A 57,671-nucleotide genomic window follows, 5' to 3' on the forward strand; every position below is an offset into this window, starting at 1 on the left:
TTGGTTCTTTTTTTGCTTCTCTAGCCATTTTACTATAAATATTTTATGGGATTCGTATTTATTTTACTCAATTGGAGTGCAAAATTAGGAAATAAATCCCGGATTATGGAATAAAAAATTTCTTTTGTATATTGTTCGCTTTCGTAATGACCGATTTCTGCCATCAGGATGTCTCCTTCGTGACCGAAATAATCATGATACTTAATTTCACCTGTAATAAACACATTTGCTTCCGACCGAATGGCTTGCGGAAGCAAAAAGGCTCCTGCTCCTCCACATAGTGCTACTTTCTTTACTTCTCTACCCGTTAGCTTATTATGACGAAGGCAACCTACTTCAAATATTTTTTTGATACGATTTAAAAATTCAAATTCTGTTTCAGGATTTTCTAATTCACCAATAACACCTGATCCGGCTTGCATCCAATCATTTTGTAACGGATACAAATCAAAAGACGGTTCTTCATAAGGATGAACAGCTAATAAAGCTTTTATTACTTCCGACTTTTTAAATGACGGTAAAATTGTTTCTATCCGTACTTCTCCTTCCTGATGTAACTCTCCAATAGTTCCACAGAAAGGATTTGCACCTTCTTTTGCCCGAAATGTACCTTCTCCTTCCAAGTTGTAACTGCATGAATCATAGTTGCCTATATTACCACATCCGGCAGTAAACAATACTTGTCGGACAGCATTTGCTTGTGTACAAGGAACAAAAGTCACTAACTTCGTCAGATAGTTCTCTTTAGGTTCAAGAATACGCAAGTTTTTCAGACCAATCTTTTCTCCTATTTTAAAGTTTACTCCTCCCTGAGCGTTATCAAGATTGGTATGCGCTGAATAGATAATTATATCATTCTTTATCGCTTTCAATATGCAACGTTCTACATAATCCTTACCTGTTATGGATTTGTATCTTTTAAAAATAAGTGGATGGTGTGAAATAACAAGATTGTATCCCAACGCAATAGCTTCATCCAACACGGATTCAGTAACATCAAGACACAACAAAGCCCCTGCAGCTTCCGCATCTGTCAATCCAATTTGCAAGCCGGCATTATCGAATCCGTCTTGCAATGGCAGAGGCGCGAATTGTTCAAGGGCGCATACTATCTCTTTAATTTTCATTATATGTAGAAAATTTGGATGCAAATATAGCGAAAAAAGAAGAAAGAATGGCTTTTTTATTGATTTTTTATTATATTTGTTGCATACCTTTAAATATTAAATTACAATGAAATTAATTTTATTTTATTTTTCTTTGATTATTCTGACTGTCTCCTGTCAGTTAAAGCAAAAAGATAATCTTAATGAGGATGTAATTGATGACACTTGCATACCTGATACAGCCAAAGCTACAGCTATCTTTTGGATTGACAAAGCCGAAAAAAAGATGCGACAATGTATCCCGTCCGTACTATTAAAGCAAAAGTATTCATTCACAAAGATGGAAAAGTGGATTTAAAGGAGTTTGTAAAAGACCAATCTCCTGGCGTTAATAAGTATATACGTCATTATCTAGCCAAATTTCAAGTACCAAAAAGAATGTTTGAAGGTGGCTATTTAAACCCTGGAGAACAATTTATCCAAATTCGCTGCCTGTGGGGAGACAAACAAAAAAAGATAATGCAGGACTAGAAATCCTTAAACCTATTTGCTCTTTCAGGTTTCACTCCTCTCTGTACACTATTTAGCCTATAGATTTTTCTTTTTTCCTATTGAAATATTTCTCTCCCAGAATGGAAAAAAGAAAAGATGCTAATAGATTATTTTTTTCTTCTCAATGTTTATTTAAAACATCACAATCTTTAAAAAAAATATTATTATCTTTTTCAGAAACTTTATTATAGAAATTTGTGAATGATAAATAAAGGATAGTGAAGGGTGAGGATTAAATCGTTATTTCTACTAAATTCTTATCCGGATCAAGAATACTTCCTTCAAAAAAGCCATCTCCAGTAGTACGGGGTTCGCTTGCAATGGTATATCCATCATTACGGAAGCGTTCTATAAACGCTAAAACAGCTTCTTTACTACCTACAGAAAAAGAAAAATGTGCCAACCCAATATGTAATATGCTATCTGGCTCGGTAATATTTATTTTCCGCATTATTTCTAATGCGGTATCTTCTTCTTCTTCAAAGCGCATAAAATAGGATTCAAAACCTTTTTGAGGATTTGTATATTTTTCGTTTGTACGACCATCGAAATATTTAGTATAGAATTCACGAAGCTCTTCTAATTGATTAGTCCATAGAGCAATATGATTAATTTTCATAGCTTTATTATATTACAATTTGTTTTTTGCAAAGATAAAGAAAGAAACTAAGAATGACATTGATGTATATCAAAATCGTTCCAGCAAACTAATCAATATTCTGAAAATTAAGAGCTTGTTCAATATAGACCCTTTCTAGATTCGGATATTTCACTTTATATTGAGATGTAACATCCAGTAGATAGACATAATTAATAGGAAGATTCATGCGAATGTTATTTGATTCATTCTTTGCCCTCATTTCGTCCCTAATACAGAATAAAGCAAGTTTTTCCTCATTGGATGTAAAAATATACCAGTAATAAATCTGTTCATGTATTGGGCTAGGTGCGAGACTCACCGGTATCTCTCCTTTATACATGGAATTATATTCCTTATATTCCACGTCATATAATTTCTGTGGATATATCCGAACTTTTTCAACTGCGTTTTTCTTTTCATATATAAAACAATATCCTCCTCCTTCTTTGAATGTAGAAGATAATAATTCTTTCTCAAGATTCATTTTATCTTGATCACTCATATTATCTCCATAAATTCTACAACTCGGTGAACTAATTATTGTAGCAGAAGATTTATCGACTTTAACATTTACTGAAATGGATAGAGTACTTCCTGAAGAATCTTTAATAGTAATTTTCGCTTTACCAAGAACTAAAGGAACCAAGGTAACTGTTCTCCCATCACATTTTGCATCCAAAACATCTTCATTATTATTGCTTATAACAAACTTTCCATCACCTCCTTGAATTTGAAACAATAGTTCTCGCCAACGTATTGAGATCGACATAGTACTGCTATCGCCTTTACCGACAATATTTTGTCCTCCATCAACAAGAGTAATTGGAAAAATCGTCTCTTCTTTATTACATGATACAAAACATACTGAACTTAATATCAGTATCATTATTGCCCAAGCCTTTATCTGTCTCATAGTCTAGTTTTATTTTGATTCAAAAGTAATACTATTTATCTAAATATTAATACTTCATGTACCTTATTATTGTTTTATTTGCACTTTATTTTTTAAGGCATAATGTTCATCTACGACACGATCTGTAGGAAAAAATGTGAAAATCATCCGCCAATCTCCTTCTCTATATATAAATTTCCGCCCATTTGCTCCATGAAGGATTAATTCGTATTTCTCCCATAAAAATGCATCTAAATGTTCCGGCATTTCTTTACCAACTGTCCAAAATTCTACTGTAATAAAGAATTTCGGAATGGATACTTCTGCTACTTTTTGGAAAATCCGATCAATAATTGTCATTTCCTTGGTTCTTGGGTTACATCTAATAGTTTTCCGTATGCGTCAAATGATCTACGTGATGCTAATGATATGGTGATCATTAATGAAAGCATGGATGCAGTGAAAGTAATCACCATAATCATCATCTGATATTTGATAGCTACATTCGGACTGCTTCCTCCCAATATCTGCCCTATCATGGTTCCAGGAAGAGATACCAACCCCATTACTGCAATATTTGCTATTAAAGGACTGAATGATTTAATAATAGCTTGACGAATGAATGGTGCTTGGGCTTCCTGTCGTGTTGCTCCATTTCCTAATAAATAATGGTATAGTTGTTGTTCGCGTTTCAATCCACTGTAATAGGTATTAAGTGCAATGACATTGCTAGATAACATATTTCCCATTAAGATTCCAGATATTGGAATAAAATATTGAGCGCTGAAAATGTTGTTTAGTTGGAGTACAATGCCTATAAAATACATTCCTACGAGTATAACACTACACAGAAAACCTACAGAAAGAGGAATAAGCAAAATTTTTCTTTTTAATTGAGTACGTACCAATGCTGTTTGCCCTGCAACAAAGATCATAATAATCACCCAAAGCGAATTGATCCAGGGATTATTCCATAAAAAAAGATATTTTAGATACATACCAATGAAGAACAATTGAATGATCATTCGTAATGTTCCTATCATTGCAGGCTTTAGCAATCCAGTTTTGAATTTCCAAAGATAAAAAAAAGGAATAGCAAGTAGAAGCAAGCCTATAAATAAGTTGAAATATGTGATATCAATAGTTCCCACGCACAAATCTTTTTATAATTCTATTACATAATGACAACCGGAAGCAAAATCTTTATCATGTGATACAGCTAGTACTGCGGCTCCTTTTTTCGCTTGTTGACGAAAGAAGGTTAAAACTCTGTCTGTTGAGTCAGCATCCAAAGCTGAAGTAGGTTCATCAATAATAATCAGAGGTTTGTTAAGCATTGCAGCAACAGCCAGCATTATTCGCTGCCGTTGTCCCCCCGAAACTTCATTAACTCTCTTAAAATACAATTCATGTTCCAATCCCAACTCATTAAAGCAAGCAAACAATCGTTCTTCCGAAAAAGGAATAGAATGATTAACTTTCAAATCAAAAGGTAAAGCCACTATCTCTTTCACCCATTCAAAAGGAAGTGCCAGCTCTTGAGGAATCCATGCAATTTGCCGACGGATAATGTCAATCGTTGATTTATCTAACAATGTTTCCCCCACTCTGATAGTACCCTCCTTTAATGGTACAAATCCCATAACTGCATTCAACACCGATGTTTTTCCACAGCCGGATTGTCCGACGATACAGGCAGTTTCTCCCTTTTCCAAATGTAGATTAAATTTGGAAAAAAGAACTTCTGATCTAAAAGCAACACAAGCATTATTAATATGTAACATGGCGTTTTTAATTCTTTCTTTCCGGCAAAGGTAGTATTTTCTTGAAAAACGTTATCTTTGCCTCACTAATTAATTCAAGAAAAGTTATGATACTAAACGAAAGAGATGCCCGTCATGAGCACGTTTTGCAGGTTGCACGCCAAATGATGACTGCAGCTCGTACTGCTCCCAAAGGAAAGGGTATTGATATTATTGAAGTAGCTTTGATTACTGGTGAAGAAATAAAAATATTGTCAGATACTATGGTAGCTATGGTAGAAGAACATGGAATGAAATTCTTCCTTCGTGATGCTGATAACATATTAAGTGCTGAATGTGTTATATTAATAGGTACACATGAACAAGCACAAGGATTGAATTGTGGTCATTGTGGATTTTCAACTTGTGGAGGACGTACAGAAGGAGTTCCCTGTACCATCAATAGTATTGATGTCGGAATTGCTATTGGTTCTGCTTGTGCCACAGCAGCCGATATGCGTGTTGATACTCGTGTCATGTTTTCCGCAGGATTAGCTGCACAACGCTTGAATTGGTTGAAAGATTGCAAAATGGTTATGGCAATTCCTGTTAGTGCATCATCCAAAAATCCGTTCTTTGATCGGAAACCTAAGCAAGAAAGTAATAAATAACTAAATAACAACAGACTAATGGGAATCATTGTCGGACTCCCCCGTTCCGGTGGTTCGGAGAAGGATTTACAATTAAATTTCGGTAAAATTATTGCTGAACAAGTAGAAGTAAGAGCACCGCATCTGCCTGCTGAATGGTATCCACAAAGTGGCATTCAATTAACATGGCCTCATGTTGGTACTGATTGGGCACATATGCTAAAAGAAGTACAAGAATGCTTTGTGAACTTAGTTCGCGAAATTGCAAAACGTGAAATTGTATTGATCGTTACTCCAGAACCTGAAGCTGTAAAAAAGCAAATTGAAGCTACGGTCAATATGGATAATGTCCGTTTTCTGGAGTGTGAGACTAATGATACTTGGGCGCGGGATCATGGAGCTATTACTATGATTGATGAGGGAACCCCTTCCCTGCTCGATTTTACTTTTAACGGTTGGGGATTGAAATTTGCATCCGATCTGGATAATCAAATAACGCGTCATGCCGTAGAAGCCGAAGTTCTGAAAGGGCGTTATGTCAATCGTCTTGGTTTTGTTCTTGAAGGAGGGGCTATAGAAAGCGACGGAATGGGAACATTGCTAACTACTTCTGAATGTCTGCTCTCCCCTAATAGAAACGGGCAATTGAACCGAGTTGAGATAGAAGAATATTTGAAATCAACCTTCCATCTACAGAGGGTACTATGGCTAGATCATGGTTATCTTGCCGGAGATGACACTGACAGTCACATTGATACCTTGGCGCGTTTTTGTAGTTCAAGTATTATTGCATACGTAAAATGTGATAATAAAGATGACGAACATTATGAAGCTCTTCAGGCGATGGAAAAACAATTGCAAACTTTCCGAACATTAAGTGGTGAACCTTATCAATTACTGGCGTTGCCAATGGCAAATAAGGTGGAAGAATCCGGAGAACGCCTTCCTGCTACTTATGCAAACTTCCTTATTATGAACAATGCAATTCTTTATCCCACCTATAATCAGCCGGAAAATGATAAGAAAGCGCAAGAGATCTTACAACAGGCATTTCCAAAACATGAAGTTATCGGAATTGATTGTCGTGCCTTAATCAAACAACATGGATCTTTACATTGTGTTACTATGCAATATCCGTTGGGAGTCATCAAATAAGTAGAAATAAATATGAGAAAGATAAAAGTAGGATTAATTCAGCAGTCCAATACTGCAAATATCAAAGCCAATTTAATGAATCTGGCAAAAAGTATAGAAGCCTGTGCTGCTCATGGTGCTCAATTGATCGTCCTTCAAGAGTTACACAATTCTCTTTATTTTTGTCAAACAGAAAACACCAACCTGTTTGATCTTGCCGAACCTATTCCAGGACCTTCAACAGGTTTCTATTCTGAGTTAGCTGCTGCCAATAAAGTGGTCATTGTCACTTCACTTTTCGAAAAGCGTGCACCAGGTTTATATCATAATACTGCTGTAATATTTGACCGCGATGGAAGTGTTGCCGGAAAATACCGTAAAATGCATATTCCTGATGATCCCGCCTATTATGAAAAATTTTATTTTACTCCTGGCGACATAGGTTTCGAGCCAATTCAAACTTCATTAGGAAAACTTGGAGTATTGGTGTGTTGGGATCAATGGTATCCCGAAGCAGCTCGTTTGATGGCTTTGAAAGGTGCTGAGCTTTTGATTTACCCTACTGCTATTGGTTGGGAAAGTAGTGATACAGACGATGAGAAAGCCCGGCAACTTAATGCGTGGATTATTTCCCAACGTGCTCATGCAGTTGCAAATGGTCTTCCTGTTATCTCAGTCAATCGTGTAGGATATGAACCTGATCCTTCGGGTCAGACCAATGGTATTTTATTTTGGGGAAACAGTTTTGTAGCAGGACCACAAGGAGAATTTTTAGCACAAGCGGGCAATGATGATGCTGAAAATATGGTTGTTGAAATTGATATGGAACGTTCAGAAAATGTTCGTCGTTGGTGGCCTTTTCTACGTGATCGTCGAATTGATGAGTATGAGGGACTGACAAAACGTTTTCTGGACTAGTGATATATTTTATTTGAAAGTTATCTTTTTATTAGCCATAAAGTTTACTCCTCCATAGATAAATAGTCCAAGAAATTGAGCAAGATATTCATTAACATCCAATCCTTCTACTAAAAGAACAAGAAAAAGAAATTGTGCAGTGTAAGCTACTACGAAAGCAGAACAGAAGAACAGTATTTGTTTCCAAATGCTGTTCTTCCTTTTTTCTGTTGGAAATATCCAGTATTTACACCAAATAAAATTATGAATCTGAGCTATCACATACGCAGTTATATTCGCAACCAGATAATCCCCTTCGAATGATAGACTTTCCATCATTAGCCATACAACTAATGCCATTATCAAAGCATTCATTGTACCGATTACTATGAAACGGAATATACGTATTGATTCTTTCATTTTACAACCAGTTCGTCATTATTCATGCGTGTCATGTATTGTTGGACGATTGCTTTTAGTTCATCCTCCATTTGCTGCAGTTCGGCAACCTTTCCCAATAAATTGTTTTCTAATAACTTATCTGTTTTAAATGCATATATAGCAATTGCCTTCTGACCATCAAAATGCAATAAATAATCGCCTTTAAAGAATTGATAAATACCATTCATATAGTTCACTGCATAAGTATCTTCCGGTTGAGTATTTAGTAAGTCACATCCAAATGAAACATATGGTTTGTCATACCCCAAATATCCTAATACAGTAGGCATAATATCAATCTGCTGAGCAATCATATCTTTACGATATCCTTTCAAATCGGTTCCCGGTTGATAAAAAACTACAGGAACAGAGAAAAGACCACTCTCTGTTTCATATTCAGGACGCTCCTGTGAATTGGTGTGGTCAGCCGTAAATACAAATAATGTATTTTTATACCATGGTTCTTTAGATACTTTCTCAAAAAAGAGTTTCAATGCATTATCAGTATATCCGATACATTGGCGAATTGCCTTGTTGCCTTTTGGAAAAACACCTTCGTACTCTGTTGGTACAGCAAACGGATGGTGAGAAGAAAGACTAAACAAAGCAGCAGCAAACGGTTGCTGGAAAGTAGATAATGTGTTGGCAAAGAACTGAAAGAATTTCTCGTCCCAAATTCCCCAATGGCCATCAAAATCATTGTTGCCCGGATTTGCTTCATTATATTCCGTACGTCCGTAATAATTAGTATAGCCAACAGTCCGCGCAAATGCTTCAAATCCCATCGATCCATTATCTGCACCATGGAAGAAAGCAGTATAATAACCTTTTTTCTTCAGCTCCCCCCCTATACTGGTTATAGTATTTAAAGAAGCCGGAGTCAGGAAAAACGGTTCTACAAACATTGGTATTCCGGATAATACAGATGGCATACCGTCAATGCTCTTCATTCCATTAGAAAATGAGTATTTAAAAGTCAATCCTTCTGCCATAATAGAATCAAGAAAAGGCATATATCCTTCATATGTTCCATTATCCAGATCTTCATTTAAAAAGCCACTATTCTCTTTACCAAAACTTTCCAGAATAAAGACAATAACATTTAACGGACGAAACTTTACACTATCCACCGGCATATGTACTGGAGAATATAATGTTTCTAATTTCTCCTTATTAAAGTATTGAGGTACCATAAATGGTTTTTTACCAAAAGTACGATAGATGGAGAAAGGTGTATTCAACACAATTCCAGTTTCTATGGGGCGGTCTACGTATTTATTGGCATTACTTATTGTAATGGGACGTACCATACCGGTAAAGCCACCACGCATACCACCTATACATAAATAAACGGCTACTCCTAAAACAATCAGATTAACTGCATAGTAAACGGGAAGATGAGTCACTTTTATTTCCTTTGGCTTGCGGTAAAATTTAAATAATGCATAACCGAAAGCAATAGCCAATAAAGTAAGATACCAATGATTCAATAATTCCGTTCCTACAATTCCTCCCAGATTTCCCTCATTCTTAAATTCACTGAATACGGATGCAGTTGTTCTTCGATGTGTATATTGAAAATAAACTGTATCCATTAGATTCATGATGATTACAATCAGGTTTGTTACAACAAAAATCCATTTAGTAACTTTCTGATAAATAACATTTTCCTTATAATGAAGAGGGATCAACATTAGGAAAATATACAGGAGATTGGTATACAAAATAGCAGAAGTATCGAAAAGGAATCCTCCTTCAAACATCTTCCATATTCTTTGTGCTGTTAAATCAGAAAAAGCATTCCAATTTTCTGCTAAAAATATGATACGACAGAGAATAAAACACCCCATCACTAATAATAGATTGCTTATAAGTGACAGGGTGGTATTATAAAGAAAACGATATTTATTCATCGTTTACTTATTGTTTTCTTTGATTTCAACAATCAGATTTAATTCGTCAAGTTGAGACTGGTCAATAGCAGACGGAGCATCCAGCATAACATCACGTCCCGAATTATTTTTCGGGAAAGCAATACAGTCACGGATAGAATCTAAACCTGCGAAAAGCGATACCCAGCGATCGAGTCCATAAGCCAAGCCACCGTGAGGAGGAGCACCATATTTGAAAGCATTCATTAGGAAGCCAAACTGTGCTTCTGCTTTTTCAGGAGTAAAGCCTAGGATTTCGAACATCTTTGCTTGTAATTTTGCGTCATGGATACGGATAGATCCACCACCAACTTCCACACCATTTACTACCATATCATAAGCATCAGCACGTACGGCAGCAGGATTGGTATCCAATAATGGAATATCTTCCTCTTTCGGATGAGTAAACGGATGGTGCATAGCCATCAAACGTCCTTCTTCCTCACTCCATTCAAACATTGGGAAATCAACTACCCACAAACAAGTAAACTTATTCTTATCGCGTAATCCCAATTGAGAGCCCATTTCCAAACGGAGTTCATTCAATTGCTTGCGAGTCTTCATAATATCCTCACCGGACAAAATTAGTATCAAATCACCAGCTTTAGCTCCAAATGCTTCTTTCATTTGCTGCAAAACTTCTTGTGTGTAAAATTTGTCTACGCTTGATTTTATTGTACCATCTGCTTCTACACGTGCATAAACTAAACCCTTTGCACCAATCTGCGGCTTTTTTACAAATTCAGTCAAAGCATCTAATTGTTTGCGTGTATAAGTTGCCGCACCTTCTACACAAATTCCACCAATATAAGCAGCGTTGTCGAATACAGAGAAACCATATCCCTTCATAATATCCATCAGTTCGACAAATTTCATACCGAAACGCAAATCAGGTTTATCGCTACCATAATATTTCATAGCATCAGACCAAGTCATACGTTGGAACGGTTGTGCCAGTTCAACACCACGCAAAGTTTTGAAGAGATGTTTTGCCATTCCTTCAAAAGTATTGATTATATCTTCCTGTTCCACAAAGCTCATTTCACAATCTATTTGTGTAAATTCAGGCTGACGATCCGCACGTAAGTCTTCATCACGGAAACATTTTGCAATTTGGAAGTAACGGTCGAAACCGGAAACCATCAATAATTGTTTTAAAGTTTGTGGAGATTGCGGAAGAGCATAGAATTGTCCGGGATTCATGCGTGAAGGCACCACAAAGTCACGCGCACCCTCCGGTGTTGATCCAATCAATACAGGAGTTTCTACTTCTATAAATCCCAGGCTATCCAAATATTTACGAACCTCGATAGTCATTTTATGCCGTAATTCCAGATTAGAACGAACGGTATTGCGACGTAAATCCAAATAACGATATTTCATACGGATATCATCACCACCATCCGTATTATCATCAATCGTGAATGGAGGAGTCAATGCAGTGTTCAGTACATTTAGTTCGGAAACAATAATTTCTATGTCACCGGTAGGAATATTTGTATTCTTACTGAAACGTTCGTTTACTGTTCCTGTGACTTGAATAACGTATTCACGTCCCAGTTTATTGGCACGATCACAAAGTTCAACGTTTATTTCTTCATTGAAGACCAATTGGGTAATGCCGTAACGGTCACGTAAATCAACGAAAGTCATACCTCCCATTTTACGGCTACGCTGTACCCACCCAGACAGCGTGATTTGTTTATTTACATCAGAGATTCTCAGTTCTCCACATGTGTGCGTTCTGAACATATATTTTAATATTTAGACAATTATCACTCATTTTCACATTCCAGATCAACCAAAACTTTGCAAAAGTACGTAATAATTTGTAATTAGTAGTTAGTAATTGACGAAATTCTCACCTTTTATTGGTCAGCTTTTTCAATATTTTCTTGTTTTTATCTGTTATATTATCTACTATTGCTTCATTCATCAACTTTATTCCATTTACATATTCCTGTGCTCTTTGAAGAACATTTGCCGAATCTTTCCCTTCAATATATGGCACAACTACACGCAATCCTCTTTGTATTAGTTCAATATCTACTTCCGCACTTGTTTCCATCGGATCGCCATCAAAATGTACTACTCCTGGAGTCGTTCGGCGGATACAGAGCTTCTTGCAACGAAAAGTTTTGATACGGCTATTCTGGTCAATCGTCTTATTAAATAACTGAAAAGCAAGGGAAGGTACGTCTAGTACAGTAAAGGGTTCAAGAATTGTCACATCCAGCAATCCGTCAGTCAATGTGGCTTGCGGCGCAATGTATGCATTGTTCCCGTATTGAGAGGCATTTCCACAAGCTATGAGAAATGCTTTATATTTAGTTACTCCGTTTTCTGTTTCTATTTCATATGTTTCAGGCTGATATTTAAGACTTTCTTGCAGTGTTTTCTCAAGATAAGTCAATAATCCTCGTTTACCAGCATGAGCAAATTTCAGGCTGACAAAAGCGTCAAATCCTACTCCACAAGTGCAAAAGAAGTCCTTATCATTAATTTTGCCATAATCTATAATATCCGAATAACCCTCATTTAATATATCTAATGCTTTTTTAGGTTCTAATGGTATATGCAGATGTCGTGCCAATCCATTTCCGGAGCCACATGGAATAATACCCAAAGCAGTATTTGTATGTACTAATGAACGAGCTATTTCATTGATTGTTCCATCCCCTCCGATGGCTACTACTGTATCGGCTTTTTCTTCTGCGGCTTTAGCGGCTATTTCCACTGCATGACCGGCTCTTTGGGTATATACCACATCCCAAGTGTATCTCGCCTTGTTCATTTTCTCATTCAATAAGCTAAGAATCAACTCCTTGCTTTGTGTTCCTGAGATTGGATTAACGACGAATATTATTTTTTTCATTCTTTCGTTCATGCTAATTTTTGTCGATTGTAGACAACAAAAGTAATACAAATATATTAAATTTTAATCTATTGGAGGTTTCTAATCGCGTAAGAACAACTTTTTTCTCTTAAAAAGAACAGGTAAAAACAAATTTTGTTATCTTTGCCCCCTGTTTTAAACACTTGTTAAGAAAAAAGGATATAAGACCATTAAGAATGGTTTGAGTATTAGCATAATAAATTTAATTCATGGGATTATTACAAGAGAAGTTAGCTAAGTACAACTTGCCGCAACAATTTATGGCAAAAGGCGTTTACCCATATTTCCGTGAGATCGAAGGAAAACAGGGAACAGAAGTAGAAATGGGTGGACACAAAGTTTTAATGTTCGGCTCCAATGCTTACACTGGCCTAACAGGAGATGAAAGAGTAATTGAAGCAGGTATCAAAGCCATGCATAAATACGGTTCCGGTTGTGCCGGTTCACGTTTCCTGAATGGCACACTTGATATTCATGTTCAGTTGGAAGAGGAACTTGCGGCTTTCGTAGGCAAAGATGAATCACTTTGTTTCTCAACAGGTTTTACAGTCAATTCCGGGGTTATTTCCTGTTTGACAGACCGTAACGATTATATTATTTGTGATGATCGTGACCATGCATCTATTGTAGATGGTCGTCGCCTATCTTTTTCACAACAATTGAAGTACAAACATAACGATATGGCAGATTTGGAAAAGCAACTTCAAAAGTGCAATCCGGATTCTGTAAAGCTGATTGTAGTGGACGGTGTGTTCTCAATGGAAGGTGATTTAGCAAATTTGCCTGAAATAGTACGCTTGAAGCATAAATACAATGCGACAATCATGGTAGATGAAGCTCATGGTTTGGGAGTATTCGGAAAACAGGGACGTGGTGTTTGTGATCATTTTGGTTTGACAGATGAAGTCGATTTGATTATGGGTACTTTCAGCAAATCATTAGCCTCTATTGGTGGATTTATAGCTGCTGATGCATCTATCATCAACTGGTTGCGCCATAATGCACGTACTTATATTTTTAGTGCATCCAATACCCCATCTGCTACTGCTGCTGCTTTGGAAGCACTTCATATTATTCAAAATGAACCGGAGAGACTTGAAGCTTTATGGGAAGCCACTAACTATGCTTTAAAACGTTTCCGTGAAGCAGGTTTCGAGATCGGTGCCACTGAATCTCCGATTATTCCTCTTTATGTACGTGATACAGACAAAACTTTTATGGTGACTAAGCTGGCCTTTGATGAAGGAGTATTCATCAATCCGGTGATTCCACCAGCATGTGCACCGCAAGACACATTGGTACGTGTGGCATTGATGGCAACACATACCAAAGAACAGATTGACAGTGCAGTAGAAAAACTAACGAAAGCTTTTAAAGCATTAGATATATTATAATCTATAGTTATATAAAACAAAAAAAGCTACTCTCTTATTCAAAATTCGAGAGTAGCTTTTTTGTTTTCTGTTTAATGTACTTAAGTCGTTATTTTTGCTTTGTATACTGGATTTCCATTTCCCCTTTATTCAGAATCAAAGAGTCGGCAGTCAACTTTATGATTTCCAGTGTATCTGCAAATTCAATAGTCTGCCCGTTACCAATACTTTTTCCAGTTAGAATCAGTTGGTCGCCATTCTGTTTCCAACTTTCATAAACCAATGTAGCCATATTGATAGAAGAAGCATTTCCTCCCTCTTCAATTTTAATACCTTGTACTTGTCCTTCCATTCCCGGAATTGGTTCTACCCACGCACCTACTACAGACATTGAATTACCTCCACATGCAGCTAATATGCCTAAAAGCACAACTACACCCAACATTTTCTTTTTCATACTATATATTTTAATTAGGTTATAAAAAATGTATTATTTATCAGTCTTATTCTCTTTTCCTATTACAACTACTTTTTTAGCAGTAATAATTGCATTTAACCCCGGTTCTTCTTCCTCTTCTATGTAATTTACTTTCACTGTATCTCCCAATTCAAAGCCACTGACATCGCTTGGTTGCTGATCCATTGTACTAATAAATACAGTGTCCCCTGCCATTGTTATTAACATGAAATTATTCATTGAAGTATCTTCTATAACACCAGTAATTACTTTTTCGTCTTCAATAGTAGCAAATATACTATCAATTACTTGATCGTCATTATTTGATGCTTCCCCACTCTTTGATTGGCAAGAACTAAAATTAATTATAACCACAACTGCAAGAGAAGCTATTGCTTTATTCATAAATATATTATTTGAAATATACATTTAAAAAACAAAGATAATATTTTCTGCTTGCCTTTCCCTGTAAAACAGATAAAATCATTTCATTTTTTGGGGAAATACTTTTTCAGGTTTATAAATCGATAATTTTACTATATTCTTTTTTATTGTACATCTCCCGAAATACAGTAGGAGTATATCCTATATGTTTTTTAAATAGAGTGGAAAAATAGAGAGAATCTTCATAGTTTAAATGAAAAGAAATCTCTTTGACACTCATATCTGTATTCATAAGTAATTTCCGTGCTTTTTGCAACTTTAGTTCTATAATATATTGTGTCGGGGAAATATCAGTATATTCTTTGAATACTTTACGGAACAGCGAATATCCCATATGTATTTGTTTAGCAACTTGTTGGGGAGTAATATCAGTAAGATAGTTTTCTCTTAACAAGGAACGCGCCTGTTCAATTAATTGCACATTTCTATTACCAACAAAGCTTTTATTAGTATCCTGATATAATGACAAGGAAAAAATCATATTAGCCAAACCTGCAAGAACTTGTTGATAACCAGGCATCTCTTGTATAGCTATTTCTTGTGCTCTATGATAATATTCGATAATTTCTTCACAATAACCAATTTTAAATATTCTTTGCGAGGAACTTACAAACCCGTTAAGAAAACGATTTTCAATAGTATTTCCACGCATACCGATCCAGTATTCACACCATCCGGTTTTATGGTCAGGAAAGTAACTATGCCATGTATAAGGTGGGATAATCAACATATCTCCCGCTTTTAGTTCGATAGGAACATTCGGTCGAAAAAAACAAAGCCCCTGTCCACGTGAGAGATAAATAAACTGATAATTATCTAATATACGTCCTTTATCTGGGCAGAAATAATATTCTTTCGGATGTCCATTTATAGAAGGATAATTTTTATACTCGGGAGGAACCTCTGCACTGCCAACATTATCTACTGTAATTCCCCATAATGTATCTTTTTTGCTACTAACAAGGTATTTAAAATGATTTTCATCTTTCATTGTCATATATTTAAGGTGTTGTATGTTGATTTATCCTTATGCCATAATATTTAATTATATATGGTGTTTTGTTTACTTTTATAAAAGCAAATATAGAAAAGTCAATTGATTTATCCAAAACTATAATTCTAAACTTTAATATATATATATATTTTATTTATAAAATTATAAATGGGTCAGCAGCTTGATGTATTCTCTTTTTCCTAGCTATGCAAATCAGTAGTTGAAACCACTTCCTGATTATATTATTTAATATACTATTATTCAGTCGATTGTCTAACCATCTCATTGAATTTATTTCTTAATTTCCTTAAAAATTAGTATATTAGAAGAATAACCCCACTCATTATTCTAATTATGATTTCCAAGGAGAAAGAGCTAAAATTTATAAAACTATATATGTATATCTGCGATGTTTACCAGTCTTCACTGAAGTTCTACTGCCAAAGATTCAGTAACAATGCCAACTCATATCTTTGCTGACGAGGAACCACTTGCCGACTGGTTGGTATATACGATACGAAAAAATTCCATCACATTCATTTATCTAATTTGCTAAAACAAAGAATCAGAGTTCAACTACTCATTCGCATAATTAAATTAATGTTATATACATTAAAGACTCTGAAGAATCTTTTCCAAATTCTGTTATTTTGTTACATTCTCTACAGAGAAAAAATAGTGTCCGGAACCGACTTCAAAAACTGTATACTGATTCTCTTTCCACAGATATTTTATATTCTTCGATGGTATTTTCTTTTCATTTTTCTCATTTACAATGGCATCAGGAGAAGTTGGAATATAGACAATTGCGGTTGTATTACATGGTATGGATATATTCCAATGGAAGGAAGAATTTCCCTTATTCCATGAACTTTCAATCAGACCATGAACCGAATGAAAAGAACCTTTAACTTCATCTAATCCATCAATAATTTCCGGTTTCATTATTATTTTCTTGAATCCGCAACTTTCCGGAGAATCCTTTATTCCTGCCAAGTTTTCATAAAACCAAATAATAAGATCGCCTAATTGCATGACATGATTTTGAGAATCAATCCATTTTTCCATTGCGTCACCATTCCAATGTTCCCAAATAGTCGTAGCTCCCTTTTTAATCATATAACCAAAACTCGGATAATCTGTTTTTAATAGCATCTGGTATGCTATATCAGGTCTTCCATTTTCACTAAGCCCTCGCATTAACCATTGATTACCAATTATCCCCGTACTGACATGTCCTTTAAAATCATTCAAAATTCTCTTTTCAACATTCTCAAAAACTACTTTTTCATGACTTTCAGGAACCAAACCAAATTTTAATGATAACAGATTTGCCGTAACTGTATTATTACTATAATACCCTTTATCTTTATTAAAAAATTTCTTATTATACGCATCTTTTACCTGAATAGATTGTCTTTCAAATTCTATAGCATCATCCGGTCTATTTAAAATATGAGCAAATTTTTCAAGCAACTTAAGCATATGATAGTAATATGAAGTACCAATCAATGTTTTATTTGTAATAAGAGTTGAATCTTTAGGATCATTGTATGTAGGATTCTCAGGAGGAGTACACCAATCACCGTATTGGTCTCTCGGCATCAGGTTATCTTCAGTCATATATTTATCCCGCATATAATAAAGCCATTTTTTCATTGAACTGTAATATTTTACAATAGGTTCTTTATTACCAAATTGTTCATAGAGCATTTCAGAGACAGTCAAATATGTACCCGGCCAAGTCATGTTATCAGTATATGCACTCCAATAACTGGGAGCAATATCCGATACACTACCATCCTCGCGCTGTGTTATACATATATCGTTCACCCATTTAGCATATAGATTATTATTGTTAAAAATAAAGCTTTCTCCGAATGAACCAATAGCTCGATCACCTGTCCAACCCATACGTTCTGAGCGCTGCGGACAATCCGTTGGCATTCCACGATAATTGCCACGTATACTCCAATATGCATTCTTATATATTTGATTTATTAAAGTATTTGAAGTTTCAAAAAAACCAGTTTGCTCCATTTCGTCACATACTACCTTACCTTCAAAATCAGATGACTTAGGAATGCCCGGGAATCCTGAAATCTCTACAAAACGAAAACCGTGAGAAATGAAAGAAGGTTCCCACTCTTCTATTTCTTCACTTCCTTTTAATATATATTTATCTGTTGCTAAAGCTCCTCTCAAGTTATCCTGATTAACTGTTCCATCTTCATTTAAAAATTCAGCGAAACGTAGAACTACTTGTGTTCCACGATTACCTTTAACTTTCATTTTTAACCAGCCAACTATATTTTGCCCCATATCTAAAATATAGTTCCCATTTTTAATACTCTGAATGCTAACAGGGTGGACAGTCTCTACAATTTTAATGTTCTGATTCAATTGAGCACCTAACTTTCCTTTAGGAGGATTTACAGACTCTACATTCAGCCACAACGCATCATCAAAATTAGTCCTATCCCACTCCGGCATCTCCTTCCGAGCATCATATTCCTCTCCATCATATTCATTATTTGCTATGATAGGTCCATTAGCTGTAACCTTCCAACTTTTATCACTTATCAATAATTGTTTACTGCCATCAGCAAACTCTACCTCCATTTGCAGAATTAACTTGGGGTATTCAAAAGAATCAGTACGCCGCATATGAAAAAAACGTCCATTACCTAAAACTACACCTATAGCATTTGTACCTTTTTGAAGAATCTCAGTAATATCAAATGTATTATATTTTACTTCTTTACGATAATCTGTAGGGGTTGGAGAAAGTTCTTGTTGTCCGACAATATCACCATTTATATGCAACTTATATAAGCCTAATCCACATAGATATAAGATCGCTTTTACTGGACGTTGCTGAATATTAAACTCTTTTCGAAAATATCTAGCAGACATTCGGGTGCATTCGGCTTTTTGATTCTCCCAAACAAACGATTTATCTAATCCAATCCACTGAGCTTTCCATTCTTCTGGAGTAAGTATTCCCATTGTCCATTTAGCAGGACTACTCCACTCCGTTTTGCCTTTATTAGTTACTACATAAACTTTCCAATAACACTCCATCCCACTTTTCAATGGTTTTCCATTATAAGGAATAAAAATAGATTCCCCCGAATTAACTTGTTTTGAATCCCACAAATCTCCCTCATTCGCATTTAACTTGTTTAATGAAGATGCAACTAAAATTCGAAAACTCTTCTGGACAATCGACTTCATATCACTTTTTAATTCCCAGCTGAATCGTGGAGAAACCACATCTAATCCCTTTGGATTATCAATCAGTTCACAGCGAAGATTTACTACTCCTATATTAGAATTTACACTTCTAGTATAGGTGCAAAAAATAAGAAAAACATTAAATAATACTATAAATTTTCCAGACAAATATATTCCTTTCATAATATTTCGTTTAAGTAAGAGTTAATCGTTTACAGTTTACTTCAAAAACTAATTTATTCCTCATGCATAAGGAGTATAATTAATAAAATATTTATCAAAGCTCAAATTGACTTTTCCTCATATTCCAGAAGTACTTAGATTATTATCACCCAGATATGTCATATAGTCGGGTCCCATACATACTTCTCTGTTAATACGATCAAATATACAATCTATTTTAGTTACTCAATAGTTACCTCGCCAAAATATATTTCTCCAATATTTTATTTTCTATAATTAGGTATATACTTTAACTGCACAGGTCCTACTAACCCGGATTTCTGTAACCCGGAATTCGCATTATAGGGATTCACCCCGGCCCAAGTCTCACGTTCCTCTTTGGGTAAAGCCAAATCTCCTATCAAACGATTTACCCACGTATTGACTACGTCTACCCGAAGTGTATTTGATCCCTGTTTCAATGCTTTTGATACGTTCACACTATATGGAGATGTCCAAACGCCACCCACATACTGATCGTTCACCCACACTTTTGCCATCATATTCACTTCGCCCAGATCCAGAAATAGATCTTGTCCCTTAGTTTCATTTGAATCAAAATCAAAGGTAGTCATATAAATCATATTTCCAGAAAAACATTTTACTTTATTATCTGTAGATAATGACAAGTCCTGAAGCTGGTCCAGTTGAATAGGAGCCGGATTGGTTAATTCACTCTCAAAAGTCAAGTTCCAAGCAACATTCAAGGGGATCGTTTTCACCGGCTCCGGGAAGTTCTTTTCTCCCGTTACGGGTTCGCCTTTCTTTCTGAACACAATGAATGCACTTTCATTTTTTTGTAATACGACAGGCACTGTTGTAGTAGAGCCATCCAAAGTGAATTCCGGTAATTTACGCATCGTTCCATCCATTGGATTCCACCATTCCGGTTGCATATTTCCTATACGGAATTTAAGATCCGCTTTCTGAATGGTTTCGCTCTGGTTCGTAACAAAGTAAATATCCGTTTTCCCCATCTTTCGATGTCCATAATTGATTGGAACTCCATCCGGTATCTTACAATCTTCTATATTCCCTATTTTTGAGAATACTTCTTCAAGGCCTACGCCATTAAAAATCATTCCTTTGCCGTATTCTGCAAATTTATGATTGACTCCATCCACCTTCCCCCATAGTTCTTTAGCCATTTCTCTTACCTGATTATCTGCTTCCGGCTGATTTTGCAAACTTGGAGAATATTCAGGAGCCGAACCCAGAACAATGGCTCCATCGCTTACTAATTGCTTGATTTTCGCTAATACTTCCGGACGCATCGTTTTCTCTCTCGGCAACACTAATACCCGGTAAGTAGTTCCGTGAGGTAAGGTTATCAACTCATCCTTTACAGTAGCATCGCGTACAATTACTTCCGCATTGATATAATCAAACTGATAGCCGGATGGAAGTGCCGGATCTTGAAATCCAGTCATTTTTGGAGCGTCTTCTCCTATATAATAAGCAACATCGGCAATGTTCAACCCTTGACGCAGCATATAGTTACACCGTTTTATATAGTCAATGAACAAGTCTAAGTGAGAGAACCATGTATTCGTGCGATGGAATTCCGTGCCAAACCACGAATTTGTTCCGGGATACTTGTCTACATCCGGTTGATGAATATAAACATGCAGCAATGTATTATTAATGCCTTCGGAGAAATATTTGTCCGTACTCCTCTTGGCATCTGCCGGTACTCTTGAAAATGCAGGACCACCACTCGTATTTGATTCCGACGAAACCAAATTCTTACCATATATGTGCGCGCAAGAGGATGCCGCACGATTCTCAATATGTCCCAATTGAGTTTCAGCAGGAATCCAATACTCACCCGCCACTTCGTCCGACTGACCGCCATACATCAGGAACTCACCCGGAAAGCCCCAGTGACCATAATTTTCGAGCCATGTACGCAAACCGTATTTGTGACATTGTTCACGGAATCCACCTACATAATCATAAGCTATTTTATCGGCAACCAGACGGCGCAAATCCCATAAGAATTTATCCGATTGCTCCTGACTGCCTACTACCTTGCCGAAATAAGCCGGCAAAAACGGCACAGCATCATACCCATAACGCTCTTTGAACTGTTCGAGGAAACCATCGGTAAAGTTCTCGCCTCCGGTCTCGTAACTATCTTGTACCACCACTTTAAAAGTCTTGCGGTCTTGCGGCGGGATACGTTCCAAGATCTTACCTATGTAAGCATCAAAGTGGGTAGCAACGTGTTTCTTATTCATTTTATCAATTTCAAGTCCTGTTCCGTCAGGTCCCGCAGGAGCATTCATAGCCCCTGTCGGAGTCATGCCCGTTCTTAAAACGATCCATTCCCCTTCAGGTACATTCCATGTCAGTTTGCCATCGGCAGACATGTGCTCTGAGATATCCAGGATCTTCTGCGGATTTATATTCAATGCCTCATTACCAGGTTCGGGCTGTTTCTGCCACGTATAGTAATCAAAGGGTGGGAGCGGAGACTGGTACATTTTCGCTAACGTCTTTGTCGCATAATCTTCGATGCGGGGCGAAGCGGACAACTCTATCTCTGCAATACCTCCTTCGTTGCGCCGGTTAGTCACCAGAATCCTGAATTCTTTTGCCGTTGTTTCTTCAAAAGACATTACTACAGGAGCAAAAGGTTGGAACCCCACATTTAAATCCAACCGATGCCAGTCGATGACAAACGTTGTCAGCGTCTTGTATTCATTCTCTATTTTTGCCTGAAGCTCTATGGCAGCATTAATATATGTATGTGTCGGGTAAATCGTCAGACTACGTGCTGTAAAATCGGCATTTGCAACAATGTCTACATTTACTTCCGCATTTACAGGTAAGTTCATCCCGTTTGCCTTGTCGGAATCGAACATTTTATCAGAACCTTCTAAAACCGGAGAAACCTTAATTTGAGAATTAGCGTTATCCAATTTCAACTGATAATCTTTAGGCGCGGGATATGCAATGACTTTCACGTCTTCAAACTCTTGCGCAGGTTTCTCCAATTGTACCGAAAGAGCTGTTGGTCCCTGTACTTTCATCTCCGAAGAAGTCAGATAACGCATCGCTTCATTGGGTTTCACCCAGGGGCCTCCGGCTTGAGACCACCCGGGTGAATTGAACATACCAATCTCAATACCCAGTTCCGATGCTTTTTTCAATGCAGCATGAGTCACCTCCCACCATTCATCGCTCATTAATTTTACATTCCGCCCGCCCTCATAAGGGTCAAAATAAATATTGCCTATAAATGCACGGTTAATACCCACTTTCTTCATCGCTTCGAGGTCCTTTATTACCCCTTCCTTAGATATATTCCCGCACATCCAGTACCAATAGACCGACGTTTGAACCGTTTCGGGAGGGTTGGCAAAGCCTGCTTCCAAATCCTGTTTGGACATCTTTTGAGCTAAGAGTGCAGCAGACACTCCCACTAAAACAACGCCTATTATTAGATAGTACTTCCACGATAACGTTTTTCTTCTCATTTTCTGCATGCTCATTCTATTTTTTCAGTTTATGAATTATTCGGCTCCGGCTGGCAATTTCAATTTGATAGGTCCCGATATGCCGGAATCATACAAATTCAGATTGGGCACTCCTTGCCATCCCCACATACGAAGTTTTTGCATATCGTCTTTCATCCATATTTCATTAATGATTAAGTTGCCGACTCTTATCTTAATTTTATTCTCACCTGCCTTTAGCTTATCCGAGATATCAAAGACAAACGGAGGCCATAAACGTGCCCCGACGGACTGGTCATTCACAAAGATTTCCGCCATCGACCTCACTTTGCCTAAGTCTATCAAGATTCCCTGCGAAGGCTTGTCTATGGTAATAGTCGTTTCGCAATCAACATAGCCTGTGTACTGCTGTAAACCGAATGCGTACCACGATTGTAAATCATCAACTTCTCCCGAATCAACCAGAAACTTGAAAGGTACGATCGGATTCTTTTGCTCGTCGGAGTTCAACACAAATGCCAACAGGGATGCGTCTGATGATAAACGTACCAACGTATCCGACAATTTCTGTTTCTTCCCATCAATCCAAATGTCTTTGCCAAGCATCTGTGCAGGCAATACGATGGATTTTGTCCCCACCGGTATGTTCATTCTCCAATATGCGTGCTTACTGCTCAGGTTCTCACGCCATGCGTAATATTTCCAATCCGACTGGTCATAATGAAGTTTCAATTTACTTTCATCAATCCGTTCGTCATTCGCATAAAAAACTTTAGCAGTTGTCTTGCAGACAGTATCCCGTTCCGGATAACTAAGTTTCCATTTCCCTTCCAGAACTTTTTCTTTGAATGCCATATTCTTCCGTTCCATGCTTTTCGCATTCTTTGCCTGAGGATTGAAAGCAAGCCAATAGCCCTCATAAGGATTCAACGTCAATGCTACTTTATTATATCCTTTCTCTTTGCCGGAGGGAATCACCTGCATTTGCCCGTTTTCGCAATTCCATATTTCTGCTGCGCCCTCTCCATCTCTCAACCATGCCGTAAAGTTCCTCACGGTATCTGTATTATTGGCCAGCCAATAAAGATGCGTATTGCCCATGGTTCGATGGGCTGTGTACAGCCTGCCTGCATTTTCAAATCGCATTTGTGGTTTCACTTTCTCATTCAGGACTACTATCAATTCCTTTTGTTTCTCCTTTTGGGTAGCCAGATCAATCACATTCGGCATTTTCCTTAAAGAATTACTCTCCTCGATAATCACTTCATCATTCATTCCATGTTCAGGTGAACCTTTAGGAAGCTCTCCCAACAAAATAACAGTGCCTCCTTTTTTAGCAAACTCTGCAATCTTATGAAACGCAGAACGGGACATTACGTAAACGGGCGGAAGCACCAACGCATAAAAGTCGTGCTTATTAATTGTTATCTTGGTCTTTCCGTTCGATTCTCCAATTTCTCCTTTCTCCAAATAATAATTATCTCCGATCAGGAAATCAATGTTATTTACGTTCATTTGCTGCATTGCCTCCGAAAAAGTCCGGTTCGCTTCAACTGCACGTTTGTCCCATCGCTCTTCCTGTCCCCAAGCGTTTTCTTTAAAATAACACTCTGAAAAAGCCCACACGCTCTCTAGCGGATTGATCAATAAAGCATCAGCAACCAGGCGACTTTGCCGGGTAATGAAAGCAGCTCTTCTGGCAAAGTCCGTCCAAAGGTGCATGTAGTCCCAATATGGATTATCCGAATACCAGTCGGTAGGGAATGGAATGGATTCTAATTTCCGATTCATGTAAATGCCATGAGGAACGACGTGACTGACTCCGAATGAGGTTACTGAGTTGATAGTCATTTTCATCATTTCAGGCGACTGTATCCATCCCGCCACTCCCATAATCTCGCTCATAAAGGGGCGGTCTTCAAATTCTGCAACAGATTGTACCTCTTTAAAATCGTGCACCTCTTGCGATTTCATCACAAGACAGTCATTACCCGGCATTGTTACGGCACGTGTGGTTTTCATCAGATCGCCCACTGCTACCGTTTGAGCCAGCAACGACTCTTCCCATAAATTAGAGATGTAATACATGCCACGCTCTTGCAGCCAAGTGACTAAAGGTTTAAAATAACACTCAGTGTACACATCCGACACTACATCGAACCAGTCGCAGCGGGCTTTTGCATAAATCCCGTCTTTATCTTCTTCGGTCAGCAAAGGCAACCACAACCTTATATCGCGCTTTTTCTTATTCTCATATTGTTGGGCAAAATGTTCCGACCATGCCATTTGCCAACCATAATCCCCTTCGTTATCAACAAAGACTCCGGGCATCGTTTTCCCCATCTCTTTTCCGAACTGTGCATCATACTTCTCATGTACCAACGGGATAAAGACTTCCATTAATTTAGGGTCCAGGTAGTTTACTCTTCCGCCATCAATGCCCGGATGGTGTTTCACTTCATACGTATAGACCACCCAATCTCCTTCGGGTGCGGTCCAACTGATGTTTTTCCCTTTTCCTATCACTTGCAGGGTTGCTGCATCAATCTGTCCATTCACTTTCTTTCCGGCAACTGCAAAATCGATTGATTCATAGCGAACCGTCTTTTTAGCTGTAACTTCGTATCGCTGCCATGCCAGATATTGAGCCTCTAACTCCGGTGATAGTTCAAGCACCTTACCCGCAGCTTGCCCACTCGGCCAATTGTAGTCATCACAATAACTAAAAGACATACCAAGCTCTTTGGTTTTCTGCAACGTATTGCCAAAGCTGTTGAACCAGGGCTTTGCCAGATACTGTTCTACCGGAAGTGCTGCCACCGAACCATCAAATCCGGAACGGGGATGAGCATAACCCGGATTCAATCTCTGCTTTGCCATTTCTTCCGCCATCACTGCTGCCGACTGTTCATCCTTAATCGCATCATCCCAGAACCAGAATGTGTGGGGAGCATAAAACATCGGAGGATTGGTAAACATCGTACGAATCTCCTTCGGGTTACTATATTTTTTCTGCCACTCCGGTAAGCTCCCCTTTTTTGTGGACTGAGCATTAACGGCAGTACACAGACTACAACCTGCAACAATCAAATAAATAAGTTTCGTCATTCTCATACTTTCTTCAATTAGCTTTATTTAAAACGCTTCTATTATTTCATCCGTAATCATACGAGCTTCACCAGATACGCTTTGTATGATTACGGATGTTTTAATACCATTGAACTTACTCCCGTTCCTCGCCTAAAATAGACAATTCCGCTAAATGTGCATAAGGACTGTTATCGTAAGACTTGTTCATCACTACCTTGAAATACGAGAAGTTCTCCTTCGTATCTACCGGATAGTATTGAGGTGCTGTATCCGAGCGTGAATAGATATCATACGTCTCCAGATCAGTCCAATTTTCTCCGTCATTACTTCCTTGAATGGTAAAATTACTAAAGGAATATCCTGTTCTACAATTCGGATCATTTCTGCATTGTAATACCACACGCCTTATATTGACCTTCTTTTTCATATCTACTGCCAGCCAATGTGGATAGCCCGGCACATCACTGCCTGAATGACGGCTGTGCCAATACGTCGGTACCAAGCCTGCATTGGGCGTATTTTCAATCAAGCCATCCAGCAATCTCTCCGGATTCGCCCCTCCATATCCTGTCTGTCCGTTTGGCTCATAAGAACTGGCTGTGATCGTCCAATCACTTCTATTTATGATCGTTAAAGGTTTACTTACCTCCAACACGGATTCAAATACATCTACACAAGTAGTATCCGGTACAAAAGAACTTTGGAAACTAAACTCAGTATCCATTTTATAATCATTCAAAACCAATGCTTCATTACTCTGTGCATCTACTACAACCTTCGTTTCCTTATTTTCTTTATTGATGTAACAAAACTCAGTCTTTGTTATATTACTGGTAAGATCGGCTTCGTTCCACTCAACCACCAGTTTATCTACATCCATATAGGCAATATTAATCGTTCGATTAAACAAGGAAGATTTGTAGATATCGCCATACGCCCGACTATTAACTTCCACCGGAACCGACTTATTACCATTAGTGTCATAAGTGTTAATGACAAAAGAGTAATCACGTTCTTCCAGATTATCCACAACCAGCTCTACATTATCTGAATTACCTTCAATATTGAACTCTCTTTTTTGACGACCATCATCCCACGATACAATAGCCTTTTTTATAGAAGAGTCTACACCTTTTTTCCATTTTAGCACCACCCGTCCGTCCCCGGAATATCCTCTGGGATCTGTCGGCTTTTGAGGATAGATATGTCCTCCATATACAATATATTCTTTATAAATATCTTCCATGCCTGAACATCCGCCAATCCCAATTATAATGCTCAACAATACAATAACTCTTATCATTGCTTTCATTATTTTCTTCATTTATTTATTAGACCTAATCTACTTCTCACTTCTTAACGATTTTACCATATACCTCCAATTCAGAAATGATGACTTCTCCCATTTCCGTCTGACCATCCCAGGTTTCATAGGTACGCCATCTCAAATAACGGACCGGTGGAGTTGGTTTCGGATCACCATTTTCATCCAGGAATTCAAAGTTTTCACCTTCTACGTTACCATATTGGAAGTCTTCTTTTGTGGGAGATCCCGTCAATCCGGAAGGTTGGAAGGAAGAAAAACGCCCAAGTTTAATCCAATCATCCGAATCCGTATCAGGGTTTGGATTATCTAATGTAGTACCAAACAGTTCAAACTCTTTTACACTAGTATCCAAGTATGCATATACCGGTCTTTGATGTTCCACTACACGGGTAATTTCTACCTCACATTTTAAATCAATCGTAAATGATTGAGGAAATTTGGTACTTTTGGAAGATGCCCACAAAAATTGAGCATCAATGTCCCAACGTCCATCCCATATTTTATCAATTGTGAAATTAGGACCACCTGCTTTCCAGGAATCTCCCACCATTTCTTTATGTGCCCATGGTTTCAGAATCTCTTCTTCAAACACCGGAGTAATGATTTGTTTGATCGTATCGGATATATTACCCCAACGGTCAGCAATGACTACTCCAATATTTGTTGCTTTTGATTTCATTCCGCGTTGCGTAAACTCTCCCATCTTCAAACCTGAATAAAATCTCTTGATCGGTTCCCAACGATTGGATTCGGTGTCTTCTTGAATTAAGTCGTAAATCAAGTCTTCACCGGATTTATTCGTATAGGATAACTTCACACCTCCAATCGCCGAACGAACAAAAAGAGTGTTTGCGACGTCTTTCACCACCGGAGTACCCGGAGTTACATCCACCATTAAAGGCTTTGATTCCTTCCCATTTTTACCAACCGAAAAAACTTTTATCTGTGTAGTCTCAGAAGAAGCAAACCCTTTGAGTACTAATGAATCAACATAAACGGAGCTTTTTGCCTCATAAATACGTCCCGGACTAATTTCGTAAACAGCTTTTATACAAAGCAGATTTTTATCATCAGGGATCTGATACCTTAAAACAGCCCCACCAAGAATAGATTTTACCATCACTTCATCCAGTGCCACAGGAGCCGGTTTGCTATCATCTACCAAATCAATTCTAACAGACTCTTTACATCCTGACAAAAGGAATAAAAAAGCAAACGATAGGATATATATACTTTTCTTCATAGTATTTATTTATTGATTTTCCAACCAAGATTTTGTTCCAAATTCGGGTTAATTAATATCTCATAGTCTCTGATAGGCCAGAAATAATCTTTCAAACCGAAAGAAGGAGAAGCAATGGTTCTTTTACGATAATAATATTTTGATTCTCTCTGTGTAAGATCCCAACTTTGTATAGGGGTATGATACGATTGAATAGCCGTTTTCCAACGACGGATATCCCAGAACCGTTGTCCTTCCAAACACAATTCAATCAGACGTTCTTGCTGAATGATCTCTCTCAACCCTCTTTGGGATTTAAACTTTGTTTTATTACTGGAATAATCTGTCCATGAGTCTTCCACGCCTTCCAAACCGGCACGTTCTCTTACCTTATCCACATAGACCATTGCCAGTTCCCTACTCGTCTCCGTATCTTCGGCCTCATTCAATGCTTCGGCATACAAAAGATAAAGATCTGCCAATCGTATGATAGGCCAAGGGTATGTATTAACCGCATAATTATCGTTACCTTCAGCTTGTACGTTTTTGAAATGAATAAACTTTTTAGGCTGATATCCGGTTACCGGACCGAAAGCTAAGCTACGATATCCATGAACCTGACCCCTCAGTCCTTTTACGTAAAAAAGATCTTCCGGTTTGCTATCATTTTCATTTCCTTGTCCATACCACACGCCTGTATCAAAACCAAGCCAAGCATAAAATCGTGGTTCACGATTAAAATGTATATTTACCGTTTTAGTTCCTTTGTGAATATATAGTTGATCATCCGCAGTAGCCGTGCGCAGTTCATAAAGCTCGTTTTTATTCACTGTTATGTCTTCCATTACCGGTATGCCATGATCCGAATAGAACTGTTCGGCCACTTTCATAGACACACCCAAACCTTGAAAAAGTCGGGCACCTTCCTGATACCGAAGATCTAGTTTGGGAGTGGAATAAGTTTGTATATCCGCTTGAACACTCTGTGTGTTAGCCCAAATCAGTTCAGAGTTCCATCGCTCTGTAAAAGCTCCTCTCAATGACATTTGCGTCAGAATCGTATCTGTCAGATCATACTGAAAACTACCTCCGTACTTGTACAATTTCATCCCTAATACATCTTCACAAAGTTCAACCGCGTCTTTACATGCTTCCGCCGCTAATTTCCATTTATCAATAGATACCGTTTGGTTAAATAGCGGAGTTCTATCCTTGCTTTTGGTATTCACTAAAGCACTTTGCTCCGTATTTCCATTAAATAAAGGACTAGCCGCATAAACCAATACCTTCGCTTTCAACGAGTAAGCAATCGGCATTGTGATTCTGCCCAGTTCTTCATACTCATTGATCACTTTCTCGGGTAAATCGCCTTTGGCTTCATCCAGCAACTGTACCACATAAGCAAAGCACTCATCCACAGGTTCCCGAAATACACTAACGGTTTCCTCATCGGCATCAATAGGCAAATTCTTACGATTAAGAGGAATGGGACCATACTGGCATATCAACATAAAATGATAATATGCTTTCAGTACTTTTGCTTCCGCCAGCCATTGTTTCTTTTCCCAATCCGGCAGATCGGGTACAGTAACCACATTCTCTATAAATATATTGCAATCTGATATTGCCCGATAATAGTGATACCAATGATTGACCAGAGGATTTGTAGAATTTTGTAATCCACGCTCTATATTAAATGCGTCATACCCAAACTTGATTGCCGCTGTAGCAGAATTCTCCAAAGTCCACAGTTCATCTCCCCATAATGCAGCGTCACTACCTATCTCGCCATGTTTAGGCATAAAAGAATAGCAGGTATATAAAAACTTCTTAGCCTCTGTACGCCTGTTGAACGCAGTTTCCAACCGGGCAACACCATCCGGAACTATATCTAGAAAATCCGTGCAACCACCTAAACTAAATGCCAGAAAAATAAGTGGAAGTAATAATTTGTTTTTCATATATTCTTCACATATTATTAGTTAAACGTAAGATTAAAACCGATATTGAATACACGCTGCAAAGGATAACCTATTCCCTTCCCCGCCATTTCAACATCCCACAATTTGAACTTGCTAAATAGTAATAAATTTGAACCGGACAAATAAATACGAAAAGATGATATTTTTAATTTCTTCTGCCAGGCAAGTTTTTCCGGTAATGTATACCCCACTTCCGCCTGTTTCAAACGTATGAAAGAACCATCACGTTGCCACCAGGTAGAACCCACTTTATTATTAGAATGTACGAAAGTGCTCAAACGAGGATATAGTGCGTACATATCTTGATTGTCTTCCGACCAATGACTGTCGGCATATGCTTTCAACAACTGTGTTTCTCCTTGAAAAGGTGTAGTATTGGTAGCATCGATCCAGAATGACTCGCGGGCTTGTCCCTGGAAAAATGCGGATACATCAAAACCTTTATATCCAAATGAAAGCCCAAATCCATATACAATCTCAGGAATATCAGGATACCCAATAGGGACTTGGTCGCTTTCGTTTATTACACCATCTCCATTTATATCAGTATATTTGATATCACCCCCACCATAAAAGTCAGAGCCACCCACATTCTGTTTGGGAGAATTTTCTGCTTCGGCATCATCGGCGAATAAGCGTTCGGCAAGATATCCATACATTTGTTTAATGGAATTACCTAAATGTGATCTCCACTTCTCGGGATAATTCGGTTCGGCATATTTTTCAAATTTAGAACGGGCATATGTAAAATTACCCCGGGCTCCTACCCACATTCCATTCATAAAAGCTTGATTGTACTCTAAACTGAGATCAATTCCTTGCCCCGATGCTGCACCCAAATTTGCTTTAGGTGTAGCCGACAATCCCAAAGTCTGTGGAATAATAGGTCTGTCCATTAAAATTTTATCACGATACTCCCTATAATACTCGGCGATAATCATTAATTTATTTTCCAGAAATCCTAATTCAACAGCCCAATTATGTTTAGACGAAACTTCCCAGCCGATTTCAGAGTTTGCATAACGTTTCACACTTACACCGTCGAGTGCATAATTCAGATCTTTACCAAAAGTTGCACGTCTGTCACCGTCTGTCATTCTCATTTCAGAAAGATAGAAAAAACGTTCTTCGGCTGTTCCAATCTGATCATTCCCTATGAGTCCATAAGAGTAACGGAACTTTAACTGAGAGACATAAGGTCTAATATTTTCCCAAAACTTCTCGTTCGAAACCATCCACGCAGCACCTGCCGAAGGGAAAAAACCAAAACGACGACTCTTATGAAAACGTTCGGAACCGTTGTATCCAAAGTTAAACTCCGCAAAATATCTCTTATCATAACCGTAAGTGGCACGTCCTGACACTCCTACATTTCGAGATGGAAGTGATAGTTGCAGACTTCCCGTATTTGCATTTAAGGAGTTTCGAAGCATAAATACCATCAATCCGCTCACATCATGTTTTTCACCGAATGTACGGTTATAATTGATCATAGCCTCTCCATAATAGGTCGAGTTAAGTACCTTATCTCCAGGCTCTTCTGTATAATGTAAATATTCCGTACCGTCTTCATTGATCAATTCATATCCATACTTCCCTGTATTTGGATTTCTGAGTGTTGTTTTGTAATAAAATGGAGTGTATCCGCGAGTCACAGAGAATGAAGAAAGACGAGATACGTTGAACATAGCCCGAACAGAAAGACCTTCGGTGATAAAATCTAATTTTTGCTTTCCTTCCACACTTGCCTGCATCAACGTTCTGGAGTAGTCTTTATATCCATTTACTAAGTATGCATAAGGGTTAATATAGTGCCCATCTTCAGCATTACCAAACATGATATGATTCACAAACTGATGTTCCTCGTCTCTTTCATAATAAGCAGGGAAAAGTACCGGATTGGAATGCAATATTCTTTCATACATTAAAGCTCCACCCTCACGCGGACCACTATAGTCATCAAATGTACCGTTTAAGCGTACCACAAGTTCTGTAGTTTTAGTTACATTGATATTGACATTCGAACGTAGTGAAAACGAATTGTTATTAATATTATTATTGAAGTTGTTGCGCTTATCTACATTAAACATACCGGTATCGTGGTTAAAGGCTGCGGATACAAAATATTGTGCCGAATTGCCTCCTCCCCGAATATTTATATTTACTCGTTGATTGGTAGTTACATCCTTTAGCAGTTGTTTCTGCCAGTCTGTACAAGGGTAATATACAGGATCAGAGCCGGCAATGGTATTATCAATCTTTTCTTGCGAATACAAACCGTCGAGAGTAGCTCCTACTCCTCCGCGAAAACGAGTTAATAACGCTTCGTTATACATTTTCATATAAGTCACGGGGTCTACTACTTCGATATTTCTGGTAGGCATAGAGAAAGAGTTTTCCGCTCTTACTGATATTTTTGCAGCACCGACATTGCCCATTTTGGTAGTCACTAAAATTACTCCATTGGCTCCACGTGCTCCATAAAGCGCGGTAGCGGTAGCATCTTTCATCACAGAAAAGCTGGCAATATCATCTGGCTGCAGACGAGCTAAATCTGTTGTACCAAGTTCAATGCCATCAATCAGAATTAATGGATTGTTGTTATTGCCGAAAGAAGTAACACCGCGAATAAAGAAATCGGCGTTATCTTTTCCTGGCTCACCACTTCGTTGATAGGCGATCATTCCTGCCATATTTCCCGCAAAAGAAGTAGTAAGGTTGCTCGATGGACCTCTGATTTTACCAATATCAACTGTAGTAATAGAACCGATGACACTTGCCTTTTTCTGTTTACCAAATGCAACGATGGTTACTTCTTCGAGGGCGGTAGTTTCTTCTTCCATCGTAACCTGAATCACTCTGCGATCTCCTACTTTAATTTCTTGTTTAATAAAACCAACGCATTGGATTACCAAAATACTTTCCTGACTGGGTACAGCAATAGTAAAATTTCCATCAATATCCGTAGAAACTCCTATGTTAGTTCCCTTTACAGAGACATTTACCCCGGGCATAGGACCGATTTGATCCAGTACCCGCCCGGTGATCTGAATCTTCGTTTGTTCACTGATTGGAGCATCACCATTCTCATTAGAAGCGGTAATTTCCAATGAAAAGAATATGGATACGAGAATGATCCAAACTCTTCCGCTCAATTGTTTTAATGTCAAATTTCCCATATTATTAGATTAATGTAATAAAAAACGTCCAATAGAGATCACAAAGTAACGGGTGAAAAGGCTTCATGTATATTTTGAATTCATCCCGCATTGCTTTTGCCGTCAGATTTATATAAAAACAAAAGTATGACTTACCTAACAAAAAGCTATTTAGTAATTGATTCTAAACATGGATAAAATGATATTAGTATTGGCTATCAAAAAACAAGAAGTATAGTGCCCTTTAAAAGTAATCTGAATTCAAGTTAATGTTTTTTTTGAGATGAATAAAGTAGAAGCGATATATATATTTATTAAGCCATAAGCTTACGATTCCAATCTTATATACCTTATTAAAAAGTAACATTAAATTCATACTATTAAAAATCAAAAAAGCCATTTTTAAAATCAAAAAGAATATATCATTTATATGAAAAAAAGGCGTTCTTTGTTGCAAGATGATGTAGTACTTATAAAGACACAATATCATGATGGACTTAAAAAGAATTTTATTACCTATTATTATTGCTATTTTCTTCAGTGCATTCGGTAAAGCCGAAAAAAGACCTTCTCCCGTCAAAGAACCTTATCCGGGTATCACAGGCAGACCGACAGGTGCGGAAGTACCCGATTCACCGGATCCGTTGGTGCGTTATCGTTGGGCAGAGCCATCGTGTGACGACAATTTGGAGGTTTATTCATTGCAACCACAGTCGGTCAAAGGAAACAAAAGAGAGGTTGTGGAATATAAGAATCCGTCTGGTCCAATCACTGTGTCGGGAGATTGTGATCTGATGTTCGACTTCGGACAGGTAAATGCCGGATGGCTGGAATTCGAATGTGAGGATATGAATGCTGATGTTATATGCAGTATCAGTGAATTTAATGAACCTGCTGTATTTAATGCCGGTTCGGAACATCCGGTAAAGACGTTAGCCCCAAAACGTTATGGAAATACATACCGGCTGGAACTTAATAAGCAATTATATGAAGGGGTACGTTACGCATGGATACATCTAAAGAATGTAGAGGGTAAGATCACGATCAAAAAAGTAAAATTGGTTTGCCAGACAAAACCGGTAAATTATAAAGGTAGCTTTTCGTGCAATGATACCTTATTAAATCGTATTTGGTACACGGCAGCATACACTGTTCGCCTGAATTTATTGAAAGATTATTTCGGCGCAATCCTAATGGAACGAAGCGACCGTCACTCTTGGACAGGAGACGCGCATACCTCTCAAGGGGCTTCGCTCGTTGCGTTCGGAAATTATGATTTTGTGCGAAAGAACTTGATATATACGTCCGAGCAGTACAATGGAATCGAAAGCTATTCGTTATATTGGGTGCAGAGTCTGGTTGATTACTTCAACTATACCAATGACAAAGAAACCGTCCACCAATTAATTGATAATGCTTGTAAGAAGCTGGATGCTGCCTATCGACAATATGATGAATTACCATCGCTAACCTTTTATGGATGGGATGAACGCTTAGGTGGAGGCTTTGAGCACCCCAACAATCCCGAAACGCAATTAGCTTATCGAATGCTTGCCATCCAATCATGGAAACAGTTTGGTAAAATAATGGAAGCATTTGGTAAAAGTGAATTAGCAGCTCGTTATAAAAATTATGCCGAAGAAAAAACTACCCAACTACATTGTCTCCCTCGCTGGTATAAAAACGGGGATATTTTCGCTCTATCCGATGCCATCAATGCAGGTGTAGTACGTCCCGATGAAGAAGAAGCCGTTTGGCAGACCGCTTTTACCGATCGCGTTCAACGAGTATCTTATTCTCCATTCAATCAATATTTCGTAATTAATGCAATGGCACGCTTGGGACGACATGGTGAGGCACTTCATACGATTGATGATTGTTGGGGTGGACAGCTTCGTTACGGTGCTACTACCTTCTTCGAAGTATTCCGTCCATCATGGAATCTCTATAAACAAGCACAGAATGACGCACCTGTCAATAATCAGTGTGGATATACCAGTTTTACTCATCCTTGGAGTAGCGGAGTTTTAAAGTGGTTGAGCGAAGAAATACTAGGCATTCGTCCCTCCGCTCCTGGTTTTACGGAATTTACCGTATGTCCCCACTTAACGGAAGGATTGACCGATGTAAATGGCTCTGTCCCTACCCCTCATGGAACAATCGTTTTTAAGATAGATGCACTGAAAGGTAAGGGGAATCTGACCGTGCCGGAACATACAACGGCGAACGTTTTTATTCCACTAATGGAGACAAAGGGAGTAAATATATATGTAAACGGGAAACTTATTTCTGCAAAGATAGCAAACGGTACACATGCCTGTCTGCCTCCGTTACCGTCAGGTATATATACTTTCTCTTTTACTTATGAGGGAGAAAAGGCAGAAAGTCCCCAAATACAGGAACCAATCATTTACCGCTACACAGCGGAGAGCGTAAAAGAAGATTCGCTAACACGTGGAAATTGGATCGGAAAGTACGGTTCAAAAGGATATATGTTGTTCAATTTTGACGAACAAGGAGCCCATCGTTCAAAACTTCCTGCCCAATGTAAGAGTGTAACTTTTCAAAAAGATGTAAACTGGCATGCCGATGAGCTGGCAAATTCCCCTTCTGCACTTTTAATCCCCGGCTCAAAAGAGGGGAAAAGACAATTAGGGGGTATTATTACGGGAGATCCTGCCGCTTGTTGGCAGACTTTTACAATGGACATAGACTACCGGAGCAACGAATCCTATAAAGTAAGTTTATATCTGGCGGACCCCAACGGAGGCAGACGTACAGCCATCGAATTGTTCGACTTAGACAGTAAACGTATCCTTATGCCTGTGCGCATGGTGAGAGACTACCGCGGAGGCAAATATGTGACCTTTACAGTAGACCGTCCTCTACGTATCCGTGTTTGTCAGGTACGGGGAGATAATGCAGTCTGTGCCGCTCTGTTCTTTGACTAACACCTAATATCATAAAGAAAGTTTTTATGTGATTATACGATCATTTATTAAGTAGACAAGCAAATATACTATCTCTCTCATTTATATATTAATGCTTAATAGGAAATAACAATGCAAGAAATGGCATAATCAGACGTAATTTACCGTATATTTTGGTATAATCAATCGGATAATTTGAAATAAACAATGGGATGATTATACCAAAACATACGGATGATCTTACCAAAAGCACCGCATAGTGACACTAAAAGCATTGCTTGGTGTCATCCAAAGCACCGCTTCATACAACAGACCTGAAATAATGTGCGAGATATTTACTTTTTTAAGGAATTCACTCCTAGTTAAGAAGTACTCACAGGCATATTAAAACTATCAAAAAGTAGAGTTTAAGAGTAAAACCAGAATAAAAAGAAAGAAATTTTAAAAAGGGACATACATATATTCTATCCAGCAATTCAATAAGTAAAACTTTGACATACCTCTATCTCTCTATAATCGAAAAAAACGATTCACAGTCCTCCAACCACCCTAAAAAACGATTCCTGAAGACTCAGAATATCAAAATGTCAAATCGACATTCCCAGCTTTCAGGAATCACTTCATAGAATGTTATCACTTAAATGAAAGAAAAAATTGGTTCGTTTATTCCTTTTTTGTATTTTTGAAAAAAGGAATAAGATTACTTTATTCTATAAATTAAATAATATAAATGTGATAGATATGAAAACTTACAAGATAGGTATCATCGGTGCCGGACACATTGCACGGAAAATGGCAAATACATTAGCCATTATGGAAGGAGTGGAACCTTATGCGATCGCTTCACGTGACATTGCGAAATCAGAGAACTTTGCCCGGGAATGGGGCTTCTCCCGTGCTTATGGTTCGTATGAAGAATTGGCGGACGACCCGGCTGTGGATTTAATCTATATCGCAACTCCACATTCTATGCACTACGAACAAGCTAGGATGTGTATTCTAAAAGGAAAACCTGTATTATGCGAAAAAGCTTTTACCGCCAATGCCCGTCAAGCAGAAGATTTGTTGAAACTGGCGCAAGAAAAGCAGGTGTTTATCACCGAAGCTATTTGGACACGCTATATGCCTTTGTCCCGACAAATAACGGAATTAGTTCAAAGTGGAGTCATCGGGAATCCGTTTTTACTGACTGCGAATCTCGGTTATGCTATTCGAGATAAAGAACGACTGATGAAGCCGGAGCTTGCAGGAGGCGCACTTTTAGACGTAGGCATCTATACACTGAACTTCGCGGCAATGATATTCGGCACTGAAGTTAAAAAAACATCAACAACTTGCATAAAAACCGAAACCGGAGTCGATGCGCAAGCCAGTATTACACAGTTTTTCTCCAACGATCGGATGGCAATATTATCTTGCTCTATGTACGCCCGGACCGATCGCTTAGGCATTATTTCAGGTGATAGAGGCTATATCATCGTAGAAAACATAAATAATCCACAGTCGGTAAAGGTCATAGACAGTAATTATCATCTTATTGCCGAATATCAGGCGCCGCAGCAAATTACAGGTTTTGAATATGAACTATCCGCAGCTATCGAAGCCATAGAGAAAGGTTGGGTGGAATCGCCTTATATGCCACATACTGAAACAATTCGTATAATGAAGCAGATGGATGCTTTGCGCGAAGAATGGGGAGTTAAATATCCATTTGAATAACGGAACTGTGTCAAAAGCTAATATGTAATTTTTTAGACGCAATAACAAGGATCTTATTTTTTAAAATTTTTGTTATCGCATCTAAAAGATAGTGATTCTAGACTCTGACATTGCTTCATTCAATACAATGACCCTATTTTACTCGCTTTTGATGATATCAGCCGGATTCAGTTGAGCAATACGATAAATCTTCCAACTGACAGTAAATAGAACAACACCGGCTACTAAAACCAATGGAATAATCCATAGGAATGGATTAGTATAATCAAACTGAATGATGCGATATCTGTTTCCCAAAATAAAAATGAAAAGACATCCGATAACAGAAATAAGAGAAGAGATGGAATAAATCCACAGATATTTCTTTCCAAACAACCAATAAATAGCCGTCAGGCGAGCTCCATTAATCTTTCGTATTGCAACCTCTTTCTGACGGCGAGAAGTATCGATATAAATAACTCCGTAAATACCCAAAGCAGCTATGATCGCACAGATCAAAGAACAAATCATAAACAGTCCGCTCAACACCCGTAATCCCCCTCCAACTTGCTCATCATATAAACTAACATATTGAAAAGGTTCATTCACAGGCAAGTATTTACTCATTTCTTTTTTCATATCAGCCAGCACCTGACTGCGGGAAGCATTTTCAGCCAGTCGGACAAATATCTTCTCTATCTTCATATCATCCGAGAAAGGCAACAAACACAGTTGAGACGCACTCATCGATTCCGATTTCATAGCGATAGTTCCCGTAACCGGATAATAAACATCTTGATTTCCATCTTTATAATGGAATTTGGCATTCGAAAGAGAGTCGTTCTCAACGGTCTTCATTAAGGCTTCGTTTACATAACAAAAAGATTCTCCCGCCCGATGTTTCTTCTCGATATTCATTACATCAAAATAATCATCCGATACCAGATTTATTTCCGTAAAACTGGAATAAATAACCCAATCACAACCTATATAACCTAGTTTGTAACACCATGGACGTGAACGCAAATATCCCAGAAAGACCTGCATTTCGTCCTGCAAAGGAGGTGTAGAACGCACATTGAGTACCATTATATTCTTTTTCTCATCCATGCTAAGACGAGGATTCGCTTGTCTGTCATTCTCCTTAACCTGCAACTGAACTGCGACCGTTGCCATGATGAACAGGAAAGAGAAGAACAGTTGCACCACTAATAATACATTTTGCATCAGGTGTTTATGCCCCACCATCACTTTCTGCCGTAACCCCCAAGCCCTGATTTGCCTTCTTATGTACCAGATGGAACAAGTGATCAATATAACAGCAATGATCAGAAGCCAAACAGTATATTGAATGGCATATCGTACCAATGACTCGTTATCTATAGTGAGCTGATCTCTAATGTCACTCGGCGAAATACTAAATAAATAGGGAAGCAAGCCCTCTATCAATGCCAACGTGAGCAGCCCTGCCATACTAATCATCAGACTTTGCTCTATCAGCAACATAACAAATAGACCTCTTTTCTTCTCTCCTAACGTAAATCTCAGATTAAACTCCCGATAACGATTTACGAAAGAACCAAAACTGAATGAAAAGAAGTTGATCATCCCTGCCAGTAATATGAATAATCCGATAACAGCCACCCAAAAGTCCATTCCATATTGAGCTCCTTCTTCACTCGCCAACGTGACTTCAGGAACGATCTTCGCTCTGTCTGTCCGGAAAAAGTTTCCTTGTTGCAAACGCTTCGTCAGATGTGCTGCATCATCAGAATTCTTCAACAACAAAGTATGGCTACAATACTCCTGCAAGTTTTCCAAAGGTAAAAAGACCTCATAAATATCAATAAAATCACGCATTCCCACCGGATATGGTTCAATGACCGCTGCTATTTCATAAGCCTTTCCCTTCCCATACGTTAGTGATGTTCCCAAAGGAGATTTGTTAGCCAAATACTTTTTCACAAACTCTGTAGTTACAACTATTTTGTTTCCTTGCATGACAAATGATTCCAAAGAGCCTTCTACACAATGGGTGGGAAATACATTGAAATAATCCGGATTACATAGAGTGATGCCCACCCTGCAATAATTCGTTTCGTCTAAAAAGAGATTGTCTTTCATATTTCTCCAAAAAGCAACCGCCTCAAATGATTCCGGTCCTATTTTGTCAATATCACTTCCTTGAATATTTAGCTGATAAGGAACCCCTTTCTCTTTTATTTCCGCCAACCGTTCATAAGTGGAAAAAGCTTTATCCCCAAATCTCATGACACGGTTATAATAACTACATACACTGAAGCAAAACAAACCCGCCACGATGCCCAGTATCGAAATACAAGTTTGTGATTTGTGTTTTAACAACTGTCTTATACTAACCTTTACGTAATGCAATGCTAACATATTTTTATTCATTTTTAATTACTTCTGCCGGATTCTGACGAGCGGTCTTCCATACTCTTCCAATAATACTAAAGAATATAATAAGGGCCATTACTAAAAATATCCCTACATAGAGCCACCAGTCAATGGATGTCTGTTTCATATACCCTTCAAGCCAATGCTTCATAATGATATACCCGAATGAAAAAGCGACACAGGATCCAATAAAAAGCAAAAGCATATATTCTTTAAAAAACATATTAAAAATGACTCCTACACTAGCTCCGTTTACTTTGCGGATTGCCATTTCTTTGCGGCGTTGTTGGCATGACAAAGTCACTAAAGAAAAAATGCCGAATACTGAAATTACAATGCAGATGAGAGAAACAGAACTAAGTAACTTAATCAGATTATGCTCCGATTTTAGATAATCATTATAAACCTCATCGAAATTCACTAATTTCAATTCTGCATTTGGATTAGCTTTCTTCGCTTCCTTTATCAGTTCCTGAGATACTTTATTCCAAGTACCCTCTTTTATTCTGAAAATATAATCCAAGTGAGTATCTGCAGATTTTTTTAGACTAAATACGATTGGAATCACCGGATATATTGGAGATTGCTGATAAATGTCTTTAATGACTCCTCTAACAGTTACTGTACACTTATTATAAATCATTTTTTTTTCAATAGGTTCTTTCCAACCTAATGCTTTTACGACAGCTTCATTAATGATCACATCTGCTAAATTGTCTTTCTCTTCATCCAACATCCTACCTTCTAGCAACTCTATTCTAAAAAAATCAATATACTTTTGGTTTATTTCCATACTTTCTATTTCAATAGGCTGTTCTCCTATAGGCTTATCATCCCAATCTGAGATTTGAGAATGATATGCTACCCCTTTAGGAATAGGACTATTAAAATATTTCAAAAGTTCAGTCACATCAGGCATTTGATCCAATATTTTTTCCCAAGGAACATCTTCACAACCTATCCTTTTAGTAATTGCTCCCACATTATGGTGGTCTAATCCAAGTTCTTTAGTATTCAGCAAGAAATTCAATTGCTTCATCATCACTAAGGTACAGAATACAAAACCAATGCTGATGAACAATTGAAATAATATACTTCCTTTATAAAACCAACCGGAAAAGTGAATATCTGATTTACGGCTAATACTGTCAGATAGTGTCCGTTTGTTGATATATCGTATAAGCATAGCAGCAATAATAGTAGTGATCACAATTAATGATAACATATAAAGCAATATCTCACTATAAAAAAATGAAGTGCTTTCATTAATTTGAGATAGTTTTTTGAAAGCAGGTAGAATGAGTTCTATGGATAGACTTCCTATTCCAAATGAAAAACAAAGCAACAAAAGTAGCTCTGAAAGAATCAATGTCAGCAGACTCTTATTGGATGCTCCATTCACTTTTCGTAGAGCCAGTTCGCGTTTACGCATTCGTATACGGGTGATAAGTACGGCCAAATAGTTGCACAATCCGCAAATGACAACCAATGCACCAATAGACGCAAACATACGAATATGATTCATCTTAACATTTATATTAGCTTTCGGATGTAGGCTTCTTAATTCCGTCAATTGGACAATAGAAGTATTTATAAACCATTCCCCCCCATTTCTTATAACTTCAACTTTCTTTATTTTTTCCCCCAATGCTTTTATGTCACTATTAGGATATACCCGAAACAATGTATATACGCTTGACCAAGATTCTTCGCAATACGGTAACAAAATGTCGTAAGATAATAAAGAATGGCCTTCCCATGATTTAACTACAGCAACTATTGTTTTTTCCTCATTATCCATTTGGGTAAATACTAATTGCTTGCCGATTGGAGATTCTTTACCAAATATCCGCTCGGCTGCTTTATCCGTAATTGCTATTTGATCTTTGTTCAAGTGCAAAGGCGCATTTCCATTTAATAATGTAATATTGAACATGGAGATAAAATTAGAATCAACCTCCATTTGTGGCATTTGAAACTCAGTCTCTTTGTATTTAACCTCTCGACGTAGAGGTGATATGGGACGAACTCGACAAATAGCTTCCATTTCAGGACAATTCTTTACCAAATAGTCATATAGTAAAAAATATGAAGAATAGCTAAAGCCATCTGCATCCAGATTACCAGTACTACCTGCAAGATAGATACGATCTACTCCTTCATGAAAAGAATCATACGTTTTTTCATAACGGATCCATAATAGAGAAAGGGACAAACAAACAAAGCCTACTGACAATCCGATAATACTGATTCCCATTTGCACTTTGTATTTCAGTAGGTTACGAAACGCTACTTTCAAATTGTGTTGTATCATAATTCGATCTGTTTTTATTCGTTTTTAATCACCTCTGCCGGATTCTGTCGAGCAGTCCTCCATATTCGCCCAATAATACAGAGAAAAATAATAAGTGCCATTCCCATAAATATTCCTCCATAAAGCCACCACTCAATGGATGTCTGCTTCATATATCCTCCCAGCCAATGTTTCATAAAGATGAAGCCCAATGGAAAAGCTATACATGAGGCTGCCAAAAGCAAAAGTAAGTATTCCTTGAAAAACTGATTCAGAATAACTCTCATACTAGCCCCATTTACTTTTCGGATTGCAATTTCTTTCTGTCGTTGCTGGCATGATAATGTTACTAATGAGAATATTCCAAAAACAGCAATCAATATACAGATAAAAGAAACTACACTGAGTAGCTTATTCAAATTCTGCTCCGATTTCATATAATCATCATAAACATCTTCCATTTTCGTCAGAAACAGTTTTGCATCCGGATGGGCTTTTCTTGCTTCATCTATTAGTTTTTGACATACTATATCCCAAGTATTTTCTTTTACTTTAAAAATAATATGTCCCTCATTCTCACTTTCCTTGTGATAAGAATACATAGTAGGAACTACCGGATATATTGGAGCATTGTAGTATATATCTTTAATGACTCCTTTTACAGTTAAAGTCCTTGAATTTATATCTATTTTTTTTCCAATCGGCTGATTCCATCCAAGTGCTTTTACAGCGGCTTCATTAATGATAATGTTTCCTTCCCCATCCTTTTCATCCACCCAATTACCTTTCAAAAGTTCTACCTCAAAGAAATCAACATAATCCTGATTGATTGTCTCATCCTCCATAGTAATATACTGATCTCCCGCAGGTTTATCATCCCAACGCTCTATCCGATAGTAACCAAATAACATTTTAGGAATAGGAGTATAAAAGCCATTCAAACGTTTCTCAACTTCAGGTATCTGATCGAGTGTTTTCTTCAAGAGAGAGTTATCACAGCAGGAAGCGCCAGTAATGACTCCCACATTATGTCGTTCCAGCCCTAATTCTTTTGAGTTTAGTAGAAAATTTAATTGCTTCATCATTACTAAAGTGCAGAATACAAAACCAATGCTAATAAGCAGTTGAAACAAAAGACTACCTTTATAAAACCAACCGGACAAATGTAGATTTGATTTGCAATGAATGTTATCAGACAAAGTCCCTTTTTTGATATAATGTATAAGCATGGAGGAAATGGCAATAGTAATTGCAACCAACAATAACATATAAATAAATATCTCACTATAAAAAAATGATGCATTCTCATTAATCTGTGACAATTGTTTGAAAGCAGGCAAAGTTAATTCTATCAATACGCCACCCGCTCCAAATGATAACATAAGTACCAAAAGTAATTCAGAAAGAATCAATCTTACTAAACTGCCATTAGAGGCTCCATTCACCTTTCTCAATGCCAATTCGCGTTTACGCATTCGGATACGGGTGATAAGTATAGTCAGATAATTACATAATCCACAAATCACCACTAAAAGACCAATACCGGCAAAAAGGCGAATATGATCTTGCTTAACATTCATATCCTTCTTTGGATAGTCACTTCTCAATGCCGACAATAAAACAATAGGTGCAGATACTAAATGTCCCGCGACTTCGATTTTTTCTATTCTTTGTTTCAATGCTTTGATATCACTATTGGGATAGGCACGAAATAATGTATAGCAATTTTGCTGTCCCCAATTCGGTTCAGAATCATAATAAGGCAATAAAATATCAAAAGAAAAAGAAGAATGCCCTCTCCATGATTTAACTACAGCAACTATTGTTTTCTCTTCATTATCTCTTTGGATAAATGCCATTTTCTTACCAAGAGGAGATTCAGCTCCAAATATTCGTTTGGCTGCTTTGTCTGTTATAGCTATCTGATCTTTATTCAATTGCAAGTGTATATCACCATCTATTGCAATGATATTGAACATCGAAATGAAATTAGAATCTACTGTTTGTGGTTGTATCTGCCATTCGATATCCTGGTATTTTATATTTTCAGGATAATTATTCGAACTAATGTGGCAGGCTTTCTCCACTTCGGGACAATTCTTCAACAGATAATCAACTAACAAACCGGAAGAATTATATGAAAAGCCATCTCCTTGAGAAAGAGAACTACTACCGGCAAAATAGATTCGATCTGCCCCTTCATGAAAAGTATCATAAGTCATTTCATAACGTATCCATAATACGGATAAAGCAAGACAAGCAAAGCCTACTGACAATCCGATAATACTGATTCCCATTTGTACTTTGTATTTCAGTAGGTTACGAAACGCTACTTTTAAATTGTGTCGTATCATCATATCTATCAGTTTTTATTCGTTTTGATTATTACTCAATGCTACATGGTAGCCATTTAGGATAACTGTTATAAAAGTCACCAGCATCAGCAAAATAACGGGGATAGTAAATACTCCTATCCCCCAATCCGAAGGATATACAAATTGTTCTCTCCATTTATTCATTAGTACGTATACAACAGGAATAGCAACAACATAAGCAGCCAATATATAATAAAAGAAAGAACGGCTCAATAATAACAAAATCTGCCAGGAGGTTGCACCATATACTTTACGTATAGCGATCTCACGTCTCCGCTGTTCTACTGCGTACCACGTAATACCAAATACGCCAAAGAGAGTCAGAAATAAGCTTATGAGAGCATAAGCCAATAATAAATGGGAAAAATTTGCCATGTCTTTATTGTAAGAAAGATATCTCTGATAAGCGTCTGTATAGATAAAAGATTGTTCAGGATAATATTTATTCCAAAGCTGTTGCAGTTGCTTCAGAACTTCTCCCCGTTTATTTTCGTCAATACGACAAGAGATATAGCTGGATTGATCAACTGTCGGCTCATTGATCACGATCTCCATAGGAGTAATTAGAGTATTGTGAGTAGTTAATCGGAAATCTTCAAATATGCCTACAATCGTCCCTTCCCTCGCATTGTCCTGACCGTATTTACTCAAAACCTGTCCTACCGGATCTTCTCCCTCCGAAATGAAAGTACGTATAAATGCCTGATTGACGACTACCGGATAAGCTGTTTTAAGTAATAAATCAGCCGTACGTTCCGGTTCGATAAGATCGAGCTTTAACAAATCCAAGATTTCACGGCTCCCTTTAAATATAACTTTCATTATCAGAGGTTCTTTACCATTTCCCGTGTTCAAAGGCGTGCCGATGCTTACAGGAGACGAGATACTGTTTTCCGTCAATACTGCCATTTGAATGCCCGGCAGATTCTTAATATCATTGTATAAAGGAATACTCGGAACAAGATGTTCATTTCCCAATATAACGACTCCTTTATATCGTTCTCCCTGATTTTCGATATTCGATAACTGTGTGTGTATCATTGTAAAAGCGGTTATCAGTCCGATAGAAATCACCAATTGGAAACATACAAAAACAGCAATGAGCCTTCTCTTTCCTTTTCCTAAAAAGAATTGGCGGTATCTGCTGATAGAAATACGGTTTAGTTTCTTAGCCATAAAGACCGCCGGAACAATTGCCAGGACAAGAACGAATAGAAAAATCCATGGAAAGACTTTCCATGATAAAATGAAACTTAATGTCAGATGCGACGAGAATGAATAATTAAAAAGAGGCAAAATGTCGCCTATAACTAATATTGAAAACATAAAAGCTATAAATACGGTAAGAAAAGTATCCACGAATAATTGACGGCAAATATACGAATGGGAAGCTCCCAGCAAACTCTCGATATGAATCATATTCACCTGCTTTAGCAAACGGGAAAAGCTGAGATTTACATAATTAAAGCAGGCAATAAGCAAGATAAGAAAGGCCGACAGGAGTCCGATACTGAGTAAAACCTCCTGACGATGATGGAATGTACTTGCAGGATCTGACATATCGGTATTAAAATAGGATTCTTGCAAGGTTTGTAGTTGATAAAATCCCTCTCCCATAAGAGCCGGAAGCTCTGTAGACTCGAAACGCTTCAAAAAAGCATTCTGGTCTGTCCGTTCTTTTAGAAGTATCATGCAAGAAGTTCCTTCATTGTCCATATCAGAAGAATTACTGAGTATGTCGATTTGTTGGGCAGCCTGTACATAAGGCTTATATACAGCCGCCACTTTTCTTATATCCACCTTATCTAAGAATACGACCGAAAGTTCACTGCCTACGCAATCGGTCTTTCCAAAAAATTGCATTGCTTTCTCTTCGCTTAATGCCACACAATCGGGCTTTGTTAAAGCATCTGTCAGGTTACCGGAAAGAATTTGATAAGGAAAGAAACGGCCAAAAGAGCTATCTGCCTTTACAATCACTTGTTCCTGAAATTTTTGGTCTCCTATCTCAATATGAGCCGGTCGTGTTTCACTCAACCTAAGATATGATTCTATTTCCGGAAAAGGAGCTACTACATATTTAACTACCCCGCCATACACAAAGGCTCCCTCTCTTGTATCCTGCATAAATGGCAATTGCTGAGTCAAACGGAATATTCGGTCTTTATTGGGATTTTCTCCTTCGATCGTATATTCATGAATGACGAAAGATAATAGTAAATTAGTGCAGGAAATACCAACAATAAGGCTAACTAACGAGATTACAGCAAAATGCTTGTTACGCCACCAGCTTCTGAATATGAGTTTAAGTAGTATCAAATTTCCCATCGTTATTCGCTTTTCATAATTATTCCCGGGTTGAGTCGCACAGCTTTACGGACCTGCCACAACAATGTTCCCAGAGAAATGAGTAATGTGAGAATGAAACCGATCATAAATATCCCTATACCTATCGGAGCTTTTACTGCAAAATCCTTTGTATAATCATTGATGATATAATAAGCCAAAGGAACGGCCACGGCAAATGCAGCTCCTAAAATATAAAGATACTTTCGTAACAGTAATAATGCGATTTGTTTGCCGGTAGCACCGTTTACCTTACGCAGTGCTATTTCCCGATAGCGTTGGCGGATATCATACAATGATAATCCAAACAATCCAAGACAAGATATGCAGATAGCCAGTCCGGAAAAAGTGACATAAATACGGGTGGTTCTTCTGTCTTCATCATACAATTTTGCGATTTCGTCTTCTATAAAAGTATAATTGAAATCACCTTTACCTATTACTTCATCGTGCAATTCCTTCAAAAAGTCAATCGCTTCTTTGCGTTTACCATTGCCAATAGTGGCCATCAAAGGGTCTGTTGGGTTTCCTTTCTCACCATACAAAATAGCTAATGGTACATTACCTTTAGACAAATGACCCGTTCGGAAATCTTCTATAACTCCAACAACCTGAAAAGGCGGATTCTTCTCCACATCTACTCCATGACTCCACCACAAACGCGACTCCGGCTGTAAAGAAGCCTCATTCATGTCTTTTATACGAAAAAGTTTTTTGGCAGTTTCATTAATGATTATTTTATATTGTTCAAACTGATCTGTGTTGTTCCATTCTCTACCTTCTTTCAATTTAAAGCCAAACATATTCATATAATCTTTACTCACATGCATTATCGCTATTTTATGTTTTTCTCCGTTATACTCCATTACTATATAAGGTTCTAAATTAATAGGAGCTTCACCATATTGCCAAGACAGAAACAAGGGACATTCATCCATTTTTCGTTGAATCACTTGTTCTTTATACTGCTCTATATCACGTGCCTTTTTCCATTCTTCACTGCTTGAGTATCCTCTATCATATCTCTCGTGTGATAAGAACTGACATGAAATAATATCTTTCGACTGATAGCCAAGGTCTGCATGAAGCATTGTATGCAATTGGCGTACAAAAAATAACGAAACAACTATCAAACAGAAAGTAATAACGTATTGAATAAATAAAAATAGCACACGGGAAACAATTGAATTACCTCCAACATTTACAGAACGCAGAGAAGTGATTGGAGAGGAATAATTGTATCTCATAAAAGGATAAATGGAAGTAACAAAGGGCAATCCCACTAATAATATAAGAGACAAAGACAAATCAAATACAAGATCTGATTGAACAGGAATGGCATAGACGGACGAAAATATTCCTATCGTGGCTTCTATTAACATCCAGATGAACAATAAAGCAATGCCAACCATATAAACATTTTCCGCATATATCTGAAAAAAGATTTGAAGCCCATTCGCTCCATACACTTTCTTGATTCCAAACTCACGTGCCCGCTTCAATATTATGACTGTATAAATGTTTATAAAATTAAAGATTCCAACCAACAATAACATACAAGCTACAACTGCTAAGACCGAAATGTGATCTTTACTCCCTCGTAAAAAGGAAGCCGCCGAGGATTGGACTGTTTTATTGAAATACAGCTCCTTTAAAGACAGAAGCATATACTGTATAGGACTATTAGAAAAGCAGATTAATGACTGAGGTTTAGAAATTTTCTCATTATATTCTTGCAAATTTGTTCCTCTTGCCAAACGTACAATAGAAAATCCCATACGACTCCACTGCACATTGTTACCTTGATTAATGGGTACAAGCATATCAAATTGTAAGGAAGACTTAGTACTTGGTTCTCCAATGATTCCACGGATAGTAAGCAATGTGCCCACTGAAGAAAGAAACTGTCTTCCTAACGGATCTTGGCTTCCGAAGATATGCTGAGCATATTTTTGGCTGATGATCACATCGTCCGGTCTTTGGATCGTTTTAATACCGGAAATGACAGGATAATCCATTAACTGCAAAAAGACACTGTCAGTTGCCAAAACTTTTGCTTGATAACGATGCTCATCCACAATAACATAATCATCTTCAATAGAAACACAAGATGAATATTTTTCTACTTCCGAATGCTTCAATGGATCTATGAAATTGGGATCATTATTTCTATCTGAATTATCTATGATAGAAATATGGCCATTACTTCTTTGAGCTGTCAATACATGCAATTGATCCAGATCTTTACAGAAATGATCTACCGTCACTTCCTGATGGATATAACGTACGAGAATTAATGTTGCCGCTACGCTTACTACAAGCCCGATTATGTTGATTATCGTATATACTTTAAAGCGAAATAAAGTTTTAACACCAGATAATTCAAATTTCATGTTCATTCTTTTTAAATCCCAATAATTACTACTCGTTCTTTATCACTTCCGCTGGATTTTGTGTGCTTGCCTTCCACACTCGCCAACCGATACAAAGCAAAATAATAAGTGCTACTACAACAAAAATACTTAGATACAACCATCCGTTTATAGTCGTTTGCCGTACATAACTTTCAATCCACTGTTTCATCAAAGCATATCCAATCGGGAAAGCGATAACGGCAGCTACGACCAACAATAAAAGATATTCCTTGAAAAACAATTGCATAATATGGCAAACTTGCGCTCCATTCACTTTACGTATGGCAATCTCCTTGCGACGTTGCTCACAGGATAAAGTAATCAGAGAGAAAATCCCAAATACGGAAATCACGACACAGACCAATGATACGAAACTTAGCAATTTCATCAAAGCGTCTTCGGAACGGAGATATTTGTTATATTCTTCTTCTTCATTGAATAATCGCATATAAGCGTTAGGAGAGTCTTCCTTATGCATCGCTTCTATTGCTTCACGACATTCATTCCAACTTCCTTCGTTAAACTCAAATAGAATACAGGCACGATTCAGCAAATATTCCTGTGCCTGATAGGGCTGAAAAGCAATGTAACCGTTGCTACCCGTAGGAGGACGATAGCTAAAGTCTTTTACTACGCCAACTACACAATAGCGCTGTTCACTACCTTCATAATGGAACGTTTTACCAACAGCTTGCCGCCAGCCGAATTGATGCTTCAAACTTTCATTAATCACGACTTCATTCTGCTGACTTTTTTCAGAAAGAAGCTCACCTTCAATAAGCTGCAAACCATAAAACTCAAAGAACTCCTTAGATGCAGGCATAATACCTACCATAATTGGTTCATCAGCTACTTTTGGTAAGTCATCCCAATTATTTATTTCTGAGAACATCATCGGTCCGGTCGGAATCATCGGAAAATATCGGGGAGGTAAAGCTTTTGTTATCATGGGTAAAGCACTTATCTTCTCCGTCCATTGCTTAATATCTCCATTCCATAGGGCTACGCTGCCGATATTATGACGTTCCATTCCTAAATCCGTGTTTTTCAGAAAATGAAGCTGTTTCATAATAAGAACCGTACAGAAAATAAAGACTATACTGACAATCAACTGCACAACAATGCCCAGCTTACGGAATAAATAAGGATTACGAACCACAATTCTGCCCTTGATAGCTTCCTGCAATGTCCGCCGCCGGAAAAAATATAAAGGAATCTGTGCAAATAAGAACGAAAGTAGTATTACGAACAAGAAATACACTACTATTTCTCCATAAGAACTCTCGGGCTCTATTTGTGTAAACTCAAGAAAGGGGGACATACATATTTCTACCATCACCAATCCAACTACCAGAGCAATACATAAGACCACCAGTAATTCAACTGCCAATTGAGCAAATAAACTTCTGTTGCCCGCACCATTTACTTTGCGCAGTGCCATCTCACGACCACGCATATAAAGTCGGCTGACATAAAGGGTGAGATAATTGAATAGCGAACAAACGATGACCAATCCACTTGCCAACAAAAAATAAAAAATATAGCTGAAAGAAATTACGACATCTGCTTTGTCTGCATATTCGGAATAACGTAACGCTGAAATGGGAGTTAGCAAAAGTTCTGATATTTCACTATCTTTTTCAATGTCCGTAATACGGATGGCTTCCATTTTCTTACAGAACGCAGTCATATCTGTGTTTTCACGAATACGGATAAACAACTGCTCGTTTTGGCTGTTCCATTGAGAAGAATGTCGCGCAGGAAGCAATATATTATATGGTATATTAGAATGTCGTGACCAACCGCTCACAATCGCTCCAATTTTATAAGAGCGATTCCCTACTTCCACATTCTTACCCAATGCTTCTTCCGTACCAAATAGTTTTTTTGAATATTCTTCTGTAACAGCTATCTCCGAGTTGTCTTTCTTCATGAAATTTACAGTTCCTTTTAATAACTGTATATTGAAAAAGTTTACGAAAGCAGAATCCGCAGTAGCGGACACAACCTCTTCTTCGTTCTTATCCACACGTAATCTGACCTTCTGTACGGATGTAGAAGTTGCTGCCTCGATCTCAGGCATTTTATCTTGTAAATAAGCAGCCAAAGGAGAAGGGGTGCTATTGGATATCGTCTTATTTGAAATACTCCCGGACCAATTAGTATAGTGAGCACGCACCATATAGATATTGTCAGCCCCTTCGTGAAAAGTATCATAGGTCATCTCATAACGAATCCATAGCACGGAAAACGCAAAACAAGTGAAACCAACTGCCAGTCCGACAATACTGACCAAACTCTGTGTTTTGTATTTTATCAGATTCCGAAAAGCTATTTTTAAATAATGTAGTATCATACTATTATGTGTTAGATCATTCGTTTTTAATTACTTCCGCTGGATTTTGACAAGCCGCCTTCCAAACTCGCCAAATAACACTAGAAAAGATAATAAAAGCCATTATAATGAATATACTTACATATATCCAAAAATCAATAGAGGTCTGCTTCACATATTTCTCCAACCATTGCTTCATAATAAAATATCCCAATGGGAAAGCAACTAACGAAGCAATAATGAGCAAGAACAAATATTCTTTAAAGAATAAGTTTAGTATAATTCCGATACTGGCTCCGTTCACTTTTCGAATAGCAATCTCTTTACGACGTTGTTCACACGATAAAGTGACCAAAGAGAAGATGCCAAATACCGCAATCAATACACAAACAAAAGAAACAACTCTCAATAACTTGTTCAAAGTTTCTTCCGATTTCATGTATTCATTGTATCTCTCTTCCATTTGAATCAATTGTATTCTAGCATTAGGATCCATTTTATTTATTTCTTCTTTTAATTTCTGATTAACAGTTTTCCATGCTCCATCTTTCACTTTGATAATAAGATCCCCTTCATTTTTATCTTTCGGTAAAAAATAGATTGCAGGAGCCACCGGATATACGGGAGCATTGTAATATATGTTTCTTATTACTCCTTTCACAACACACTCTTTTTCCATATTCACAAATTTCTTACCTATCGGATTTCTCCAACCAAAGACCTTCGCAGCTGCTTCATTGATAACTACTTTTTGCTTACCGTCTTTTTCGTCCAACATCTCTCCATCCAACACTTCAATGTTGAGCAAATCAGCATATTCTTTATTTATCGTCTCATTTTCCATAATAATGGTTGTTGATCCGTTCACTTTCCCTTCCCAGTCGTCTATAATGGTCGTTAAAAAATAGTGTTTAGGAATAAGGCTATAAAAACCATATATATATTCTTCAACATCCGGCATTTGATCCAATATTTTAAATACAGCTTCCTTCTCATTATTATATAAGCGAACAACTCCTAAATTATGACGGTCCATCCCACACTCTCTGGAATAAAGTAAGAAATTCAATTGTTTCATCATGACAAAAGTGCAAAAGATAAAGCCTATACTAATAAATAGTTGTAGCAATATGCTCCCTTTATAAAACCAACCGGAAAGATAAAGATCGGACTTATTACCAATATTTTCGAGCAAGGTGCGTTTGCCTATAAATTTCACAATTATAATCGCAAAGATCATTGTAATCGCTACTAATAAAAGCATATAAACTGCCAACTCACCAAAAAAGGACGAAGTATCTTCCTTTATTTGTGATAGACGTTTAAAAACAGGCAAAATTATTTCTATCAGCACATTCTCGACTACTATTGATATACAAAATAATAAAAACGGTTCTATTAAAATCAATGCCAATAAGCTTCTTTCGGATGCTCCATTTACTTTTCTCAATGCTAATTCCCGTTTACGCATTCGAAGGCGGGTAATAAATATTGTAAAATAGTTGCATAATCCACAGATGATAACCAATGCCCCAATACAAGCGAAAAGACGTATACGATTCACCGTAAAAATGACATCCTCTCTGGGGTAAGTGCTCCTTAAAGTTGAAAGTAAGGTGATGGGAGTAGCAATCTCTTTGTTTGATGAGCTGTGTGGTATTTCATATTTCTCCAGTCTTTTTTTCAAAGCTTGAATATCCGCATTAGGGTAAGTGCGAAAGACTGTATAGCATTCTAATCCTTCCACCGAGTCCGGATATTGGCTTAGGTGAGGTAATAAGACATCAAAAGGAAATGAAGAATGTCCTTCCCATGATTTCACTACTGCCGCAATCGTCTTTTCAGAGTTATTTATATCTGGAAAAATCAATTTCTCACCTAACGGTGATTTATTTCCGAAAATTTCATCTGCTATTTTATCCGTAATCGCAACTTGATCATCACTCAAATAGAAATGATCATCTCCATTCAATGTAATTATATTAAACATCGAAATAAAGTTAGAATCCGCTGTTATTCTATCAATAGAGAAATCTTCTTCTTGATATCTTATTGTCTCCCTAATATTATTGTTATGATAAAAATGAGAAGCTGCTTCTATTTCCGGGCATTTCTTTAAAACATGATCTACCAAGAGAGTCGATGAATAATACGAAAATCCATTTCCTTGGGGATCACTCTTACTTCCTGCCCAATAAATACGATCAGCACCCTCATGAAAATTATCATAAGTCATTTCATAACGAATCCATAACACTGACAAAGCAAAGCAAGTGAAACCAACTGCCAGTCCGATAATGCTGACCAAACTCTGTGTTTTGTATTTTATCAGATTCCGAAAAGCTATTTTTAAATAATGTAGTATCATAGCAGAGTGTGTTATGTGATTCGTTAATAATAGTTTTACAGACTGACTTCCGTCACTACCTGACCATCGAACAGATTAATGATACGATCGGCATAACCTGCATCATGTTGTGAGTGAGTCACCATGATAATCGTTGTTCCTTCTTTATTTAACTCACTTAATAAACCCATAACCTCTTTCCCGTTCTTTGAGTCCAGATTACCGGTCGGCTCATCGGCAAGAATCAGTTTAGGATTAGCAACTACGGCACGTGCGATAGCAACACGTTGCTGCTGACCACCGGAGAGTTGTTGAGGGAAATGCTTGCTACGGTGAGTAATAGCCATACGTTCCATCGCTTTCTCTACTCTCTTTTTACGTTCAGATGTGGAAATGCCCATATAAAGAAGCGGCAACTCAATGTTCTCATAAACGTTCAACTCGTCTATTAGATTGAAACTTTGGAAAACGAAGCCAATTACTCCTTTACGAAGATTCGTGCGTTGTGATTCTGTAAATCTGGAAACTTCTGTTCCATTCAAATAATAGTCTCCTCCTGTCGGATTGTCCAACAACCCCAGGATATTGAGCAAAGTAGATTTCCCACAACCGGAGGGCCCCATAATAGCTACAAACTCACCTTGTTTCACTTCAACACTTACATTGTTCAAAGCCCAAGTTTCTACTTCTTCTGTTTTGAAAATCTTCTGTAAATTAACTGTCTTGATCATAATCGTTATTTTTAAAATGTTACTATTATTCGTTTTTAATTACTTCCGCAGGATTAATATGTGCGATCTTCCATATTTTAAATACTACCGTACATATAGTTAGCAGGGATATTCCAATAAATATACCTCCCCAATACAATATTCCGTCATTAAAAAAGATCTGATACATTTCTTTCCACATCTGAAGAACCATATATACAACAGGAAACGCGAATATTGCAGTTATCACTAAAAGCAGTGCATATAATCTGGCAAATAAAAAAATGATCTGTTTCCCTCCTGCTCCATTTACTTTACGGATAGCTACTTCTTTCTGTCTGCGTGCTGTATCGAGGGTAATAGCTGCATATACTCCCAACAGTGTGATAATCAAACTCACAACCGAAAAGAATAAAATAATATCCTTTAATTTAGTTTCTACCGCTTGTTCTTCATTGATGTCATCGAAGAAAGTAGAAAGTTCTGGTTCAACGCTCTCCGGCAATACTTCTTTTAATATCTGATTGATCCATTGTCTGACCTCTTCCGTTTTACCCGGGTAACATTTAATATAGCAATGGCCAATAAAATCATCAAAATTACTCAATTCAAAAACATAACCGGGTCGCTCATCTCTATAAGCGGAAGGATTGAATGAAGAAATGATGCCACAAACGGTATAAGAATTCTGGTAATTATAAAGACTGGTCCCCAAAATATCCTTTTTGTTCTTATCCCGAAAATCATTATCAACGAGTATATCATTTCCGCTTTCGATATTTCGTCCGGTCACCAAAGGAATATTCATGAATGAAATGAAATTCGGATTTATTCTCATAATATTTACTTCTATCCATTGTTCAGAATCTTTTTCCAATTGTATGCCTGTACCTGATACTCCATTCATGTATCCTATATCTGAAATCAAAATATCTTTTACTCCTGCATGTTGTCGAAAACGATCTATTAGTGCCATCTTCTCTTCATTTTTCATAAATGAATAGTCTAGATCAAGGCTCAATATGTCACTCTTTTCCTGTTTTGTTAATGTATTAAATAAAGTAGAAGTCGTCTTTTCTGTTTGCAAATAAAGGGCGATTGTCATAGATACAAATAACCAGCAAATGAAAAACTGAATTCCCAGCATTACATTTCGGAAAAAGTTTCCGCCTCTTTTTCGTTTATTACTAATGATGGTTTGTACACTTGTTCGACGGATATAGAGGGCTACTGATACACATATAGCGAATGTAACGAGGAGTAATAAAATGATGTATTCTCCGGCTTGTAGCATTAAGACCTTTTTGTCAATAACCATATTCATCCCAAATAAAGAAATTTGCATATCCGGAGCCAACCACTCTACTAATCCAAGCATAAGTAATAAAGCTATACCGATAGCTAGCAGTAATTGCAGAAAAAGCATAGCGGTCAATTGAAACATATTGTTTCCCAACACTTTTCGAATGCTAAACTCCCGTCGGCGATTAATAATACTTCCAACTTGAAAATGAAAAAAATTAAGTAAAGCAACCAATAGAATAAGTAATCCTACAATACTTGTTATCGAACTGAAAACAGTATTCAGTGTGGCTGATTGTATATTTTCACCTATTAGAGACGCAGTCACATCATAATCTCGCCCAAACATTGGATAGGTGACATTGGCTTTCCGAAATCGTTCATCCAAGTCCTTAGCGGTCTGCCCTTGACGGAGCAGCGCATAAGTATAAGATGCCGTTATGTCCTTTTTCCTCTCCATATTAAACAATCCTTCACTGTCATTCAAAACTAACGCATCTATTGGTCGCATAAAATTCATGCTGATATTACTTGGAATATCTTTAATAACCGCCTGAATAGTGTAGGTTATACCACCGTCCTGAGGAGTTGTATCGGGAGAAGTCCATAAGCGGTTGGTGAGCACCATACGTTTTCCAATAGCTTCCTTAATAAA

General features: G+C 37.5%; 37 protein-coding genes and 1 pseudogene (1 of these 38 running past the window's edge). 9 read left to right on the forward strand and 29 right to left on the reverse strand.

Annotation, left to right across the window (positions count from 1 at the left end):
- Positions 1 to 32: 32 nt before the first annotated feature.
- Positions 33 to 1,127, reverse strand: coding sequence for a Nif3-like dinuclear metal center hexameric protein (locus PHO71_RS11795; RefSeq protein WP_300203439.1), 1,095 nt, complete (start codon positions 1,125 to 1,127; stop codon positions 33 to 35).
- 106 nt (positions 1,128 to 1,233) lie between these two features.
- Here PHO71_RS11795 and PHO71_RS11800 point away from each other — a divergent pair, with 106 nt between their 5' ends.
- On the forward strand, positions 1,234 to 1,464 hold the full coding sequence (locus PHO71_RS11800; protein ID WP_300203633.1) for a hypothetical protein: 231 nt from the start codon (positions 1,234 to 1,236) through the stop codon (positions 1,462 to 1,464).
- Positions 1,401 to 1,637 carry a DUF4891 domain-containing protein gene (locus PHO71_RS11805; protein ID WP_300203441.1) on the forward strand — a complete coding sequence of 79 codons (237 nt, stop codon included), beginning with the start codon at positions 1,401 to 1,403 and terminating at the stop codon, positions 1,635 to 1,637. The genes PHO71_RS11800 and PHO71_RS11805 overlap by 64 nt, the downstream gene beginning before the upstream one ends.
- 253 nt (positions 1,638 to 1,890) lie before the next feature.
- Here the strand turns inward: PHO71_RS11805 and PHO71_RS11810 are convergent, their stop codons facing one another.
- The 5 genes from PHO71_RS11810 to PHO71_RS11830 form a co-directional block, all read right to left on the reverse strand.
- Entirely contained in the window at positions 1,891 to 2,277 is a 387-nt protein-coding gene (locus tag PHO71_RS11810) for a VOC family protein (RefSeq protein ID WP_300203443.1), read from the reverse strand.
- 88 nt (positions 2,278 to 2,365) lie between these two features.
- Positions 2,366 to 3,211: a hypothetical protein gene (locus PHO71_RS11815; protein ID WP_300203445.1), complete on the reverse strand. Its 846-nt coding sequence runs from the start codon at positions 3,209 to 3,211 to the stop codon at positions 2,366 to 2,368.
- Positions 3,212 to 3,277: 66 nt separating this feature from the next.
- Complete coding sequence (locus PHO71_RS11820; RefSeq protein WP_300203447.1) at positions 3,278 to 3,550, reverse strand: hypothetical protein; 273 nt, start codon at positions 3,548 to 3,550, stop codon at positions 3,278 to 3,280.
- On the reverse strand, positions 3,547 to 4,341 hold the full coding sequence (locus tag PHO71_RS11825; protein ID WP_300203449.1) for an ABC transporter permease: 795 nt from the start codon (positions 4,339 to 4,341) through the stop codon (positions 3,547 to 3,549). The genes PHO71_RS11820 and PHO71_RS11825 overlap by 4 nt, the downstream gene beginning before the upstream one ends.
- A 12-nt stretch (positions 4,342 to 4,353) precedes the next feature.
- Complete coding sequence (locus PHO71_RS11830) at positions 4,354 to 4,974, reverse strand: ATP-binding cassette domain-containing protein (RefSeq protein WP_300203451.1); 621 nt, start codon at positions 4,972 to 4,974, stop codon at positions 4,354 to 4,356.
- 86 nt (positions 4,975 to 5,060) lie between these two features.
- Here PHO71_RS11830 and PHO71_RS11835 point away from each other — a divergent pair, with 86 nt between their 5' ends.
- The 3 genes from PHO71_RS11835 to PHO71_RS11845 are packed head-to-tail and all read left to right on the forward strand — an operon-like array spanning position 5,061 to position 7,634.
- Positions 5,061 to 5,603 carry a ferredoxin domain-containing protein gene (locus tag PHO71_RS11835; protein WP_300203453.1) on the forward strand — a complete coding sequence of 181 codons (543 nt, stop codon included), beginning with the start codon at positions 5,061 to 5,063 and terminating at the stop codon, positions 5,601 to 5,603.
- 18 nt (positions 5,604 to 5,621) lie between these two features.
- Entirely contained in the window at positions 5,622 to 6,737 is a 1,116-nt protein-coding gene (locus PHO71_RS11840; protein WP_300203455.1) for an agmatine deiminase family protein, read from the forward strand.
- 12 nt (positions 6,738 to 6,749) lie between these two features.
- Positions 6,750 to 7,634, forward strand: a complete 885-nt coding sequence (locus PHO71_RS11845) for a carbon-nitrogen hydrolase (RefSeq protein ID WP_300203457.1) — start codon at positions 6,750 to 6,752, stop codon at positions 7,632 to 7,634.
- 9 nt (positions 7,635 to 7,643) lie between these two features.
- Here the strand turns inward: PHO71_RS11845 and PHO71_RS11850 are convergent, their stop codons facing one another.
- From PHO71_RS11850 to PHO71_RS11865, 4 genes are all read right to left on the reverse strand, one after another.
- Positions 7,644 to 8,033 (reverse strand): GtrA family protein, encoded by a 390-nt coding sequence (locus tag PHO71_RS11850; RefSeq protein WP_300203459.1) that lies wholly within the window; start codon positions 8,031 to 8,033, stop codon positions 7,644 to 7,646.
- A complete protein-coding gene (locus PHO71_RS11855) occupies positions 8,030 to 9,967 on the reverse strand; it encodes an LTA synthase family protein (RefSeq protein WP_300203461.1) in 1,938 nt (645 codons plus the stop codon). Before PHO71_RS11855 ends, PHO71_RS11850 begins: the two co-directional genes overlap by 4 nt.
- Positions 9,968 to 9,970: 3 nt before the next feature.
- Positions 9,971 to 11,737, reverse strand: a complete 1,767-nt coding sequence (gene aspS, locus PHO71_RS11860) for an aspartate--tRNA ligase (protein WP_300203463.1) — start codon at positions 11,735 to 11,737, stop codon at positions 9,971 to 9,973.
- 109 nt (positions 11,738 to 11,846) lie between these two features.
- On the reverse strand, positions 11,847 to 12,872 hold the full coding sequence (locus tag PHO71_RS11865; protein ID WP_300203465.1) for a diacylglycerol kinase family protein: 1,026 nt from the start codon (positions 12,870 to 12,872) through the stop codon (positions 11,847 to 11,849).
- A 218-nt stretch (positions 12,873 to 13,090) separates the two neighbouring features.
- On the opposite strand from PHO71_RS11865, the gene PHO71_RS11870 reads away from it, so the two are divergent.
- Positions 13,091 to 14,275: an aminotransferase class I/II-fold pyridoxal phosphate-dependent enzyme gene (locus tag PHO71_RS11870; protein WP_300203467.1), complete on the forward strand. Its 1,185-nt coding sequence runs from the start codon at positions 13,091 to 13,093 to the stop codon at positions 14,273 to 14,275.
- Between the two features lie 88 nt (positions 14,276 to 14,363).
- Here PHO71_RS11870 and PHO71_RS11875 read toward each other — a convergent pair whose 3' ends face one another.
- From PHO71_RS11875 to PHO71_RS11885, 3 genes are all read right to left on the reverse strand, one after another.
- Complete coding sequence (locus PHO71_RS11875; protein WP_300203469.1) at positions 14,364 to 14,711, reverse strand: lipocalin family protein; 348 nt, start codon at positions 14,709 to 14,711, stop codon at positions 14,364 to 14,366.
- Between the two features lie 33 nt (positions 14,712 to 14,744).
- Positions 14,745 to 15,116: a hypothetical protein gene (locus PHO71_RS11880; RefSeq protein WP_300203471.1), complete on the reverse strand. Its 372-nt coding sequence runs from the start codon at positions 15,114 to 15,116 to the stop codon at positions 14,745 to 14,747.
- Between the two features lie 112 nt (positions 15,117 to 15,228).
- Positions 15,229 to 16,146, reverse strand: a complete 918-nt coding sequence (locus PHO71_RS11885) for an AraC family transcriptional regulator (RefSeq protein WP_300203473.1) — start codon at positions 16,144 to 16,146, stop codon at positions 15,229 to 15,231.
- 357 nt (positions 16,147 to 16,503) lie between these two features.
- Here PHO71_RS11885 and PHO71_RS26200 point away from each other — a divergent pair.
- Positions 16,504 to 16,611: pseudogene (locus tag PHO71_RS26200) on the forward strand (transposase); the annotation flags it as partial.
- 183 nt (positions 16,612 to 16,794) lie between these two features.
- Here PHO71_RS26200 and PHO71_RS11890 read toward each other — a convergent pair.
- The 7 genes from PHO71_RS11890 to PHO71_RS11920 all read right to left on the reverse strand — a co-directional run bounded on the left by PHO71_RS11890 (position 16,795) and on the right by PHO71_RS11920 (position 33,869).
- A complete protein-coding gene (locus PHO71_RS11890) occupies positions 16,795 to 19,569 on the reverse strand; it encodes a glycoside hydrolase family 78 protein (protein WP_300203475.1) in 2,775 nt (924 codons plus the stop codon).
- A 263-nt stretch (positions 19,570 to 19,832) separates the two neighbouring features.
- Entirely contained in the window at positions 19,833 to 23,105 is a 3,273-nt protein-coding gene (locus PHO71_RS11895) for a glycosyl hydrolase (RefSeq protein ID WP_300203477.1), read from the reverse strand.
- A gap of 21 nt (positions 23,106 to 23,126) precedes the next feature.
- Positions 23,127 to 26,183, reverse strand: coding sequence for a glycosyl hydrolase (locus PHO71_RS11900; protein ID WP_300203479.1), 3,057 nt, complete (start codon positions 26,181 to 26,183; stop codon positions 23,127 to 23,129).
- 109 nt (positions 26,184 to 26,292) lie between these two features.
- Positions 26,293 to 27,483 (reverse strand): DUF4998 domain-containing protein, encoded by a 1,191-nt coding sequence (locus tag PHO71_RS11905; RefSeq protein WP_300203481.1) that lies wholly within the window; start codon positions 27,481 to 27,483, stop codon positions 26,293 to 26,295.
- A gap of 25 nt (positions 27,484 to 27,508) precedes the next feature.
- The gene (locus PHO71_RS11910) at positions 27,509 to 28,729 is read right to left on the reverse strand and encodes a DUF4959 domain-containing protein (RefSeq protein WP_300203483.1); all 1,221 of its coding nucleotides are present in this window, start codon (positions 28,727 to 28,729) and stop codon (positions 27,509 to 27,511) included.
- 5 nt (positions 28,730 to 28,734) lie between these two features.
- Positions 28,735 to 30,669 (reverse strand): RagB/SusD family nutrient uptake outer membrane protein, encoded by a 1,935-nt coding sequence (locus PHO71_RS11915; RefSeq protein WP_300203485.1) that lies wholly within the window; start codon positions 30,667 to 30,669, stop codon positions 28,735 to 28,737.
- 17 nt (positions 30,670 to 30,686) lie between these two features.
- Complete coding sequence (locus tag PHO71_RS11920; protein WP_300203487.1) at positions 30,687 to 33,869, reverse strand: TonB-dependent receptor; 3,183 nt, start codon at positions 33,867 to 33,869, stop codon at positions 30,687 to 30,689.
- 467 nt (positions 33,870 to 34,336) lie between these two features.
- Here PHO71_RS11920 and PHO71_RS11925 point away from each other — a divergent pair, with 467 nt between their 5' ends.
- Both PHO71_RS11925 and PHO71_RS11930 read left to right on the forward strand, forming a co-directional pair.
- Positions 34,337 to 36,799 (forward strand): alpha-L-rhamnosidase C-terminal domain-containing protein, encoded by a 2,463-nt coding sequence (locus tag PHO71_RS11925; RefSeq protein ID WP_300203489.1) that lies wholly within the window; start codon positions 34,337 to 34,339, stop codon positions 36,797 to 36,799.
- 720 nt (positions 36,800 to 37,519) lie between these two features.
- Positions 37,520 to 38,497 carry a Gfo/Idh/MocA family oxidoreductase gene (locus tag PHO71_RS11930; protein WP_300203491.1) on the forward strand — a complete coding sequence of 326 codons (978 nt, stop codon included), beginning with the start codon at positions 37,520 to 37,522 and terminating at the stop codon, positions 38,495 to 38,497.
- A 138-nt stretch (positions 38,498 to 38,635) separates the two neighbouring features.
- On the opposite strand, the gene PHO71_RS11935 is transcribed toward PHO71_RS11930, so the two are convergent.
- The 9 genes in view from PHO71_RS11935 to PHO71_RS11975 are tightly spaced (at most 35 nt apart) and all read right to left on the reverse strand, a layout consistent with a single transcriptional unit that may run on beyond the window.
- Positions 38,636 to 40,891 carry an ABC transporter permease gene (locus PHO71_RS11935; RefSeq protein WP_300203493.1) on the reverse strand — a complete coding sequence of 752 codons (2,256 nt, stop codon included), beginning with the start codon at positions 40,889 to 40,891 and terminating at the stop codon, positions 38,636 to 38,638.
- The gene (locus PHO71_RS11940) at positions 40,884 to 43,208 is read right to left on the reverse strand and encodes an ABC transporter permease (RefSeq protein ID WP_300203495.1); all 2,325 of its coding nucleotides are present in this window, start codon (positions 43,206 to 43,208) and stop codon (positions 40,884 to 40,886) included. The genes PHO71_RS11935 and PHO71_RS11940 overlap by 8 nt, the downstream gene beginning before the upstream one ends.
- A gap of 14 nt (positions 43,209 to 43,222) precedes the next feature.
- Complete coding sequence (locus PHO71_RS11945) at positions 43,223 to 45,541, reverse strand: ABC transporter permease (protein ID WP_300203629.1); 2,319 nt, start codon at positions 45,539 to 45,541, stop codon at positions 43,223 to 43,225.
- Positions 45,542 to 45,556: 15 nt separating this feature from the next.
- Complete coding sequence (locus PHO71_RS11950) at positions 45,557 to 47,890, reverse strand: ABC transporter permease (RefSeq protein ID WP_300203497.1); 2,334 nt, start codon at positions 47,888 to 47,890, stop codon at positions 45,557 to 45,559.
- Between the two features lie 2 nt (positions 47,891 to 47,892).
- The gene (locus PHO71_RS11955) at positions 47,893 to 50,301 is read right to left on the reverse strand and encodes an FtsX-like permease family protein (protein ID WP_300203631.1); all 2,409 of its coding nucleotides are present in this window, start codon (positions 50,299 to 50,301) and stop codon (positions 47,893 to 47,895) included.
- A gap of 28 nt (positions 50,302 to 50,329) precedes the next feature.
- A complete protein-coding gene (locus tag PHO71_RS11960; RefSeq protein WP_300203499.1) occupies positions 50,330 to 52,678 on the reverse strand; it encodes an ABC transporter permease in 2,349 nt (782 codons plus the stop codon).
- Between the two features lie 16 nt (positions 52,679 to 52,694).
- Complete coding sequence (locus PHO71_RS11965) at positions 52,695 to 55,025, reverse strand: FtsX-like permease family protein (RefSeq protein WP_300203501.1); 2,331 nt, start codon at positions 55,023 to 55,025, stop codon at positions 52,695 to 52,697.
- A 35-nt stretch (positions 55,026 to 55,060) separates the two neighbouring features.
- On the reverse strand, positions 55,061 to 55,735 hold the full coding sequence (locus PHO71_RS11970; protein ID WP_300203503.1) for an ABC transporter ATP-binding protein: 675 nt from the start codon (positions 55,733 to 55,735) through the stop codon (positions 55,061 to 55,063).
- A 25-nt stretch (positions 55,736 to 55,760) separates the two neighbouring features.
- On the reverse strand, positions 55,761 to 57,671 hold the 3' portion of the coding sequence (locus tag PHO71_RS11975; RefSeq protein ID WP_300203505.1) for an ABC transporter permease. The gene runs 480 nt beyond the window's last position; 1,911 of the gene's 2,391 nt are visible here — the last part of the coding sequence; the start codon falls outside the window, past its right edge; the stop codon is at positions 55,761 to 55,763.

Origin of the sequence: Bacteroides sp., from assembly GCF_028690125.1 — a bacterium.
Taxonomy (GTDB): domain Bacteria; phylum Bacteroidota; class Bacteroidia; order Bacteroidales; family Bacteroidaceae; genus Bacteroides.

Bases quoted from the DNA above. Each gene is read 5' to 3' on its own strand.
- PHO71_RS11795 (WP_300203439.1), bottom strand. From the start codon at position 1,127: ATGAAAATTAAAGAGATAGTATGCGCCCTTGAACAATTCGCGCCTCTG.
- PHO71_RS11800 (WP_300203633.1), top strand. From the start codon at position 1,234: ATGAAATTAATTTTATTTTATTTTTCTTTGATTATTCTGACTGTCTCC.
- PHO71_RS11805 (WP_300203441.1), top strand. From the start codon at position 1,401: ATGTATCCCGTCCGTACTATTAAAGCAAAAGTATTCATTCACAAAGAT.
- PHO71_RS11810 (WP_300203443.1), bottom strand. From the start codon at position 2,277: ATGAAAATTAATCATATTGCTCTATGGACTAATCAATTAGAAGAGCTT.
- PHO71_RS11815 (WP_300203445.1), bottom strand. From the start codon at position 3,211: ATGAGACAGATAAAGGCTTGGGCAATAATGATACTGATATTAAGTTCA.
- PHO71_RS11820 (WP_300203447.1), bottom strand. From the start codon at position 3,550: ATGACAATTATTGATCGGATTTTCCAAAAAGTAGCAGAAGTATCCATT.
- PHO71_RS11830 (WP_300203451.1), bottom strand. From the start codon at position 4,974: ATGTTACATATTAATAATGCTTGTGTTGCTTTTAGATCAGAAGTTCTT.
- PHO71_RS11835 (WP_300203453.1), top strand. From the start codon at position 5,061: ATGATACTAAACGAAAGAGATGCCCGTCATGAGCACGTTTTGCAGGTT.
- PHO71_RS11840 (WP_300203455.1), top strand. From the start codon at position 5,622: ATGGGAATCATTGTCGGACTCCCCCGTTCCGGTGGTTCGGAGAAGGAT.
- PHO71_RS11845 (WP_300203457.1), top strand. From the start codon at position 6,750: ATGAGAAAGATAAAAGTAGGATTAATTCAGCAGTCCAATACTGCAAAT.
- PHO71_RS11850 (WP_300203459.1), bottom strand. From the start codon at position 8,033: ATGAAAGAATCAATACGTATATTCCGTTTCATAGTAATCGGTACAATG.
- PHO71_RS11855 (WP_300203461.1), bottom strand. From the start codon at position 9,967: ATGAATAAATATCGTTTTCTTTATAATACCACCCTGTCACTTATAAGC.
- aspS (WP_300203463.1), bottom strand. From the start codon at position 11,737: ATGTTCAGAACGCACACATGTGGAGAACTGAGAATCTCTGATGTAAAT.
- PHO71_RS11865 (WP_300203465.1), bottom strand. From the start codon at position 12,872: ATGAACGAAAGAATGAAAAAAATAATATTCGTCGTTAATCCAATCTCA.
- PHO71_RS11870 (WP_300203467.1), top strand. From the start codon at position 13,091: ATGGGATTATTACAAGAGAAGTTAGCTAAGTACAACTTGCCGCAACAA.
- PHO71_RS11875 (WP_300203469.1), bottom strand. From the start codon at position 14,711: ATGAAAAAGAAAATGTTGGGTGTAGTTGTGCTTTTAGGCATATTAGCT.
- PHO71_RS11880 (WP_300203471.1), bottom strand. From the start codon at position 15,116: ATGAATAAAGCAATAGCTTCTCTTGCAGTTGTGGTTATAATTAATTTT.
- PHO71_RS11885 (WP_300203473.1), bottom strand. From the start codon at position 16,146: ATGAAAGATGAAAATCATTTTAAATACCTTGTTAGTAGCAAAAAAGAT.
- PHO71_RS11890 (WP_300203475.1), bottom strand. From the start codon at position 19,569: ATGAAAGGAATATATTTGTCTGGAAAATTTATAGTATTATTTAATGTT.
- PHO71_RS11895 (WP_300203477.1), bottom strand. From the start codon at position 23,105: ATGAGCATGCAGAAAATGAGAAGAAAAACGTTATCGTGGAAGTACTAT.
- PHO71_RS11900 (WP_300203479.1), bottom strand. From the start codon at position 26,183: ATGAGAATGACGAAACTTATTTATTTGATTGTTGCAGGTTGTAGTCTG.
- PHO71_RS11905 (WP_300203481.1), bottom strand. From the start codon at position 27,483: ATGAAGAAAATAATGAAAGCAATGATAAGAGTTATTGTATTGTTGAGC.
- PHO71_RS11910 (WP_300203483.1), bottom strand. From the start codon at position 28,729: ATGAAGAAAAGTATATATATCCTATCGTTTGCTTTTTTATTCCTTTTG.
- PHO71_RS11915 (WP_300203485.1), bottom strand. From the start codon at position 30,669: ATGAAAAACAAATTATTACTTCCACTTATTTTTCTGGCATTTAGTTTA.
- PHO71_RS11920 (WP_300203487.1), bottom strand. From the start codon at position 33,869: ATGGGAAATTTGACATTAAAACAATTGAGCGGAAGAGTTTGGATCATT.
- PHO71_RS11925 (WP_300203489.1), top strand. From the start codon at position 34,337: ATGATGGACTTAAAAAGAATTTTATTACCTATTATTATTGCTATTTTC.
- PHO71_RS11930 (WP_300203491.1), top strand. From the start codon at position 37,520: ATGAAAACTTACAAGATAGGTATCATCGGTGCCGGACACATTGCACGG.
- PHO71_RS11935 (WP_300203493.1), bottom strand. From the start codon at position 40,891: ATGAATAAAAATATGTTAGCATTGCATTACGTAAAGGTTAGTATAAGA.
- PHO71_RS11940 (WP_300203495.1), bottom strand. From the start codon at position 43,208: ATGATACAACACAATTTGAAAGTAGCGTTTCGTAACCTACTGAAATAC.
- PHO71_RS11945 (WP_300203629.1), bottom strand. From the start codon at position 45,541: ATGATACGACACAATTTAAAAGTAGCGTTTCGTAACCTACTGAAATAC.
- PHO71_RS11950 (WP_300203497.1), bottom strand. From the start codon at position 47,890: ATGGGAAATTTGATACTACTTAAACTCATATTCAGAAGCTGGTGGCGT.
- PHO71_RS11955 (WP_300203631.1), bottom strand. From the start codon at position 50,301: ATGAAATTTGAATTATCTGGTGTTAAAACTTTATTTCGCTTTAAAGTA.
- PHO71_RS11960 (WP_300203499.1), bottom strand. From the start codon at position 52,678: ATGATACTACATTATTTAAAAATAGCTTTTCGGAATCTGATAAAATAC.
- PHO71_RS11965 (WP_300203501.1), bottom strand. From the start codon at position 55,025: ATGATACTACATTATTTAAAAATAGCTTTTCGGAATCTGATAAAATAC.
- PHO71_RS11970 (WP_300203503.1), bottom strand. From the start codon at position 55,735: ATGATCAAGACAGTTAATTTACAGAAGATTTTCAAAACAGAAGAAGTA.